Origin of the sequence: Mucilaginibacter galii (assembly GCF_014635825.1) — a bacterium.
Classification (GTDB): Bacteria; Bacteroidota; Bacteroidia; order Sphingobacteriales; family Sphingobacteriaceae; genus Mucilaginibacter; species Mucilaginibacter galii.
Genome location: NZ_BMDO01000007.1, coordinates 230,685 through 286,753, shown reverse-complemented (window position 1 = coordinate 286,753; position 56,069 = coordinate 230,685). Strand labels below are relative to the sequence as shown.

40 protein-coding genes (1 of these 40 only partly in view) are annotated in these 56,069 nt (G+C 43.2%); 14 read left to right on the top strand and 26 right to left on the bottom strand.

Annotated elements, in window-relative coordinates; genetic code table 11:
* Positions 1-145: 145 nt before the first annotated feature.
* Genes treY through glgX form a run of 3 tightly spaced genes read right to left on the bottom strand, consistent with a single transcriptional unit; the run spans position 146 to position 8,331 of the window.
* The gene (gene treY, locus IEV61_RS14160; RefSeq protein WP_188417676.1) at positions 146-4,381 is read right to left on the bottom strand and encodes a malto-oligosyltrehalose synthase; all 4,236 of its coding nucleotides are present in this window, start codon (positions 4,379-4,381) and stop codon (positions 146-148) included.
* Positions 4,374-6,203 (bottom strand): malto-oligosyltrehalose trehalohydrolase, encoded by a 1,830-nt coding sequence (gene treZ, locus IEV61_RS14155; protein WP_229747144.1) that lies wholly within the window; start codon positions 6,201-6,203, stop codon positions 4,374-4,376. Before treZ ends, treY begins: the two co-directional genes overlap by 8 nt.
* Complete coding sequence (glgX, locus tag IEV61_RS14150; protein ID WP_188417674.1) at positions 6,190-8,331, bottom strand: glycogen debranching protein GlgX; 2,142 nt, start codon at positions 8,329-8,331, stop codon at positions 6,190-6,192. Before glgX ends, treZ begins: the two co-directional genes overlap by 14 nt.
* Before the next feature lie 346 nt (positions 8,332-8,677).
* Between glgX and IEV61_RS14145 the strand changes: the two genes are divergently transcribed.
* From IEV61_RS14145 to IEV61_RS14135, 3 genes are all read left to right on the top strand, one after another.
* Positions 8,678-10,192 (top strand): xylulokinase, encoded by a 1,515-nt coding sequence (locus tag IEV61_RS14145; protein ID WP_188417673.1) that lies wholly within the window; start codon positions 8,678-8,680, stop codon positions 10,190-10,192.
* Between the two features lie 134 nt (positions 10,193-10,326).
* Positions 10,327-11,658: a xylose isomerase gene (gene xylA / locus IEV61_RS14140; protein ID WP_188417672.1), complete on the top strand. Its 1,332-nt coding sequence runs from the start codon at positions 10,327-10,329 to the stop codon at positions 11,656-11,658.
* 232 nt (positions 11,659-11,890) lie between these two features.
* A complete protein-coding gene (locus tag IEV61_RS14135; RefSeq protein ID WP_188417671.1) occupies positions 11,891-13,561 on the top strand; it encodes a sodium:solute symporter family transporter in 1,671 nt (556 codons plus the stop codon).
* A gap of 52 nt (positions 13,562-13,613) precedes the next feature.
* On the opposite strand, the gene IEV61_RS14130 is transcribed toward IEV61_RS14135, so the two are convergent.
* Positions 13,614-14,078, bottom strand: a complete 465-nt coding sequence (locus IEV61_RS14130) for a GNAT family N-acetyltransferase (protein ID WP_188417670.1) — start codon at positions 14,076-14,078, stop codon at positions 13,614-13,616.
* Between the two features lie 71 nt (positions 14,079-14,149).
* Between IEV61_RS14130 and IEV61_RS14125 the strand changes: the two genes are divergently transcribed.
* Positions 14,150-14,911 (top strand): C40 family peptidase, encoded by a 762-nt coding sequence (locus IEV61_RS14125; protein ID WP_188417669.1) that lies wholly within the window; start codon positions 14,150-14,152, stop codon positions 14,909-14,911.
* 83 nt (positions 14,912-14,994) lie between these two features.
* On the opposite strand, the gene IEV61_RS14120 is transcribed toward IEV61_RS14125, so the two are convergent.
* The 10 genes from IEV61_RS14120 to IEV61_RS14075 all read right to left on the bottom strand — a co-directional run bounded on the left by IEV61_RS14120 (position 14,995) and on the right by IEV61_RS14075 (position 24,479).
* Entirely contained in the window at positions 14,995-15,927 is a 933-nt protein-coding gene (locus tag IEV61_RS14120; RefSeq protein WP_188417668.1) for a WD40 repeat domain-containing protein, read from the bottom strand.
* Positions 15,928-15,985: 58 nt separating this feature from the next.
* Positions 15,986-16,618 (bottom strand): bifunctional phosphoribosyl-AMP cyclohydrolase/phosphoribosyl-ATP diphosphatase HisIE, encoded by a 633-nt coding sequence (gene hisIE / locus IEV61_RS14115; protein ID WP_188417667.1) that lies wholly within the window; start codon positions 16,616-16,618, stop codon positions 15,986-15,988.
* Between the two features lie 116 nt (positions 16,619-16,734).
* Positions 16,735-17,526: an imidazole glycerol phosphate synthase subunit HisF gene (gene hisF, locus IEV61_RS14110; RefSeq protein ID WP_229747143.1), complete on the bottom strand. Its 792-nt coding sequence runs from the start codon at positions 17,524-17,526 to the stop codon at positions 16,735-16,737.
* Between the two features lie 123 nt (positions 17,527-17,649).
* Complete coding sequence (locus IEV61_RS14105) at positions 17,650-18,399, bottom strand: 1-(5-phosphoribosyl)-5-[(5-phosphoribosylamino)methylideneamino]imidazole-4-carboxamide isomerase (protein WP_188417666.1); 750 nt, start codon at positions 18,397-18,399, stop codon at positions 17,650-17,652.
* A 3-nt stretch (positions 18,400-18,402) separates the two neighbouring features.
* Positions 18,403-18,993, bottom strand: a complete 591-nt coding sequence (gene hisH / locus IEV61_RS14100; protein ID WP_188417665.1) for an imidazole glycerol phosphate synthase subunit HisH — start codon at positions 18,991-18,993, stop codon at positions 18,403-18,405.
* Between the two features lie 86 nt (positions 18,994-19,079).
* The gene (gene hisB / locus IEV61_RS14095) at positions 19,080-20,228 is read right to left on the bottom strand and encodes a bifunctional histidinol-phosphatase/imidazoleglycerol-phosphate dehydratase HisB (RefSeq protein ID WP_188417664.1); all 1,149 of its coding nucleotides are present in this window, start codon (positions 20,226-20,228) and stop codon (positions 19,080-19,082) included.
* Positions 20,225-21,292 (bottom strand): histidinol-phosphate transaminase, encoded by a 1,068-nt coding sequence (gene hisC / locus IEV61_RS14090; protein ID WP_229747142.1) that lies wholly within the window; start codon positions 21,290-21,292, stop codon positions 20,225-20,227. Before hisC ends, hisB begins: the two co-directional genes overlap by 4 nt.
* A gap of 126 nt (positions 21,293-21,418) precedes the next feature.
* Complete coding sequence (gene hisD, locus IEV61_RS14085; protein WP_188417663.1) at positions 21,419-22,717, bottom strand: histidinol dehydrogenase; 1,299 nt, start codon at positions 22,715-22,717, stop codon at positions 21,419-21,421.
* Positions 22,718-22,841: 124 nt separating this feature from the next.
* Positions 22,842-23,693, bottom strand: coding sequence for an ATP phosphoribosyltransferase (hisG, locus tag IEV61_RS14080; protein WP_188417662.1), 852 nt, complete (start codon positions 23,691-23,693; stop codon positions 22,842-22,844).
* Between the two features lie 291 nt (positions 23,694-23,984).
* On the bottom strand, positions 23,985-24,479 hold the full coding sequence (locus IEV61_RS14075; protein ID WP_188417661.1) for a D-glycero-alpha-D-manno-heptose-1,7-bisphosphate 7-phosphatase: 495 nt from the start codon (positions 24,477-24,479) through the stop codon (positions 23,985-23,987).
* 239 nt (positions 24,480-24,718) lie between these two features.
* Between IEV61_RS14075 and gltB the strand changes: the two genes are divergently transcribed.
* The 3 genes from gltB to IEV61_RS14060 are packed head-to-tail and all read left to right on the top strand — an operon-like array spanning position 24,719 to position 31,336.
* Entirely contained in the window at positions 24,719-29,242 is a 4,524-nt protein-coding gene (gene gltB, locus IEV61_RS14070; protein ID WP_188417660.1) for a glutamate synthase large subunit, read from the top strand.
* Positions 29,243-29,248: 6 nt separating this feature from the next.
* Complete coding sequence (locus IEV61_RS14065) at positions 29,249-29,806, top strand: hypothetical protein (RefSeq protein ID WP_188417659.1); 558 nt, start codon at positions 29,249-29,251, stop codon at positions 29,804-29,806.
* Between the two features lie 57 nt (positions 29,807-29,863).
* Positions 29,864-31,336 carry a glutamate synthase subunit beta gene (locus tag IEV61_RS14060; protein WP_188417658.1) on the top strand — a complete coding sequence of 491 codons (1,473 nt, stop codon included), beginning with the start codon at positions 29,864-29,866 and terminating at the stop codon, positions 31,334-31,336.
* Between the two features lie 272 nt (positions 31,337-31,608).
* Here the strand turns inward: IEV61_RS14060 and IEV61_RS14055 are convergent, their stop codons facing one another.
* Positions 31,609-32,484, bottom strand: coding sequence for a right-handed parallel beta-helix repeat-containing protein (locus IEV61_RS14055; RefSeq protein WP_188417657.1), 876 nt, complete (start codon positions 32,482-32,484; stop codon positions 31,609-31,611).
* 343 nt (positions 32,485-32,827) lie between these two features.
* Here IEV61_RS14055 and IEV61_RS14050 point away from each other — a divergent pair, with 343 nt between their 5' ends.
* Positions 32,828-33,472 (top strand): flavin reductase family protein, encoded by a 645-nt coding sequence (locus tag IEV61_RS14050; RefSeq protein WP_188417656.1) that lies wholly within the window; start codon positions 32,828-32,830, stop codon positions 33,470-33,472.
* A gap of 44 nt (positions 33,473-33,516) precedes the next feature.
* Positions 33,517-34,791: a glycosyltransferase gene (locus IEV61_RS14045; protein ID WP_188417655.1), complete on the top strand. Its 1,275-nt coding sequence runs from the start codon at positions 33,517-33,519 to the stop codon at positions 34,789-34,791.
* 42 nt (positions 34,792-34,833) lie between these two features.
* Here the strand turns inward: IEV61_RS14045 and ctlX are convergent, their stop codons facing one another.
* Together ctlX and IEV61_RS14035 are read right to left on the bottom strand one after the other, a co-directional pair.
* Positions 34,834-35,760 carry a citrulline utilization hydrolase CtlX gene (ctlX, locus tag IEV61_RS14040; protein WP_188417654.1) on the bottom strand — a complete coding sequence of 309 codons (927 nt, stop codon included), beginning with the start codon at positions 35,758-35,760 and terminating at the stop codon, positions 34,834-34,836.
* Positions 35,761-35,915: 155 nt separating this feature from the next.
* Complete coding sequence (locus IEV61_RS14035) at positions 35,916-37,367, bottom strand: arginine deiminase family protein (protein WP_188417653.1); 1,452 nt, start codon at positions 37,365-37,367, stop codon at positions 35,916-35,918.
* Between the two features lie 79 nt (positions 37,368-37,446).
* Between IEV61_RS14035 and argS the strand changes: the two genes are divergently transcribed.
* The 3 genes from argS (at position 37,447) to IEV61_RS14020 (ending at position 43,993) form a co-directional block, all read left to right on the top strand.
* The gene (gene argS / locus IEV61_RS14030) at positions 37,447-39,210 is read left to right on the top strand and encodes an arginine--tRNA ligase (RefSeq protein ID WP_188417652.1); all 1,764 of its coding nucleotides are present in this window, start codon (positions 37,447-37,449) and stop codon (positions 39,208-39,210) included.
* A gap of 277 nt (positions 39,211-39,487) precedes the next feature.
* Complete coding sequence (locus IEV61_RS14025) at positions 39,488-42,520, top strand: SusC/RagA family TonB-linked outer membrane protein (RefSeq protein WP_188417651.1); 3,033 nt, start codon at positions 39,488-39,490, stop codon at positions 42,518-42,520.
* Between the two features lie 21 nt (positions 42,521-42,541).
* Complete coding sequence (locus IEV61_RS14020) at positions 42,542-43,993, top strand: RagB/SusD family nutrient uptake outer membrane protein (RefSeq protein WP_188417650.1); 1,452 nt, start codon at positions 42,542-42,544, stop codon at positions 43,991-43,993.
* Positions 43,994-44,047: 54 nt separating this feature from the next.
* Here IEV61_RS14020 and bioD read toward each other — a convergent pair whose 3' ends face one another.
* From bioD to IEV61_RS14000, 4 genes are all read right to left on the bottom strand, one after another.
* Positions 44,048-44,677 (bottom strand): dethiobiotin synthase, encoded by a 630-nt coding sequence (bioD, locus tag IEV61_RS14015; RefSeq protein ID WP_188417649.1) that lies wholly within the window; start codon positions 44,675-44,677, stop codon positions 44,048-44,050.
* On the bottom strand, positions 44,667-45,785 hold the full coding sequence (locus IEV61_RS14010; protein WP_188417648.1) for an aminotransferase class I/II-fold pyridoxal phosphate-dependent enzyme: 1,119 nt from the start codon (positions 45,783-45,785) through the stop codon (positions 44,667-44,669). The genes bioD and IEV61_RS14010 overlap by 11 nt, the downstream gene beginning before the upstream one ends.
* 56 nt (positions 45,786-45,841) lie before the next feature.
* Positions 45,842-46,228, bottom strand: a complete 387-nt coding sequence (locus IEV61_RS14005) for a DUF4890 domain-containing protein (RefSeq protein ID WP_188417647.1) — start codon at positions 46,226-46,228, stop codon at positions 45,842-45,844.
* Between the two features lie 64 nt (positions 46,229-46,292).
* The gene (locus tag IEV61_RS14000; protein ID WP_188417646.1) at positions 46,293-47,066 is read right to left on the bottom strand and encodes an XRE family transcriptional regulator; all 774 of its coding nucleotides are present in this window, start codon (positions 47,064-47,066) and stop codon (positions 46,293-46,295) included.
* Positions 47,067-47,150: 84 nt separating this feature from the next.
* Here IEV61_RS14000 and IEV61_RS13995 point away from each other — a divergent pair, with 84 nt between their 5' ends.
* Positions 47,151-47,507, top strand: a complete 357-nt coding sequence (locus IEV61_RS13995; protein WP_188417645.1) for a GIY-YIG nuclease family protein — start codon at positions 47,151-47,153, stop codon at positions 47,505-47,507.
* On the opposite strand, the gene msrB is transcribed toward IEV61_RS13995, so the two are convergent.
* From msrB to IEV61_RS13975, 4 genes are all read right to left on the bottom strand, one after another.
* A complete protein-coding gene (gene msrB / locus IEV61_RS13990) occupies positions 47,494-47,973 on the bottom strand; it encodes a peptide-methionine (R)-S-oxide reductase MsrB (protein ID WP_188417644.1) in 480 nt (159 codons plus the stop codon). The genes IEV61_RS13995 and msrB overlap by 14 nt on opposite strands.
* Before the next feature lie 50 nt (positions 47,974-48,023).
* Positions 48,024-48,647 carry a fasciclin domain-containing protein gene (locus IEV61_RS13985; protein ID WP_188417643.1) on the bottom strand — a complete coding sequence of 208 codons (624 nt, stop codon included), beginning with the start codon at positions 48,645-48,647 and terminating at the stop codon, positions 48,024-48,026.
* Positions 48,648-48,736: 89 nt separating this feature from the next.
* Positions 48,737-51,988, bottom strand: a complete 3,252-nt coding sequence (locus tag IEV61_RS13980) for a basic secretory protein-like protein (RefSeq protein ID WP_308472332.1) — start codon at positions 51,986-51,988, stop codon at positions 48,737-48,739.
* Between the two features lie 58 nt (positions 51,989-52,046).
* Positions 52,047-54,356 carry a penicillin-binding protein 1A gene (locus IEV61_RS13975; RefSeq protein ID WP_188417642.1) on the bottom strand — a complete coding sequence of 770 codons (2,310 nt, stop codon included), beginning with the start codon at positions 54,354-54,356 and terminating at the stop codon, positions 52,047-52,049.
* Between the two features lie 109 nt (positions 54,357-54,465).
* On the opposite strand from IEV61_RS13975, the gene IEV61_RS13970 reads away from it, so the two are divergent.
* Positions 54,466-55,344, top strand: coding sequence for a polyphosphate kinase 2 family protein (locus IEV61_RS13970; RefSeq protein WP_188417641.1), 879 nt, complete (start codon positions 54,466-54,468; stop codon positions 55,342-55,344).
* Positions 55,345-55,437: 93 nt separating this feature from the next.
* Here IEV61_RS13970 and IEV61_RS13965 read toward each other — a convergent pair whose 3' ends face one another.
* On the bottom strand, positions 55,438-56,069 hold the 3' end of the coding sequence (locus IEV61_RS13965) for a GH92 family glycosyl hydrolase (RefSeq protein ID WP_188417640.1). 2,416 nt of this gene lie beyond the right edge of the window; the window shows 632 of its 3,048 coding nt (coding positions 2,417-3,048); its start codon lies off the right edge, out of view — the gene reads right to left on this strand; it ends in the stop codon at positions 55,438-55,440.

Genomic DNA, 56,069 nt, shown 5'->3' with positions numbered 1-56,069 from the left:
GGCGGTAGGTCTGCAAATAGTTCCGCTTTAAGGTCAGATCACTCGTGTTAATGCGCATAACAAGTTAACTTAGTTATTTAAAGTTAAGCTTGTCCCCGAATTATCTGACCTTTACAGCAATGACATAGTTTAATTATTGTTAGGCCTATATTCGGTTATATAATCTCGTCCACTCCAGCAACTTTTCTTCTACATCCTGGGTAAGATACTGCGGTAGTAATCGCCAGGCCCAGTTGTTCTTGGCTGAGGCAGGGTTGTTCATCCTTGCGCTTTCATCTAAACCAATTACATCCTGAATGGGCAGCATCGCAATTTTAGCAGTAGAGGCATAAGCCACGCGGCTCAATACTTCATGAACGTTTTTGGCTTTAACGGTTTGACCGGTGTACTGCTCAATTTGGCGCCTAACAGTTTTGTTGGTGTCGGTATTGTACCAGCCCGCCGTGGTGTTGTTATCATGTGTACCGGTATAAACCAAGTAATTTTCCTGGTAGTTATGCGGAATGTATAAGGAGTCTGGTAGTTCATCGCCAAAGGCAAATTGCAGCACTTTCATGCCCGGGAAGTCAAATTCTTCACGCAGGGCAAATACCGGCGCGTCAATATCGCCCAAATCTTCGGCCACAAAGGGGAGCTCTCCTAAAGCACTTTGAACGGTTTGAAAGAAATCGCTGCCCGGTCCTGGTTTCCATTTTCCGTTCTTGGCTGTTTCCTCGCCTGCAGGCACATCCCAGTAAGCCGAAAATGCACGGAAGTGGTCTAAGCGCAACAGGTCGAACAATTGCATGTTCTTACGCAGGCGGCCAATCCACCAATCGTAGCCTTTGGCTTTCATTACGTCCCAGCGGTAAACGGGCATGCCCCAAAGCTGGCCATCGGCATTAAAGTAATCGGGTGGTACACCGGCTATGCCGGTCATCTTACCTTCGCTGTCCAGGCAAAAGCTGTCGGGGTTTGCCCATACATCAACCGAATCGTGGCTTACATAAAAAGGCAGATCGCCAAATAACTGGATGTTAAGCACATTGGCATAAGCCTTTAACGCGCTCCACTGTTCCTGGAATATGAATTGCAACCACTTTACTTGTTCTATTTCGGTATCAAACTGCACCGCAAAGCGCCTCAAAGCGGCAGTTTTTCGCTGACGAAAATCCATAGGCCATTCATACCAGGGCTGATTGTTGTGATGTTGTTTAAGCGCAATATAGAGGGCAAAATCGTTAAGCCAATAAGCTTCGGTGCTGCAAAACAGATCGAACTTGCGGTTTAAAGCACTAAAGCCGCCTTGCTTAAAATTATGGTAAGCAATGTTGAGCAACTGGTTCTTATTCTCCAGAGCGTCTTTATAAGCTACTTTTTCTTTCGAGGGTAAATACAAAGGCTTTAAGTTGTCGTTGGTCAATAAACCGGCCTCTACTAAAAGCTCCGGACTAATCAACAGCGTATTGCCTGCCATACTGCTTACCGAGCTGTATGGCGAATAATTTTGCTCAGGCCCGGTGGGGTTGAGGGGCAGTATTTGCCAATATTTTTGCCCCGACCGGCTTAAAAAATCGGCAAAGCTATAAGCTTCAGGACCCATATCGCCCACACCAAAAGGCGATGGAAGCGAGGTAATATGCATTAATATACCTGCGCCGCGGTTATTACCGGGCTGCTCAAGTTTGAGCAGGGCTAAAGGCAGTTGCTTAAACAACTCTTTTACCCTGATGCTGTTTTCTGTCAGCTTACCATCATCGCCCGAGAGTATATTTTGCCATGCCGCCGGTGCCTCCGTTGGCAGGATAACCCGTGTGTTTTTCCATTTTAAGTTAACAATACTTTTGCCTTGTTCCTGACAAAGTTCGGCTAAGCGGAGCGCAACCACGGTAATGTACCATTTGTTTTGATAGTGCCTTGCATAAGCCATCACATAATCCTGGTACGCACCCTTTACCTGCAATGGCAGGTATGCGCCCTTGGCAAAAAGTTCTGCTGCCTGTTTTCTTTCCTGGAAAAGTTTATAAGTAAGCCATTGCTTTATTTGCCCGTCGTAACGGTTTTGCCATAGCAGCTCGGTTAGTTCAGCCGGATGTTGAGTGCTGTTAACCACATCATCCAGTAACCGGTTGCGTAACTCATAGTCAACAGGGCGGCGATTGTCAGGATCAACCAAACTGAAGTCCCATAGTTCGCAACCCTGATACACATCGGGCACGCCGGGACTGGTAAATTTAAGCATTACCTGCGCCAGGGAATTTACAATGCCGAAATCGGCAATTTTTTGCTGAAACTCCTGGAACGACTTCCAAAACTCGCTGTCTGTATTTAATAACGCCTCGGCAAAGTTTAACGTGGCCTGCTCGTAGGCCTCGTTTGGCGCTGCCCAGTTAGAGTTAGTTTTGGCTTCGCGCAGGGCTTTTGTTAAATATTCTTGTAAGCGGTTAGCTATATCATCGTTGGGCTGGCCGGGCATGGGGTGTGCGCCAACCAGTGTTTGGTAAATAAAATACTCATCGTTAACGTCGGGCGCATTGTCTTGCTTTAAGCCGGCGTTAAGTTCGCGCCATTGTTTAACGGTCTTGATCCAGGTTTTAGAAAGGTCGGTTAAAACATTCAGCCTGGCGCGTACATCTTCACCACGTTTGGTGTCATGGGTAGATGTTCCGTTAAGTGCCAGCGGCCATTCTTTCTGGCGCCTCTTCATCAATTTGTGGTAGGCCTTGGTGCCGCTGCCAAAAGCATCAGGCGCATCGCCAACCTCGTTATGGCCAATAAAACGGTTGTAGGTATACATCAGCGTATCCTCCACACCTTTAGCCATTAGCGGGCCGCTAAACTGCATTAAACGCTGATAGAATTGTAAAGCGCGCTGGTTGTAATCGGCATTGCTGAGTTTTGGTTTTTCCAGCAATACGATCTCCAGCAGGTTCAATGCCGGTTTTAATTGGGGTTTAGCTTTCTTAACCAGTTTAAAGAGCTGCTTTACCGCCTCGTATTCTTGATTTTGAAGCGGAAATTGGTTGCCATAGTAACGGTAAACCGGACAGTGGATCAGGAGTTCGCCAATGGCAGCTTTGATCATTTCGGGATCGAGCCCTTCAAGTATCTTTTTGTCGGTTAATCGGAGCTTCTTAAATAAATGATATAAGTTGTCACGTTCGCCACCCATACTTTGCGAAAGTATATCTGCCTTCTTTTGCCAGATCTGTTCCTGTACAGGCTGATCGTCGTTCACCAGTTCCTGGTAAAACTTGGTCAATCGCTTTTCGGCTGCCTGGTTGGTAAAAAGGTTATTTACCTGTGCTAAATAATCATAACCCGAGGTGCCTTGCAGCGGCCATTGCAAAGGGAGGTCTTCGCCATGCTCTAATATTTTTTCGGCCACTATGTACGTGTCTTCTCCGGTCATTTGGCGAAGATTTTCCAGATATTTGGCCGGATCATACAAACCGTCGATATGGTCTATTCGCAAACCCTGGAACACGCCGTTTTCTACCAGCGTTTTAATCATCCGGTGGTAATGATCAAAAACCCTTTTATCCTGTATATTCAGGCAAATTAAACTGTTCACCGTAAAAAACCGGCGAAAGTTAATGGTATGATCGGTTTCTTCGTAATTGCAAAGGCGGTATGCCTGGTTGTTGGCTATTTGAGTAAGCTTTTCCTTATCGTTGTTCGTTGCTGATAAACAGGCATCAAAGTACTGCTTAACACTTTCGTCGGCTAAGGCTTTTACAAGTTTTTGCTTCCAGGCGGCCCATTTTAGGGCGCAACTGCTTGCCTCGGTAATTTGTTGTAACGAATTAACCTGTTTAACCAATTTCTGAACAGCCTCGGGCATTTCGGTACCTGCTGCTTCTAAAATACCGGCATACGACGCTGCACTTAATGGGTAGTAGCTATCAAAATACTGAAGCACCAGCCCCTGTTGCGGCTGGTAAGTTATGCTTAACTCGTTATTGCTGATGACTTCCTCAAGCGGGCTACCTAAAAAAGGTACCATAATTTGCTCGTCTTTAAAAAGCGGGCTTGTCCACACGGCATCAAAAAAGGTAGCGTATAAGGATAGCTTGCCTTTCTCCAACAAATCCATTAACCATGGATTATTTTGATGGAACCCCATATGATTGGGTACAATATCCTGCAGCCAGTTTATGCCCAAGCCTTTCAGCTTTGAGCTGAGCGCTTTTAACTGCTTTTCGGAGCCAATTTCGGGGCTGATGCGGTGTGGGTTAACACCATCGTACCCGTGTGTGCTGCCGGGTGTGGCTTCAAATACAGGTGAAGCATAAATTGTGCTTACGCCTAACTTTTGCAGGTAGGAGATAATGCGCTCAAAATCATCAAACGTAAAGGCCGAGTGAAACTGTAAACGGTAGGTAGCAACAGGATTATTCATTAATAAATATTAAAAAGGATTCGGGTTGTACTGGTACGGTTTGTCCACCTTCGGCAGCGTTTGCTGCTGCCCGCGGACCGTTCCATTGCACATCGGCCGAATCAAATTGTTTATGCCAGGTTTGTGCCGTATCGGGTAAAGATAGGTTTTGTATGTTAACAGAAAAATTCATCAATATTACCGCTTCTTGCACATGGTGCTTGCGTTGTAAGATCAATGTTCTTTGTTCTTCGTTGGCTGATGCTTTTACATGTTTACGGTCGAGATGGTGCAGGGCAGGAAGTTTTTTTCGCAGCGCAATTAATGCCTTATAAAAGTTAAGCATCACCAGGTGATCGCCTTGCTCAGGTAAATTCCATTGCAATTGCGAATTGATGAAAGTTTCTTCGGCCACCGGGTCGGGGGCTTCACCTTGTGCATGAAAAGCAGCAAATTCGGCTTTGCGGCCTTTGCGTACGGCTTCGGCCAGTTCTGGATCGGTATGGCTCACAAAATACATAAAGCGGTGCGGCTCGCTGTATTCTTCGCCCATAAAAAGCATAGGCAGGAAAGGGGCGGTTAACACAGCACCGGCCATCAGTTTCTGCATCTCAAAGCTGAACAGTTCGCTGCTGCGTTCGCCCAGCATGCGGTTGCCCACCTGATCGTGGTTTTGCGAAAATACGATGAACTGCTTACCCGGATTATCGGTGGCTTTTACACCAAACTTTCTATCACGGTGAGGAGAATATTGTCCATCGTATACATAAGCGTCGCTGTATGATTTAGCCAGATCGGCAATACCGTTAAAATCGCTGTAATAACCGGTTTGATCGCCACCTGCGGTTATGCGCAGGGCATGATGAAACTCGTCTATCCATTGGCTGTCCATCCCAAAGCCGGCCTTATCTTGCGGATTGATAAAGCGGGTATCGTTCAGGTCGCACTCTACAATAAGGTAATGCTGGCGGCCGGTTTTGGCAACCAGTTCGCTAACCCGGCTCTTAATTTCGCTTAATATATGTTCAGGGCCAAAATCCTTAACGGCATGTACGGCATCCATGCGCAGGGCATCCACATGAAAGTCGCGGAACCACATCAGCACGTTTTCAATAAAGTATTCGCGTACGGCATCGCAGCCGGCGTCATCAAAGTTTATGGCATTGCCCCAGGGGGTATTGTACTTTTCGGTGAAGTAATGCCCGTATTCGCCAAAATAATTGCCTTCGGGTCCTAAGTGGTTATACACTACATCGAGTACAACGGCGATACCTTTTTGATGACATGCATCTACCAATTGCTGTAAACCTTTAGGGCCACCATAAGTGTTTTGCACTGCGTACGGAAACACCCCATCATACCCCCAGTTGCGCCCGCCGGGAAATTGAGCTACCGGCATAATCTCAATAGCATTGATGCCTAAACTTACCAGGTAGTCGAGCTTACTTTCTATACCGGCAAAGTTGCTCTCGGGGGTGAAGGTACCGGTGTGAAGCTCGTAGATAATGTAATCTTCTAATGCTACGTTATTCCAGTCGGCATCGGTCCATTGATAAGTGTTAAGGTCTACCACCTCCGATGGTCCGTGCACACCTTGGGGCTGGCTCACCGAGGCAGGGTCGGGTAGTGGGTCTTTATCGTCCAAGATATATTGATATAAACTACCGTCTTTCAGCTGATCGGTATCTAACGTCCAGTATCCGTATTTTTCTGAAGTTAAAGCTAATTTTTCGCCACTTTCATGCAGTTTTATGAAAGCATTTTTAGCCTTAGGCGCCCATAATCTTATGGACGCCTTATTGCCATTTATACTAATACCGGAACGACCTTTATTTGTCTTCATTACTTTGTTCATAAATTACAGGATGGTGCAGCACAACTATAGAGCGGCCTGCAACAGGGATTACATCATGCGCATTGTATGTTTCGGTATCGGCTACTTCTTCTTCGGCAGTATCGATGATCTTGGTCCAGCTTTTTGCATATACGGCATCAGGTAATTTATAATCTACTGATTCCCAGTGTGCGTTGAAGATCACATAGAATCCATCATCAATAATAGCTTCGCCAACCTCGTTGCGGGTACGTAAAGCACGGCCGTTTAAAAATACAGCTAAAGATTTTGCAAAATCATGGTTCCAGTGTTCATCGCTTAATTGGTCGCCTTCGGGCAAGAACCAGGCAATATCTTCCACGCCTTTAATAGGCACTCCTCGAAACCATCGTTTACGGCTGAAAATACGGTGCTTACGGCGGAAGTGGATTAATTTACTGGTAAAGGCCAGCAGATCTTTATCGGCTGTTTCCCAGTTGGTCCATGAAATTTCGTTATCCTGGCAGTAAGGGTTGTTGTTACCACCTTGCGTACGGCTTATTTCGTCGCCAGAGAGTAACATAGGCACCCCCTGCGACAAGAACAGCGTGGTTAAAAAGTTGCGCTGCTGCTGCTTACGGATGCGGTTGATTTCAGCGTCATCGGTTGGGCCTTCAACACCGTAGTTGTTAGAACGATTGTGGCTTTCACCATCGTTATTGTTCTCGCCATTGGCGTCGTTGTGCTTTTCGTTGTAACTTACCAGGTCATTCAATACGAAACCATCGTGTGCGGTGATGAAATTGATGCTGGCTGTTGGGTTACGGGCCGAATCCTGGTAAAGATCGGCGCTGCCTGTAAAACGTTGCGCAAACTCGGCGAGCGTACTATCTTCACCGCGCCAGTAATCGCGCACGCAATCGCGGTACTTACCATTCCATTCGCCCCAGCCTTGCGGAAACTTACCTACCTGGTAACCACCTTCGCCAACATCCCATGGCTCGGCAATGAGTTTCACCTGAGAGATAATAGGATCCTGGTGAATGATATCAAAAAAGGCACTTAAACGGTTTACCTCATGCAACTCGCGCGCCAGGGTAGACGCTAAATCGAACCGGAAACCATCCACGTGCATTTCAGTGATCCAGTAACGCAGGCTATCCATAATTAAACGCAGCACATTGGGTAGGTTGGCGTTAAGGGTATTACCCGTGCCGGTATAATCCATGTAATGACGTCTGTCTTCGGTAAGGCGGTAGTAACCATCGTTATCAATACCTTTAAACGATAGGGTGGGGCCAAGCTGATTACCTTCGGCAGTATGGTTATATACCACGTCTAATATAATCTCAATACCTGCCTTATGCAGTTCTTTCACCATCTGCTTAAACTCATTCACCTGTTCGCCGCAGGTGCCGCTGCTTGAATAGCGTACGTCCGGAGCAAAAAAGCCTATGGTATTGTAACCCCAATAGTTGGTTAATCCTTGCTCTACCAAATGGCGGTCTGACACAAAGTGATGAACCGGCATCAGTTCAATAGCGGTAATACCTAAGTTTTTGAGATATTCGATAGTGACCGGGTGACCCAATGCCGCGTAAGTACCTCTGATTTCTTCCGGAATTTCGGGGTGAAGTTTGGTAAAGCCCTTAACATGCGTTTCATAAATTACAGTGCTATGATAAGGCGTTGCCGGAGGACAGTCTCCTTCCCAGTCGAACTTTTGGTTTACCACCACACTCTTAGGGATAAACGGGGCACTGTCAGTTTCGCTAAAGCTTAGGTCTTTATCCTCACTGTAAACATCATAACTAAACAGCGAATCGTGCCAGTTGATGGTACCCGAAATTGCTTTAGCATAGGGGTCAATCAATAATTTATTAGCGTTGAAGCGCAATCCGTTTTCGGGCTCATAAGGCCCGTGTACGCGGTAACCATACAACTGGCCCGGCTTTAAGTGCGGAATAAAGGCGTGCCATATAGAGTGCGAAAAATCGGTTATATTGATTTTAGTATATTCTATTTCATCCTCTGTTGTTTTAAACAGGCATAATTCAACTTTAGTAGCATTTGGGGCATAGAGTGCAAAGTTTACACCCTTGCTTGTACTGGTTGCGCCTAGGGGAAATGCTTTACCCGGGAAACTATCTATTTTCATATCCAAATGAATGTTTTGCACGCAAAAAAGTTTTGCACTATTTTCAAAAAGCTGATTTTGAACATTGGCAGGGGCTTTTTTATATCAACCTAAACTTTTCCGGCTAATTTTTAGGCGTATTGTTAACCACGTTTTTAGTGCTTTTCTCTGCTTATTTGGCAAAGGTTAATAAGTAATAATCAATTATTAACAATGTGTTTTTTTTACACTAACTATTGCTTGGTAACAAAATCAAACTATCTTTGACAATCGATTGCAAAAGCGCAAAAATAAAGTTTAACTTCGTTTTTGATTCTAACCAATTGGTACACTAACCACCAGTTTAAGATTAATTATAAGCATACGCATGTTATTATTAGGTATTGATATTGGCACATCCTCGGTAAAAGTATCGGTGGTTGATGCGGTGTCGCAAAAAACGCTGGCGTCGGCGCAGTTTCCTGATACCGAGTCGCCCATTATTTCGCTGCAATTAGGGTGGGCAGAGCAATCGCCCGATATGTGGTGGGAGCAAACGCAACAGGCCATCCAAATGTGCCATGCCAAGGGTACCTATAACCCTGATGATGTTGCGGCCATTGGCATTGCCTATCAGATGCATGGTTTGGTATTGGTTGATAAAGATCAGCAGGTGTTGCGTAACAGCATCATTTGGTGCGATAGCCGCGCGGTAGAATATGGTGATAAAGCTTTTGAAGCCATTGGTGAAGAAAAGAGCTTATCGCACCTGTTAAATTCTCCGGGCAACTTTACCGCCGCTAAACTGGCTTGGGTAAAGGCTAACGAACCTGAAATTTATGCACAGATTGACAAGATCATGCTTCCGGGCGATTTTATCGCCATGAAGCTAACAGGTAGTATCACTACTTCAAAATCGGCTTTATCTGAAGGTATTTTCTACGATTTCAAAGAGAACGGTTTATCAGAGGATGTGATGCGCTTTTTCGGCTTTGATGAAGCGCTTATTCCAACAGTGAACGAGTTATTCTCTCCTCACGGCACCATCACTCAAGAAATAGCAAGCAGCTTGCGGTTAAAAGCCGGCATACCTGTAGCATACAAAGCGGGCGATCAGCCAAATAATGCTTTATCGCTAAATGTACTTAACCCAGGCGAAGTAGCTGCAACGGCAGGTACATCGGGCGTAATTTATGGTGTGAGCGATAAGCTGGCATACGATCAGCAATCTCGTGTAAATACCTTTGCTCACGTTAACCATACCGATGCGCAAAAGCGTTTGGGTATACTTTTGTGCATTAACGGTACCGGCAGCCTCAACCGCTGGGCCAAAAACCTGTTCGGCGCCAACATTAGCTATCAGCAAATGAATGAGCTGGCCAAGCAGGTTCCTGAAGGTAGCAACGGACTGCGCATATTACCTTTTGGCAACGGCGCAGAGCGTATGTTGAACAACAAACTGGTAGGCGTACACTTTCACCATATAGATTTAAACCTTCATAACCAATCGCACATTTTCCGTGCGGTGCAAGAAGGTATAGCCTGTGCTTTCCGCTACGGTCTGGATATTATGCGCGAGAATGGCATGAAACCAACTGTTATTCGTGCAGGTAAGGCTAATTTATTCCTGAGCGACCTGTTTGCACAAACTTTTGTAAATGCCACAGGCGTGCCCGTAGAGCTTTACAACAACGATGGCAGCGTGGGCGCAGCCTTAGGCGCCGGTATAGGTGCCGGTATTTTTAACTCGCCCGAAGAAGCCTTTACCGGTATGGAAAAAATTCAGGTAATTGAACCTATACCCGGCAACAATTTTGAGCAAGTGTACCAGGAATGGAAGATATTACTTGAGAAGCAACTAATAGCTGAAGAGGCCATAGAAGAAGCAGCGAGAGAAAAGTAGTCAAGAGTACAGATTCAAGAGTACAGAGTCGGGAGTTAAGAATTGGAAGGTACGGGCATTCTGTTAATTCGCTAAATTCTTAAAATTCAGGTTCAAACAACAATTAAATAAACTAACAACTTAATAACAAAATAATGGCAAGTATTTTAACAGGAGACAGAGAGTATTTTAAAGGCATAGACCAAATTAAATATGAAGGTCCGGAGAGCGATAACCCATTAGCTTATCGCTGGTATGACGAAAACCTCGTTGTAGCGGGTAAAACATTAAAAGATCATTTCAAATTTGCCGTATCATACTGGCATTCATTTAACGGTAATGGTGCCGATCCTTTCGGTGGTGCTACCCATAATTTTGCCTGGGACGAAAAGGCCGATGCTGTTGAACGCGCCAAAGATAAAATGGATGCTGCGTTCGAGTTTTTTACCAAATTAGGTTTGCCTTACTACTGCTTTCATGATGTGGATGTGGTTGATTATGGTAACGACATTAACGAGAACGACCGCCGTTTACAAACTCTGGTTGATTACGCTAAAGAGAAACAAGCAGCCAGCGGTATAAAATTACTATGGGGTACTGCCAACCTGTTTTCGCACAAGCGTTACATGAACGGTGCGGCTACCAACCCCGATTTTCATGTGTTAACTCATGGTGCGGCACAAGTTAAAGCTGCTTTAGATGCAACTATTGCTTTAGGTGGCGAAAACTACGTTTTCTGGGGTGGTAGAGAGGGCTACATGAGCTTGCTTAATACCAACATGAAACGCGAGCAGGAGCACCTGGCCAAGTTTTTACATGCTTCAAAAGACTACGCCCGTAAAAACGGCTTTACTGGTAACTTCTTCTTAGAACCAAAACCATGCGAGCCTACCAAACATCAGTATGATTATGATGCGGCAACTTGTTTGGCTTTCTTGCAGAAATACGACCTGATGAACGATTTCAAATTAAACCTTGAAGTTAACCATGCTACTTTGGCCGGTCACACGTTCCAGCACGAAATGCAGGTAGCTGCCGATGCAGGTTTATTAGGTTCATTAGATGCTAACCGCGGCGATATCCAAAACGGATGGGATACCGACCAGTTCCCTAATGATATTACCGAGGTAACCGAGTACATGATGGTATTACTGCGTGCAGGTGGGCTGCAAGGCGGTGGTATTAACTTTGATGCTAAAATTCGTCGTAACTCAACCGATATGGCCGATCTGTTCTATGCTCACATTGGTGGTGCCGATGTTTTTGCCCGTTCGTTGATCATTGCCGATAAAATTCTGCAGAAATCAGATTATACCAAAATTGTTACCGACCGTTATTCATCGTTTGATGGCGGTAAAGGTAAGGAGTTTGAAGAAGGTAAGTTAACGCTTGAAGACCTGCGTGCATATGCTGTTGAAAATGGCGAGCCAGCAACCATCAGCGGTAAACAAGAATACCTTGAGAACTTAATTAACCGTTACATATAGTCTGCTTAAGCAAACCTGACGGTTTAAGGTTAGCCAATTTGTTTTTATAGCGTACAAGTCGTTCATAAAATGAATGTTGGCTAACCTTTTTTTGTTTCTGCTGTAAGGTTGAACATTAATAGTGTATAATGTACAAAAAGTACCCAAAAGTGGACACCCAAAAATTTGATAAACCGATATATTTCTATATAATTGTTGCCAGTTAAACCAATTAATCCAAGTTAAATAAAAGATGAAACAATTAACCACGGGAGATTATGCTGTTTTCATAATCTACTTCCTGATCGTGGCCATTTATGGCTTATGGGTATACCGCCGAAAGCGTAATGCCGATGCAACTTCAAAAGATTACTTCCTGGCCGAAGGTTCGTTAACCTGGTGGGCCATTGGTTCATCTTTGATAGCTTCGAACATATCTGCCGAGCAATTTGTTGCCATGAGCGGTAACGGTTTTACCATGGGTTTAGCGGTATCTGCTTACGAATGGATGGCGGCAATTACCCTGGTTATTGTAGCTGTATTCTTTATACCGGTATATCTGCGTAATAAGATATTTACCATGCCACAATTTTTGCACCAGCGCTACAATAGCACTGTGGCTATGATTATGGCAGTATTCTGGTTGTTGTTATACGTAATAGTAAACCTTACCTCCATCCTTTATTTAGGTGCCATTGCCGTAAACGGCATATCGGGTATCAACTTTACCGTTTGTTTAATTGCCCTGGCATTCTTTGCGGTAATTATCACTTTGGGTGGTATGAAGGTAATTGGTTTTACCGATGTTATCCAGGTGTTTTTCCTCATCTTAGGCGGACTTGTAACTACCTACATTGCCGTAAGCTTAGTTGCTGAACACAATGGTTCATCGGGCGTTATTGACGGTTTAAAGATCATGAGCGAGAAAGCTAACGATCACTTCCACATGATATTGAAAAAAGATAACCCAAGCTTTATTGATTTGCCTGGTTTAACCGTTCTTTTGGGTGGTATGTGGATTGTAAACCTTAACTATTGGGGTTGTAACCAGTACATCACACAACGTGCTTTGGGTGCTAACCTTAAAACAGCTCGTGCCGGTATCTTATTCGCAGCTTTCTTGAAGCTAATGATGCCTTTAATTGTGGTATTGCCGGGTATTGCCGCTTACGTGTTATACAAAGATCATGTGTTTGACAGCGGTGCTCAAAAAAGCCTTGCTGAAAATGCTGATAATGCTTATCCGATCTTGTTAAACCTGCTTCCTGCCGGCTTCAAAGGCTTATCATTCGCTGCGTTAACAGCAGCGGTTGTTGCATCGCTTGCAGGTAAGGCAAACAGTATTGCTACAATCTTTACCTTAGATATCTTCAAGAAATTAAGACCCGAAACTCCGGATTATAAGTTAGTTACTGTAGGTAAAATTACCGTAGTGGTAGCTATGATCCTGGGCGTTATCATATCGCCGTTTTTAGGTATCGATAAAAAAGGTGGTTTCACCTTTATCCAGGAGTACACAGGCTTTGTATCTCCGGGTATATTTGCCATGTTTATTTTAGGCTTCTTCTGGAAAAAAGCAACTTCAAACGCTGCATTATTCGCAACCATTGGTGGTTTTATATTTTCGGTTGTTTTCAAATTTCTTCCGAAGTACGCCGATCTTTCCTTCCTTTATCCTTATGGCTTTGCTGTAAAAAGTAAAGATAGCGGCTTGTTTGAAATTCCTTTCCTTGACCGTATGGGTTTTGTGTTCATTATCTGTATCGTTGGTATGTGGATCATCAGTACTATTGATGCAGCTAAGGGCAAGAAAACTAACGGACTTGATGTTGACGCAAGTATGTTTAAAACCAACAATGCATTTGCTATTGGTTCATTACTTATCTGCGGAATACTGATAGCTCTTTATACCTTGCTTTGGTAACCATCATATCATAAATAAGAAAGGGGATGCTGTACAGCATCCCCTTTCTTATTTAAACCAGGTTAAGTTCCATTCGTATATCTGCCCTGGCGTAAGGCGATGGTTGCAGAGGTACGTGCTGAAAGCCAAATTGCTCGTATAGCCGCAATGCTGGCTGTAGCTTAGTGCTCGATCCAAGCCATACTTTAGTTGCCCCTAATGCTCTGGCCTTTTTAATAGCGGCCACTAAAAGTGCCTTACCTACTTGCTTGCCTCTGTGCTTTTCATCTACACCCATTTTGGCCAGTTCATATTCATTTTCGCCGGTTTTAATTAAAGCGCAGGTACCTGCAATTTCATGATCATACTGTGCAAACAATATGGCTCCGCCCGGCTTCAATATGCTTTCTTCAGGCGTTTCCAATTGTTTAAGGTCATGCTCTTCCACAGCAAAATATTGTGCTATCCAGGCAATGTTAATTGATTTAAAATAGGGGGCCAAATGTGGTTGATATCCTAATATGGTAATGTGCTCCAAAATGATGCTATTTAATACGCCGGTAAAAATAAGGTTTTGTTAACAGCGACAAAAATGTTCTAACTTTGGGTATGCAATATGGTATAGCTACATTATCAATTATTCCGTTAAGGGCCGAGGCCAGCGAACGCAGCGAGCTGGTTTCGCAAATACTTTTTGGCGAAACATACCTCATTACCGAATGGCAGGAAAAGTGGGTAAAAGTGCTTACCACTTACGATGAATACGAAGGCTGGATTAGCCGGGTACAAGTGATACCGCTAAACAACGACGATTATCTTGAACTGCAATTGCACATAGCCGTTTTAACCACACAGCCGGTGACCATAGCTAATAGGCAAAGCGATAATAGTTTACTATACCTATCAGCTGGCAGTACATTGCCTTTTTACGAAAATGGCAGTAGCTGGATAGGCAATGAGGTGTTTGGTGTAAACGATGCTGGAGAGCCGAATGCAGATCTGTTAGTTACTGCAATGTCTTACCTGAACACACCTTACCTATGGGGAGGCCGCACACATTTTGGAATAGATTGTTCGGGCTTTGTGCAAACGGTTTTTAAACAGCATGGCCTACAACTCAAACGCGATGCTAGCCAGCAGGCTGGGCAGGGCACTGTGGTTGACTTTTTACCTGCCGCACAGGCAGGCGACCTTGCTTTTTTTGATAACAACGAAGGCCGCATTGTACATGTGGGCATTATGGTGAACCACGAGCAAATTATCCATGCCTCAGGCCGGGTAAAAATTGATCATATAGATGGGCAGGGCATTTACTCGGAGGAATTAAAGAAACATACTCATAAGCTGCGGATTATTAAGCGGTATATGTAAACCCCTCCCAACCCTCCCCGGGAGGGAGGCTTTAAATATGGCAAGTGTTTTTCTATCGACGGTCAAGATTAAGACGTAAATTTTCATGTAGCCCTCCCTCCCGGGGAGGGTTGGGAGGGGCTTACATCCCAGGCAATAATCCGCTTATCATCTCCGGTTGATAGTAGCTGATTACCATTCCAGGCAAGTTTATTTACAGATAGTTGATGACCGGCAAAGCCTTTTTCGCGGCTGATGATCTTATAGAGTTTAAAATCATCGGCACCCCAAATCTTTATGCTTTTATCCATACTGGCCGAGGCAAAGTAAGGTTCGGTAGGGTGGAAGAGGATATGGTTTACTGCAAATAAATGTGCGGCGATGCTTTGCTTTAAAGTAAATGTAGCGGTATCCCAAACCTTGATCTGTGCATCGCGGGCACCCGATAATAGGTGCTGTCCATCAGGTGAATACTGCACGGAGAACACGGCCATCGTATGGTCTTTCAAAGTGTTTGAATGACTGTAATCTGTAAGGTTGTAAATCTGCACCGCATTGTCACGGCAACCAAAAGCAACCTGTTCTTCGTTTGGCGATATACTGATGCTGCGAATGGTGTCGCCCGAAACTTTTATGGCATGGACTAATTGCAGCGTATTCAAATTCCAGATACTTACGGTGCCATCTTCAGACGCTACCAGCAATTCCTGCTTGTCAATTGCCGATTTAATATCAAAGATAGGTTTCGTATGCTGCTTTAAAGTGGCAATGATTTTCTGCTGAATGAAATCAAACACCAAGACATCACCATTACGCGTCCCGGCAAACATCAGCGGGTAACCTACGGGGCAATGTATGGCATATACTGATGCAGGCACCGGGAACATTACTTTAATAAAAGCTTTCTGCTCCAGGCTCCATTCTACCAAGCCCTTATCATTACCGGCACTAAACAGGATACCCGACTTTTGCGAAAGTTCGAGCGCAAAAATGGGGTTTTGATGCCCTGTAAGTTCGAAGGCTTTAGTTACTTGCATAAGGTTAAATCAAATTCCTTATTGGTGGGTAATCTGGTTAATAGCTAACTTCCTAAAATTAGCTGCCGTGTTTATGGGCAACTCCATCTTCGGGTTGTTGTGGCGTATGGCGTTGCTCTAAGTTTTTAGCAATGGTTTCTAAGGTTAATCCTTTTTCACGTAGCAAAACCAACAGGTGGAACACCAAGTCAGACGCTTCGTTAATTAGGTCAGTTTCCGTTTCGGCTAAAGCAGCAATTACCACTTCTACTCCTTCTTCGCCTACTTTTTGAGCAATTTTATTTAAGCCCTTTTTACGAAGCTTATTTACATAAGATGACTCTGCCGGGTTTTCATACCTATCCTGAATTATATTCTCCAACTCTAAAATAAAGTTCTGGTTGTAAGCAGTCTCGAAGCAACTGCGGGCACCGGTATGGCAAGTAGGGCCGTCAGCTTTGGCTTTGATCAGGATAGTATCATTATCGCAGTCTATATGAAGACTTTTTAAATGAAGGTAGTTGCTACTGGTTTCGCCCTTAGTCCACAAGCGGTTCTTGGAGCGGGAGTAAAAGGTAACTATTTTTTCGGCAACGGTTTTGTCGTAAGCTTCCTGGTTCATATAGCCCAGCATCAGCACTTCCAATGTTTGCTCGTCTTGTATAACCACCGGCACAAGTCCGTCTGGCGATTTGGTGAAATCTATTTGCATTTTATTAATTTATCAAAATGTCATTGCGAGCTTAGCGTGGCAATCGCACGTGTTTATACTAATCTGCGTGTGATTGCCACGTCGCTATCGCTCCTCGTAATGACATTGTTATTATTTTATCTTACTTCTATTTGATGTCCTCGTAGTACATCCTTTAAATCCGGTATCAAAATTTCTCCATAATGAAACACCGAAGCTGCCAGTGCTGCATCTACGTTTGTTTTCTCAAACACATCAACGAAGTGCTGCTTGTTACCCGCGCCACCCGAAGCTATGACCGGAATGCGCACCGCATCGTTCACCACCTTTAAGAACGAGTTATCAAAACCCGCCTTGGTTCCGTCATGATCCATAGAGGTAAGCAGTATTTCGCCTGCGCCACGGCTTTCCGCTTCCTTGATCCAGGTTAGGGTTTCTTTGTCGGTAGCTATGCGGCCGCCGTTTAAGTGGACGATGTTGGTGTTAGCTACGTGGCGTGTATCCACTGCCACAATCACAAACTGTACCCCAAATGCTTTAGCTAACTCATCAATCAAAGCCGGGTTACGCACCGCAGCCGAATTGATAGAGATCTTATCAGCACCTGCGTTCAGCAACGCATCGGCATCGGCAATTTCGTTAATACCACCGCCTATGGTGAAAGGGATATTAATTTGACGGGCTACAGATTTAACCAGTTCTACCAGCGTTTTACGTTTCTCGTGTGTGGCTGTTATATCCAGGAAAACCAACTCGTCGGCGCCCTGCTGTGAGTAGTTCCAGGCCAGTTCCACGGGGTCGCCTGCATCACGCAGGTCAACAAAGTTGACGCCTTTTACCGTACGGCCGTCTTTAACGTCGAGGCAGGGGATGATGCGCTTGGCTAACCCCCCGGTGATAGGAATATGAGTTTGCTGATTGTTTTCCAACGAAAATTAAATTTATAAACATCTGTCATCTCGAACGATAGTGAGAGATCCTGTTCGGGCGATAGGTTACTCGAACAAGATTTCTCGTTAGCACTCGAAATGACATAATTTTTGAGGCATTATTTATATGCTTATCAATGACTTCAAATTCCAGTTTTTTACATCCTCAATGGTAATGCGCTCTTCGTAAATGGCTTTACCTACCACACAACTTTCTACCTTAATCTGGTTAAGGTCTTCAATGTCTTTCATGGAGCTTACGCCGCCGGAGGCAATGAGTTTAATGAAAGGAGAGTGATCAAGCAGTTTTTCATAAAGTTCGATGCCTGCGCCGCCGAGTTTGCCGTCTTTATTAATGTCGGTACACAAGAAGCGATAAAAACCTAAATGCAGGCAGCGGTCTACGTAGTCAATTAATTTAATAGGTGAACTTTCCATCCAGCCCGAGTATTTGATCACCTCATCCAGCACGTCAATAGCCACCACAATTTTGTCGGCACATTTGCTGCTGCCACACATGGCTTTGCTTAGTTCGTCTAAAAAAGTAGGATTGCTGATGGCTTGTGTGCCTACAATAACGCGGGCAATGCCGGCATCGGTAAGCTCCTGTACCTTTTCGATACTGCGGATACCACCGCCGTATTGAATTTTCATATCGGTTTTTTTGATGACATCGAACAGGTATTGCTGATTGCTGAAATCGCCTTTGGCGCCGTTTAGGTCTATGATGTGAATAAGCTCGGTACCGATGGCTTGGTAGCGTTCGATCATTTCTTCCAGGCTCACCTCGTAACGGGTTACCTGCTCGTAATCACCTTCGCGAAGGCGAACCACTTTTTTATCTAAAATGTCGATAGCTGGAATAATATACATGCGTTATATTTTTGAAAAATTAGCTAAAAGTGTTTCGCCATACACACCCGATTTTTCGGGGTGGAACTGTACACCGTAAAAATTGTTGTGCCAAATTGATGCCGAATACGGTAAGGTATAATTGGTTGAGGCTAAAGTATATGCATCGCTATACTCAATGTAGTATGAATGTACGTAATAAAAGTGTGCATCGTTTGGAATGCCTGCAAATAAAGGATTTTCTTTTTCCTGATGTACACGGTTCCAGCCCGTATGCGGAACTTTAAAGTGCTCGCTGTCTTTAAATTTTAACGTTTTGTTCGGGAAAATGTGCAGCAAATTAGCATCACCTTCTTCAGAATAAGCGGTCATCAACTGCATACCTACACAAATACCCAAAGTAGGCTTCTGTAAAGCTTTGATGGCCGGTACCAAACCAGTTTGCTCCAGCTTTTTCATAGCAGCGCCGGCGTGGCCAACACCAGGAATAATATAACGGTCACACTGCTTTAGGTCGGCCTCGGTGTGTACCATACCATAGGCTATGCCCAGCCTGTCTAATGCCGAGGTAAGCGAGAATATATTGCCCGCACCGTAACGGATGATTCCTATCATAATTTGTATTAGAATCAAGAATACAGAGTCATGAACACAGACCTTTTTCTAATCTTGATTCTTGACTCTGTACTCTTGACTCTCTCCTAAAGTACTCCCTTCGTACTTGGTAAAACCATATTGTTTACATCGCGCCTTACGGCCATTTTAATGGCTTTGGCAAAAGCTTTAAAGATAGCTTCTATTTTGTGATGTTCGTTAGTTCCTTCGGCTTTTATATTGAGGTTACATTTGGCGGCATCAGTAAACGACTTAAAAAAGTGATAAAACATCTCGGTTGGCATGTCGCCCACTTTTTCGCGTTTAAAATCGGCTTCCCACATAAGCCAGTTACGGCCTCCAAAATCAATGGCAGCCTGGGCCAGGCAATCATCCATAGGCAGGCAAAAACCGTAGCGCTCAATGCCGCGTTTGTTGCCCAAGGCCGTGGCCATGGCTTCGCCCAGGGCAATGCCGGTATCTTCAATGGTATGATGCTCGTCTATGTGCAAATCGCCTTTGGCAGTAACTTCTAAATCGATACTTCCGTGACGTGCAATTTGATCAAGCATATGGTCGAAAAAGTGCAGTCCGGTGTTTACTTTGGCTTCGCCGGTACCATCCAGGTCTATTTTTATATAGATATCAGTTTCCTTAGTAGTACGTTGATGTTCTATAACCCGCTTGCCTACCTTCAAAAACTCATAGATCTTTTCCCACTCGGTAGTTTTGATGGCTATGGTGGCGTTAATGGCGCTTAACTCATCGGTGGTAAATTCTTTAGCGCCCATGCCTAAGCCATCGTTCAACCAAATAGCTTTAGCACCCAGGTTTTTTGCCAGCAATACATCGTTTAAACGGTCGCCTATAACAAATGAATTAGCCAGGTCGTATTTTTCTGCATCCAGGTAAGCGGTAAGCATACCGGTACCAGGCTTACGGGTAGGGGCATTATCGGCCGGGAAAGTGCGGTCTATAAAAGTAGCTTCAAAATGGGCTCCTTCATTTGCAAAAGTTTGCATAATGAGGTCATGTACCGGTAAAAAATTCTCGTCGGGATGGCTAATAGTGCCTAAGCCATCCTGGTTGGTGACCATTACCAATTCGTAATCCATTTCTTTGGCTATACGCGGTAGGTAGGTTAGGGCACCGGGATAAAATCTGAGTTTATAGAACGAATCTATCTGCTCATCGGCACACTCGCTAATCATGGTGCCGTCGCGGTCTACAAACAATACTTTTTTCAGATTGCTCATTTAAAATTCTTTAGCGTATTAATGAGGATGGTGTTTTCTTGCGGTGTACCCACGGTAATGCGGAGCGATCCTTCGCAAAGTTCTACTTTAGAACGGTCGCGCACGATGATTCCATTGTTTACCAGAAAGGTGTATATGCCTTTGGCGTCGGTAGTTTTCACTAATATAAAGTTAGCATCCGACGGATAAATATCAACCACAAAATCAAACTCTTTGAGTTGCAGTACCAGTTTATCGCGCTCGGCCAAAGTTTCTTTAATCCAGTTGTTTACCTGTTCCGTATTTTGCAGTGCCTCTAAAGCCAACTGCTGCGATGCCTCGTTAATGTTATAAGGAGGTTTTACGCGGTTCATCACCTCAATGATCTCTTCACTGGCAAAAGCCATACCCACCCGTAGCCCGGCCAGTCCCCAAGCTTTAGACAAAGTTTGCAACACCACTAAATTGGCGTACTCGGTAAGTTCTTGGATGAAAGTTTTTTGACGACTGAAGTTAATATAAGCTTCATCAACCACCACTAAGCCCTGAAAGTTAGCTAACAAAGTTTCAATATCATCGCGGTTGATAGAATTACCGGTAGGGTTATTGGGCGAACATACGAAGATGATCTTAGTGTTTTTATCGATGGCTTCGGCTATGCCTTCGAGGTTCAGCTGGTAATCATCGGTCAAATTCACTTTGCGGGTTTCCACATCATTAATATTGGCCGATACCTCGTACATACCATAAGTAGGCGGGACTAATATTACATTATCAACCCCCGGGTTGCAAAAGCTGCGGAATAGGATATCGATAGCCTCGTCGCTGCCGTTACCCAAGAAGATGTTGCGTGGCGGAACGCCCTTAATTTCGGCCAGGCGCATTTTAACCTGGTATTGCATCGGGTCGGGGTAGCGGTTGTAGCTGGTGTGCAGCGGAGAGCCAAAGGCATTCTCGTTAGCATCCAGGTACACGCTGGCCTCACCCTGAAACTCATCGCGTGCGGAGGAGTAGGGCTTGAGGTTTTTTATATTTGATCGAAGTATATTATTGATGTCGAACATGATCGTTTTTTTATTCGTCATTGCTTTGTGCCTCGCAATGACGTTTTGTTACTGATTGTCAGTCTGAGCTTGTCGAAGACCTGTAAGCTTTGCTAAGTCTTCGACAAGCTCAGACTGACATACTATTCAGAAAACATCCTATCCCAGTTAAGAGGTTAGGGGACTCATTCTTACACTCACCGCATTTCTATGCGCATGCAAGCCCTCTAAATCGGCCAGTATTTCTACATGCGGGCCAATATTTTGCAACCCTTCGGGCGTTAAATGCTGAAACGTGATCTTTTTCACAAATGAATCTACAGAAACGCCCGAGTAAGCTTTAGCATAAGAACTGGTTGGCAGGGTATGGTTAGTGCCCGAGGCATAATCGCCCACACTTTCGGGCGTTTGGTTACCTAAGAATACCGAACCGGCATTGATAATGCTGTCGGTTATCTGTTGCCAGTTGTCTGTTGCCAGTATCAAATGTTCAGGGGCATAAATGTTACTAAAATCCATCGCATCATTCAAGTCGTTTACGATAACTGCGTAGGAGTTAGCGATGGCTTGTTTGGCAATTTCGGCACGGGGTAAAATGGCTAATTGCCTTTCTAATTCTGAAATGGCTTTATCAACTATCTCGGCTGAGGTAGCTACTAAGATGCTCTGACTGTCAATACCATGCTCGGCTTGTGCCAGCAGGTCGGCAGCAATGTAAGCAGGGTTAGCCGTTCCATCGGCAATCACTAATACTTCCGACGGACCGGCAGGCATATCAATAGCCGTAACCGTGGTGGATTGAATGATGGTTTTGGCCTTAGTAACAAACTGGTTGCCTGGGCCAAATATCTTATCTACCTTGGTAATGCTTTCGGTGCCGTAAGCCATAGCGGCAATGGCTTGTGCTCCGCCTGCCAGGTAAATACGGTCTATATTAAGCAACTGTGCTACGTAGGCTATAAAGGCATTCACCTTACCATTTTTACCCGGAGGCGAACAAACTACTAACTCGTGGCAGCCGGCAATGCGTGCAGGAATACCTAACATTAAAAAAGTGCTTGGCAACACTGCCGTACCACCCGGAATGTACAAGCCTACCTTTTCAATAGGTCGTAATTCGCGCCAGCAGGTAACGCCCGGCATGGTTTCTACCTTGTCTTCGGCTTTTAACTGCGTTTGGTGAAATTTATAGATGTTTTGGTAAGCTACTTCTAATGCTGCTTTTTGTTCGGGCAGCAGGGCAGTGGCTATTTCGGCCAGTTCGGCTTTGTCGAGGTATAGTTTATCTAAAACTACCTTGTCAAACTGGTGAGCATATTCCAGCAAGGCACGGTCGCCGTGTTGCTGTACGTTGCCTATAATGGTTTCCACTACGGTGCGGATCTCGTTGGCCGGGTCAACATTGCGTTGCACCAAGGATTTAATTTCCTCGGCGCTTAAATCGGCATAATTATAAACCTTTACCATATTTAATATTATCCGTTGTGTCATGCTGAGCTTGTCGAAGCATTATGCGCTCGGCTAAGTCTTCGACAAGCTCAGACTGACAATGTCTATAAAACTTCTGCTCCCCTCTGGGGGGCTTGGGGTTCTACAATATGATCTTTTCAATAGGCATTACTACAATGCCTTGGGCACCAGCTTGTTTCAGTTGACTGATACGGTCCCAAAAGTCGCGCTCGGGGATTACGGTATGTACCGCCACCCAGTCGGCTTCGGCCAAAGGCACTACCGATGGACTTTTAACGCCCGGTAATAATGCAATTACAGCTTCTAAATTATCTTTTAACACATTTAGTACTACATACTTTGTTTCCTTGGCCCGTAATACCGATTGTATACGCTGAATAAGTTCCTGAATCAGATCTTCGTTTTCAGAACCTTTACGGCCAATTAGTACTGCCTCGCTGCTCATTACATCCGAGAAGGCTTTTAAACCATTGCTTTTTAGCGTACCGCCGGTAGATACCAAATCGCATATAGCATCGGCTAAACCTAAGCCCGGAGATATTTCTACTGAACCCGAAATGGTACGGATATCGGCATCAATATTCAGTTCTTGAAGGTGTTTCTTTAAGATAACTGGATAGGTGGTGGCGATGGAGCGACCGTTTAAATCGGCCACGGTTTCGATGTTTGTATTATTAGGTACCGCAATTTTAAGCGAACATTTGCCAAAGCCTAATTTTTGCAGGTAGCTAACTTCTACTTCTGTTTCCTGTATCACGTTTTCGCCCACAATGCCCAGGTCGGCAATGCCATCCTGTACATATTCAGGGATATCATCATCGCGCAGAAACAGAATTTCTAACGGGAAATTGGATACGGGAGATATTAAAGAGCTTTTGTAATTTTCGAAATTGAGGCCGCAATTCTTAAGCAGCTCTACAGATTTTTCATTGAGCCGTCCAGACTTTTGGATAGCAATTTTAAGTGTTTTCACAAGTTGGGGGGTATTAAACTATAAATAAACGGAGGTTTTGTTATTTCACGTAGAAACATACATCATTATTATCGCCACAGGGGGCGATGGTGCATATGCAAATGATGTAAAACTAAACCGTTCATTTTATAGCTAATTTGTTGATGAGCTGCGGCAAATATATAAATTTAGAATCAAGAGTCAAGAGTACAGATTCAAGATTTGAGTAACATCCTTGATGTGGCAAAGGTTTTACTGTAGATGTTTTTTATCTGTATTCATGATTCTGTACTCTTGACTCTATTGCAACTACTATTTTATCAAGTGCAGCACTTCGCCAATCGGCTGGTCGCTGTTAATTAAGATACCGGTTACGCCTGCTTTTTGGCCGGCCTCAACGTCGCGGTCACGGTCGCCAATAAAATAGGATTGTGCGGGGTCTATATTATGTTCCTCAATACCGCGCAGCAGCAGGCCGGGTTTGGGTTTGCGGCAATCGCATTCGCCGGTAAACAGCGGATGGTGCGGGCAGTAATATATATCGGTAAAGGTAACGCCATGCTCGGCGTAGGTATCTTTTAGGTGCTGGTGCATTTCGGCCAGTTGTGCTTCGGTGTACCATCCCTTGTCGAGCCCGCCCTGGTTGGTGGCTACAATAAGCAGGTACCCACGGTCTTGCAATTTTTTAAGCGGGGCAAAGTTGTGCTCCAATACTTTAAAATCTTCCAGCCGGCACACGTAATCGCCCAGTTCTTTATTTAATACACCGTCGCGGTCTAAAAAAACAGCTTTATTTTTCTCTTGCATTGCTTATTAAGGTGAACGCCAAAGATAACCTATTCGTTCAAAACGCGAGGTATGTTCTTGTTTAGAATGGTTCAAAATAGATGAGGTTAAATTTGTTTTCGATTTATAAATAATGAAATTTCAATTGTCTTGCTGCTATTATATTTGGAAAAATGATAAAAAAGCAATTTTTATTTTGTCTAAAATCTAAAAACAGTATATTCGTACAAATAGCCCAAAATATAATATCTAATTTAAACATGGATCAAACAGAAAGTGAACAGCAAGGCTTATACAGGCCCGAATTTGAGCACGACTCCTGCGGAACCGGATTTATAGCCAATATTAACGGCAGTAAATCCAATCAAACTATTCATGATGCGCTTACCATGCTCGAAAACATGGAGCACAGGGGTGCCTGTGGCTGCGATCCGGATTCTGGCGATGGTGCCGGTATCTTAATTCAGCTGCCGCATGAGTTTTTGATGGAGGAGTGTTCGGATATTGAGGTGAGTTTGCCGCAGTTAGGTGAATACGGTGTGGGGATGATCTTTTTTCCTAAGGATTCTACGCTTAAAAAAGCTTGTCGTACTATAATTCAAAATGCCACCGAAAAGTTAGGCATCAACTTATTAGGTTTCCGTAAGGTGCCTATCAATTCTTCGGTAATTGGCGAAACTGCCCGCAGTGCCGAGCCCGATGTGGAGCAGGTATTTGTGGCCCGTCCATCGCACATTCACAATACCGAAGATTTTGAGCGTAAACTTTTCGTGTTACGCCGTTACATTAATAAAACGGTAAACGAAACGTTCCCTGCCGCTACAGAACATTTTTATTTTCCGTCGTTCTCGTGCCAAACCATTATTTATAAGGGTCAGGTTACTACTTTTCAATTACGCCAGTATTACACTGATTTGGCCGATCCACGCATTGTGTCGGGCTTCGCGGTAATACACTCTCGTTTTTCTACCAATACATTTCCTTCGTGGAAACTGGCACAGCCTTTCCGCTTAATTGCGCATAATGGCGAGATCAATACTTTAACCAGTAACTTAAACTGGTTTTTCTCCAGCGTAAAATCATTAGCCTCGGCTTATTTCAGTCGTGAGGAAATGGATATGATATTGCCGGTGATAGACAATAACCAGTCGGATTCGGCTTGTTTGGATAACATCATTGAGGTATTGCAACATTCCGGCCGTTCATTACCGCATGTAATGATGATGCTGATCCCCGAAGCATGGGATGGCAACGAGCAGATGGACCCGCTGAAAAAGGCATTCTACGAGTACCATGCCACTATTATGCAGCCATGGGATGGCCCGGCAGCTATTAGCTTCACCGACGGTAAACTGGTAGGTGCACTGTTAGACCGTAATGGCCTGCGCCCGCTGCGTTACACTGTAACTACTGATGGTCGCGTTATCGCCGCTTCAGAAACAGGTGTACTGGCTATCGACGAAGCAACCGTGTTATATAAAGGTCGCTTGCAACCCGGCAAAATGCTGCTGATCGATACCGTTCAGCATAAGATCATCACCGACGAAGAGATTAAACAAGAAATGTCTTCGCGCCAGCCTTATGGCCGCTGGTTAGAAAATTATAAAATCCGTTTAGAAGACCTGCCTGCGCCGCGTGTTGCTTTCACCAGCCTGTCGCCCGAGTCGGTTTTCCGTTACCAGCAGGTTTTTGGTTACACCCGCGAGGATATAGACGGCATCATCAAGCCTATGGCTATCGACGCCAAAGAGCCTATCGGTTCTATGGGTACCGATGTGCCGTTAGCCGTGTTGAGCGATAAGCCTCAGCACCTGTCAAGCTATTTTAAGCAGTTTTTTGCACAGGTAACCAACCCGCCGATAGATCCTATCCGCGAGCGTTTGGTTATGAGTTTGGCTACCTTCATCGGTAACAATGGTAACCTGTTGGATGAAGATAAGATGCACTGCCATTGTGTAGCGCTTAAACATCCTATCCTGCGTAACCACCAGTTGGAAAAGCTGCGTAGTATTGATACCGGCTTGTTTCATGCTAAAACGCTGCAAACTTATTTTAAGGCGGATGGTCAGCCGGGTAGCCTACAAAAGGGTATTGAACGCCTGTGCCGTTATGCCGAAGATGCGGTAGATGATGGTTTTGAAGTATTGATCCTGAGCGATCGTGCGCTGGATTCGGAACACGCCGCTATTCCTTCGTTGTTAGCGGTTTCTGCCGTACACCATCACCTGGTTAAAATTGGCCGCCGTGGTGCGGTAGGTTTGGTAGTAGAAGCCGGTGACGTTTGGGAAGTACATCATTTTGCCTGCTTACTGGCTTTTGGTGCTACGGCCATCAATCCTTACCTGGCGTTATCCACCATTGAAACGTTGAAGAATAACGGTAGCTTGGAAAGCAACCTGGATATTAAATACCTGCATAAAAATTACGTAAAATCGGTTAATGAAGGCTTGTTGAAGATCTTTTCTAAAATGGGAATTTCTACCCTGCAATCTTACCATGGTTCACAGCAGTTTGAAATATTGGGCTTGAACAAAGCTGTGGTAGACCGCTATTTTTGTGGCGCGGTTACCCGCATTGGTGGTTTAGGCTTAGACGAAATTGCCCGCGAAGCTTTAACCAAACACAAATTTGGTTTCACTACCTCTAAAGGCGAAGTGAAATTATTGCCTGAAGGTGGTATTTACCAATGGAAACGCCGCGGCGAAGCTCACTTGTTTAACCCGCAAACAGTGCATTTGCTGCAACATGCTACCAGCACCAATAACTTTGAGGTTTATAAGAACTATGCCCGTTTAGTGAACGAGCAAACCGAAAAGCATTACACCATTCGCGGCTTGCTGGACTTTACGCATCACCGTGAGGCTATAGATATTAACGAGGTAGAACCTATCGAAAGCATTATGAAGCGTTTTGCTACAGGTGCTATGTCGTTCGGGTCTATTTCTCACGAGGCGCACAGCACGCTGGCCATTGCCATGAACCGCATTGGCGGCAAAAGCAATACCGGCGAGGGTGGCGAAGATGAAATGCGCTACGAAACCTTGCCAAACGGCGATTCAATGCGTTCGGCTATAAAGCAAATTGCATCGGCGCGTTTTGGGGTAACATCCAACTATTTGACTAATGCCGATGAGCTGCAAATTAAAATGGCGCAGGGTGCTAAACCTGGCGAGGGCGGACAGCTGCCCGGCCACAAGGTAGATGCCTGGATTGCCAAAACCCGTCACTCTACACCGGGTGTGGGTTTAATATCGCCGCCGCCTCACCATGATATCTATTCTATTGAGGATCTGGCGCAACTGATTTTCGATTTAAAAAATGCTAACCGTGCTGCCCGTATCAACGTTAAACTGGTATCAAAAGCCGGTGTAGGCACTATTGCCGCAGGTGTGGCCAAGGCCCATGCCGATGTGGTTTTAATTGCCGGATACGATGGTGGTACAGGGGCATCGCCAATAAGTTCTATTAAACATGCGGGCTTACCGTGGGAGTTAGGTTTGGCCGAAGCTCATCAAACCTTAGTACGCAGCAAACTACGCAGCCGCGTGGTTGTGCAGGCCGACGGACAGATGAAAACTGGCCGCGATTTAGTAATTGCTGCTCTACTGGGTGCAGAAGAATGGGGGGTAGCCACTGCAGCGTTAGTTGCCAGCGGCTGTATCATGATGCGCAAGTGCCACTTAAACACCTGCCCGGTGGGTGTGGCCACGCAAGACCCCGACCTGCGCAAGCTCTTTAGCGGTAAGCCCGAACATGTGGTAAATCTATTCCGCTTTTTGGCAGAGGATATGCGCGAAATTATGGCCGAGTTAGGCTTCCGTACTATTCAGGAAATGGTGGGCCGCGTACAGTTCTTACGCGTAAAAGATAACCTGGAAAGCTGGAAAGCTAAAAAGGTAGATCTTTCGGGCATCTTACATCCGGTTACCAATGCCAAAGGCAATACCTTGTATAATAGCGAAAAGCAGGATCATGGTATGGATAATATCATCGATTGGAAACTGCTTGAAACTGCACAGCCTGCCTTGGCCGACAGAACCCCGGTTTTTGCCTCGTTCGAGTTAAAGAATACCGACCGTACGGTTGGCACCTTATTGTCTAATGAGATTTCGAAGAAATATGGCTCTGCCGGATTGCCAGAGAACACGATCAACTTTAAATTTAAAGGTTCGGCCGGACAAAGCTTTGGGGCCTTTGCAGCCAAAGGTATAGCATTCGAACTGGAGGGTGAGGCTAACGATTACGTGGGTAAAGGCTTATCTGGAGCACAACTGGCTATCTATCCAAAAGCAGAAGCCACTTTTACCTCAGAAAACAACATTATCATTGGTAACGTGGCCGTTTACGGTGCTACCTCGGGTGAGTTATTTGTGCGCGGTATGGCCGGCGAACGCTTTGCCGTACGTAACTCGGGTGCCACGGTAGTAGTTGAGGGTATTGGCGACCATGGTTGCGAATACATGACCGGTGGCCGTGCGTTGATCTTAGGTAAAACAGGCCGCAACTTTGCCGCTGGTATGAGTGGTGGTATTGCCTGGATCTACAACCCTGATAATGATTTTGCAAGCAACTGCAATACCGAAATGGTAGACCTCGATCCGCTAACTGCACAAGACGAGGAGCAAATTATTAACCTGCTTAAAAAGCACATTAATTTAACTAACAGTAAGCTGGCACAGCAAATACTTAACAACTGGGCTTCGGCATCGCTGAGCTTTGTTAAGGTATTCCCTAAAGAATACAAGAGAGTGTTGCTGCAACAAGAAGTTCAAACCATCAGCTAAGTTGTTGTGATTTTAAAAAAGGTAAAAGGTTACAAGTTAGGTCTGTTGGATACAGGATGGTTTGTTATTTTGTTCATGATATTTCCATTTATGGCGCAAGGGCAACAACATAAAAATAAGGCTGTGAAAACTGTAGTGATATATGGGCAGGATACGGTTACCGAAGATGATATAGGACCGCCACCACTTAATTTAACGTCTCAATTTAAAACGTTACATGATTGGCTGGTAAATATCTGTAACAGTAATAAACCTAAAAAGGCGATTACTAAGTATAACGTTGACTTATTTGAATCTACAAATGATTATACGCTTTGTTTAACTGGGGTGAATACTTATGTTAAAGGCGATGATTCTTTCGTAAAGATTGAATACACCCCCCAAAACCTATACTATAGATTGCCAGTAAGTTTTCATAAAGGAATAAACCGACAACAAGTGTTAATGAAATTGATGCTTGAATTAGAGGATTTTACAACCACTATAGAATTTAAAAATTCATTTTTTACCCGGTCAAATGCCATTGTTTTTCTACCTAATGGCAAGAAGATTTGGCCTAAGTAATCTCAGGTGAATAAACTATTGAAACGAAGTTTTAATAACTAACGGATAATAACAGAAATGGGAAAACCTACCGGATTTCAGGAATATAACAGAGAGCTCCCCGCAAAAAAAGCGCCTGAGGAGCGTGTGAAGAACTATAACGAGTTTGTTGGTTTATATAACGAAGAAAAACTTAACGAACAATCGGCCCGCTGCATGAACTGTGGTATTCCGTTTTGCCACTCGGGTTGCCCGCTGGGCAACGTAATACCCGAGTTTAACGATGCAGTGTATCGCCATAGCTGGGAAGAAGCGTACGATATTTTATCAACTACGAATAACTTCCCTGAGTTTACCGGCCGTATTTGTCCTGCACCTTGCGAATCGGCCTGTGTGCTGGGTATTAACAAACCGCCCGTAGCTATTGAGGAAATTGAAAAGCATATCATTGAGATTGCTTATGCCAAAAACCTGGTTAAGCCAAGTGCGCCGTTCATCAAAACCGGTAAAAAAGTAGCGGTGATAGGTTCGGGCCCAGCAGGTATGGCAGCCGCGGCACAGCTAAGTAAGGCTGGCCACGCCGTAACCGTTTACGAGCGCGACGACCGCCCGGGAGGACTGTTACGCTACGGCATCCCCGATTTTAAATTGGAAAAATGGGTGATAGACCGCCGCGTAAAGGTAATGGAAGAAGATGGTATTGTATTTAAATGCAACACCGAAATTGGTAAAGACATTACCCTGGAAGAACTGCAGCGCAACAACGATGCAGTGGTATTAGCCGGTGGCTCAACCATACCACGTAATCTGCCCATACCGGGCCGCGAATTTAAAGGGGTTCATTTTGCCATGGACTTTTTAAAACAGCAAAACAAACGGGTTGGCAACAGCGCTTTCGATACCGAGGATATTTTAGCTACCGGTAAGGACGTTGTAGTGATAGGAGGGGGCGATACCGGTTCTGACTGTGTAGGTACATCCAACCGTCATGGTGCTAACTCGGTGCGTCAGTTTGAGGTAATGGTGCAGCCGCCGCAACAGCGTACACCACATATGCCATGGCCAAACTACCCCATGCTGTTAAAAACAACCAGTTCGCACGAAGAAGGTTGTGAACGCCACTGGGGCGTAAACACCAAAGAGTTTTTAGGTGATGAGAACGGCAACCTACGCGCGCTTAAAGTGACCGATGTAAGCTGGGAACTGGATGTGATGAACCGTCCCATCAAGTTTGCGGAAGTGCCCGGTTCGGAGCGCGAACTGCCTTGTCAGCTGGTGTTTTTAGCTATGGGCTTTGTGCACCCGCAACATACAGGTATGATTGAACAAGGCGGACTGGAGCTTGACGAACGCAAGAACGTTAAAGCTAAAGAAGGTGTTTACCGTACCAATGTAAGCAAGGTATTTGCTTGCGGCGATATGCGCAGAGGCCAATCACTGGTGGTTTGGGCCATTAGTGAAGGCCGCGAAGCCGCCCGCAAGGTAGATGAGTTTTTAATGGGCCACTCCATGCTCGAGAGCAAGGACGCCGTGAGCGCATTTGAGTATTAAAAGATAGTTTTAGTTTAGTTAAGATAGTTGCACAGGTTCAAAGGCTGAAAGCAGGGGAAGAGAAAGGTAGTTTTGCGGTTGAGAATAGTTTTCTGAAAAATTCAAAAAAGCTTTCAAACCTTTGGCCTGTCAACTTACTTTAAAACAAGGAAGCATCATCCATTCAGGGTGGTGTTTTTTTATTTCCATGCTTTTTTAAATTTTTTCAAGTAAAAAAAGCAGCCATGAGCGTTAACTCATGGCTGCTACAGATAACCAACCTAATTAGTTAATTAATAAATACGTGAAAATAATGCTTTGGTATTACCAGTACCGGTGCTGCCGGTAATGGTAATGTGGCCGGTATTACCATTGCCATCATAGCCCGAACCCTTGTTGTAATTGGCAACACAATTGGTAACGGTATGAGGTATAGTTTGGCCGGCACTTCCTAATTTAAAGCCATTGCCATCGCCGCTGGCGCCATAACCGTTATTGGTTGCTGTGCAGTTGGTAATGGTTACGGTGTAAGGTTGTCCGTATAAATCCCATCCATCATCAGAGTTGTGGTTGGCCGTGCAATGATCAAACTTGTTATTTTTTCCGGCCGATAGTTTACAGGCAAATCCGTCGGCATTTTCGCCACCATTGGCGGTATCATAGTTCTCGGCCGACTGGCAATAGCTGATATTATTATCGTGTGCACCGTTATAAACCTGCAAGCCCGAATCGCCGTTGCTATTGGTTATTAACTTGTATGCATAATTAAAGCCACCTTGCTGAAATACAATGCCGCAATCTGGAGCGTTTTTAATGGTCATATTGGTAATGTTCCAGTAACTGCCGTTCACTTTTACGCCCCAGCCCGATGATATGCCCGAGCAATCGAGCGTGCCACCTGTAAAGTTGATCTTTGAACTTGAGGTGCCGCTTTTTAAGCATTGAAGCGTGCTGGTGAGTTTAATAGTGCCGCTTACCGTAATTACATCGCCTCCCTTGGCATTGGCAATGGCGGTTTTCAGGGCACTTTCTGTAGTAACTGTTGTGCTGGCCAGGGTTTGTTTGGTGGCAACATCTTGTTCTAAAGGATTGGTGTTGGCGGCTTCTTCATTTTTTTTGCAACTAAGCAAAGCTCCGCCTATTACTAAAATTAGTATCAGCTTTTTCATAATAATTGGTTTTAGAAAATTGGTTGAATTGGTTATCTATTAAGCAAGTTAAATTTAACTATCGAATAAATCAGTTGTAAATCCATAATTATTTGGGCAAACGTTACCGGGAACGATTGACCTGTATTATGTTTAAAATTTTGGTCTGCAATAAGTTAGATGTTTGTTAAACAGGCGAGCATTTAAAGGAGTTCGATTTGGTGATTAGGCCTTCAATTTGAACTTATCGCGCCGATTTATTAAGATCAAAGTTTTTAATGCGAAGTATCCCGTCTTTGCATTACATTGGTAGCATAACAAGACTTGGGTTTAGTGTTGTACTTTATAAGTTAAACTGCCACAGATGAAAGAATTTACCAGCAAAGCTATACAGGATATGGAAAAGCGTTTCCGTACCACATTGATCAATAATATACCCGGTTATAAACCCCTGCAGCTGCTGGGCACGGTAAGCGAAGCCGGCGTTACCAATTTATGCCTTGTCAATTCGGTATTTCATTTAGGAGCTAATCCTCCGCTTTTAGGATTAGTATTAAGGCCGCAGCGTGAGGAGAATAATACCTTGGTTAACATTAAACAAATGGGAGTATATACACTGAACAATGTGGTGACCGACTATTATAAACAGGCTCACCAGGCAAGCGCCACTTACCCTTCAGGTGTGTCGGAGTTTGAAGCGTGTGGGTTTGAAGCCGATTACATAGACGGCTTTAAGGCGCCGTTCGTAAAGCAATCGACCATTAAAATAGGCTTAAAGCTGCGCGAAATAATAGATATGGCTACCAACGGAACAACCATCGTTGTGGGTGAGATCGTCCATATTTTAGCAGATGAACAGTTGATAGGTAGCGACGGCTTTGTAGATCATACACAAGCAGACACGGTTACTGTAGTTGGTTTAGACAGTTATTATACCACACAACCGCTCGAACGCCTTGCCTATGCCAAGCCGGGTAAAAATGTTCAGATAATACCAACTCAACTATAGTCAAGGTGATATATAACTTTCAACCGAATTAATATCTATTATCTATGCACATCGGCTTGTTTACTTATGGCTCAAGAGGAGACGTGCAACCTTACATTGCATTGGCATTAAGGCTTACAGACGAAGGTTATAATGTAACCTTGGCAGCCCCTGAAAATTTTAAAGATTTTGTAGAAAGTTTTAAAATTTCTTTTTACCCGGTAGCTGGCAATGCCGAGGAGATTGTGCATTCGCCCGAATGCGAAAAGATAATTAAGTCGGGTAACAATTTGGCATTCATTAAGTTTCTCTTCAACTCCCTATCAAATAGGCGCTCGGAGTTATTTGATAGTATTATAGGTTTCTGCAGCTTGGTTGATGCCATTGTGGCGAACAATGTAGGCGCTACCACGGTTAGTGTTGCAGCTGAGAGGCTAAACCTAAAAATGATTATTTTACAGTTGAACCCACCCGTGATTGAAACCAATGCTTTTCCTGTACCGGGTATGCCTTTCCCTAATTTAGCTTGGCTTAATAAGCTTTCCTACAAGCTTTTCTATCGAATAATGTGGCACTTTGCTAAAAGCGATATCAATGAATTTAGGCGTAGAATAGGCTTGCCATTGAGCAAGCATTCGGTTTTTAAAAGGATAGCGGATGCCAGGGTCCCGGTTTTACATGCCTTTAGTGAAGAATTAATTAAACGACCTTTAGATTGGGAAGAACACCACCTTGTAACCGGCTTTTTAATGTTGGATAGCCTCAAGCGATCAGAAAATACTTTTGATAATGCATCAGATCAATTAAATAAGTGGTTAGCACAAGGAGCTAAACCAGTATATATAGGTTTTGGAAGTATTCCGGTGCCAGACCCTTTGAAATTAATGCAGGCTATCACTTATCTGCTAAATTCAACCCAGGAACGGGTTTTACTATGTACCGGTTGGTCAAAAATACCCGACCTTCCAAAACACCCTAATTTATTCATAGTATCGGGGGTTAACCATCAATGGTTATTTCCAAAGTGTAAAATAGTGGTTATACATGGCGGTATAGGTACGTTAACGGCTGCACTTACGGCCGGTGTGCCGTCAATAGTAGTTTCCTTATTTGTAGATCAACCCATATGGGGAAAATTGATTTCTAAAAAAGGTATTGGTTTGCATTTACCATGGCGTAAAATGACCCCGAAGAGTTTATCTAAGGCTGTTAAATACTTAAATAATGATGCAGAAATAGCTAATAATGCAGTTTTGGTAAGCAAAAAATTAGCTGCCGAAGATGGAGTAGGTGCAACAGTACGCTACATCCGGCAATATTTTGAAACTGTTGTTAATTAGCTGAAATAATCTATTGAGTTAACACCAGTAATTTTTTTACCACTATTCTTGCACTTGCCGCGGTAAGTGCACCTCGGCCAGCATACAACGTGCGCTTCCGCCTCCGATGGTTTCTATCGTGGTCAAGTCGGCCGAAACGATTTCGGTATACTTCTCCAGGACAGCCACTTGTTCGGCTGTTAATGATTGATGCGCGCTTTTAGACATGACTAATAGGCTTTCCCCCCCGGTGTTTTGCACTTCAAGCATATTTCCGGCAAAGTGGTTCATTTGCTCAAGAGTAATACCTACGATCTCCTTGCCGGTCATATTCAGCGAAGCAATCACGGTTTCTTTTTCAGTTTCGTCTTGGATGCTATCCAAACAAATAACCGCAAATTTGCTTCCTACGCACATCATCACGTTGGTATGGTAAATGGCTTGCCGGGCCGCATCGGTAGCTGTAAAGGTAACCGGGGTATAGTGCAGGTAGTCGCAAAATGAGTTTAATACTTCCTCGTTGGTACGGGGCGACAGGCAGGCGTAGGCTATCTTATTTTCCCGGTCAAGCACCATGCTGCCTGTTCCTTCCAAAAATTTGTTTTCGAGTTCAAAGCGGCTCAGGTCAATCATGTGGTTCACTTTGAAACGGTGCTCCAGTTTGCGCACTACATCTTCGCGGCGTTCCCAACGGCGGTTTTCTGCCTGCATAGGGTAGAGGATCACATCACCATTATCATGAAACGAGACCCAGTTGTTGGGGAAAATGGCATCAGGTTTTTGCGGATCGGCTGTGTCATCAATTACGGTGACATCCAAACTCTTGCTTTTCAACAGATCGGCAAAGGAATTAAATTCCTGAGTAACTTTTTCCTGTACCAACTTTAGGTTGGAGTTGTTTTTCTGGAAGGCATTACTTTCTGCCGTTTGCTCATTAAAGCCAAAACTGGCCGGGCGGATCATTAATATGTTGGATGTGGTTTGGCTCATCACTTGGTCTTTTAGTTCTTCATCAAACTTTAAATAGTTGTATTTTAAAAAAGGTTTGCTCTTTTTTAACGGCTTAATTTTGCAATCTACTTTTTTGAGGTTTTATGAAGTTTTTTGGAAATATTCTGAAGTACAGCGTACTTTTTTGAATTGAATTACACAATTTCGTCTCTCAACAGCGGCAAACTCATACAATGAAAGCCGCCCCTGGCCCGCGATAATTCTGAAGATGGCATTAATATCAAAGTGTCTTGCAGGGCTTCCGGTGTAGTTTGTCCGTCTTCAAACTGCTGCAGTAATTCGGCCACTTTAACTACGTTGAAACCGCTTTGCTTAAAGGCCTCAACGGTTTTGTCATTACGGTCATATCCTAAAACTACGCCTTCTTTAAGTGCTAACAGGTTGCACGAATCGGTCCATTGTTCGCGTGCATCAAACGGGAAAGTATTATTGCCAGAATAGATGAATTTGGTTTCGTCGGTACTATGTAAGTCATTGATACTTATGTTACTAAGTAAATCTTCAATGCAATCAAAAATACGAGGTTGATCTTGCCCGGCAATAAATTGAACGATTTCTGTACGATCTTTTGACTTTTTATCGGTGAACCAACTCACCGGGTTTGCCTCCGATTTGGTCGAAGTATCGGCCTTGGCCAATGACCCTAAAACAACCCATACATTACGCTTTACCTGGGTAAAAACGGTGTCTATGTGCATATAATCCCGTTTATGCGGAATTTTAAGTACGGTTACTTTCTCAACAACCTTGTTCTCAAACAGTAATTTGATAGCCTCGTGGGCTCCGCTTAAAGACGTACGCTCGCTGCAGCCAATAATGACATGATTACTGCTAACTACCATTACGTCACCACCTTCCAAAGTAGTTTTATCGTCCTGGTCTTTGCCCGGGCGTAAAAAATGCTGTATGCTTTCTGTAATTTCCAGGATATTATCACGATAGTTGGCAAACGCAGGATGATTGAACAGTATGTACCTAGCCAGCAATGTTTCGCGTGACCGGGCTTTTTTTGCCGGCTTGTTTATGAGGATATGGTTATTAATCGTAATACCAATATCGCGCGAAAAAATGAGGTTGGGAATAGGGGCAAAGATCATCTGATCCTTTCCTAAAGAGCCCGATATAAATATTTTAGCTAACTCAACAGGGTGTGTATTGTTCAATTGTTGTTGTAAACGGTAATTGCAACTCTCTATGGCACAAACAGATGCGGTTAATTTCTCACGAATACCCTGGTCTTCCAATATTTGCGCAAGTAGGGTTTGTATCTCTATAACCTTGTCAGATGCATAAAAATCAGCATGGTCTGGCTTATAGAAGTTGCGTTCGGCTTCGGGAGCGTCTATCTCGTGTAATCTGCCTTTAATTTTATCAGCATCTAAAAAATAGAGGAGTAACTTTACATAGTAATCATACTCATTTTTGCGCATGGTATCTAAATGCACAATGTCTTCAAAAAGCCAATCCTGCGCTTTGGAGGGCACTACTTTGCCGAGGCCGCTATCAGGACTATGGATCAGTAAGGCACGAAGGGTGCCAATTTCAGAGGATACATTGAGTTTTAACTGGTCAGAATTTAGAGTCATATATAATAGGATGCTTTCAAAGTTATTAAACCATTCAATTAATGACAGCAGGTTAAGGCATTTTATTTAATTTTGTAAGATGGACTTTATTACTACTGCTACTATACAAGCTGTTAAACAATTATATAACACAACAATTACCCCTCAGGATGTTAACCTGCAGCAAACCCGCAAGGAGTTTGAAGGACAGGTAACTATAGTGACTTTTCCTTACACCAAGTTTTCCCGTAAATCGCCCGAGCAAACCGGCCAGGAAATTGGTACTTACCTGCAAGAAAATGTTGCAGAAGTTTCGGGTTTCAACATTATCAAGGGGTTTCTCAATGTATCTATTGCTGATAGCTATTGGTTAGCTGTTTATAATGAGACTGTAGTTAAAGAGGATTTTGGTATAGCTGCGCCTAACGGCAAAAAGGTTATGGTAGAGTATTCATCGCCTAATACTAATAAGCCATTGCATTTGGGCCATGTGCGTAACAACCTGTTAGGCTACTCGGTTGCTGCGATCTTAAAGGCGGCAGGTTATGAAGTAATTAAGGCTAATTTGGTTAATGACCGTGGCATACACATCTGTAAATCGATGCTGGCCTGGCAACTGTTTGGCAATGGCGAAACTCCACAATCTTCGGGCATGAAAGGCGATCACTTGGTGGGTAAATATTACGTGTTGTTTGATAAGGCTTATAAAGTTCAGATTGAAGAATTAAAGGCGGCGGGTAAAACGGAAGAAGAAGCCAAAAAATCGGCACCACTAATATTGCAGGCCCAGCAAATGCTGCAAAAGTGGGAAGCTGGCAATGAGGAAGTAATTGATCTTTGGAAGACCATGAACACCTGGGTTTACGATGGCTTTGCAAAAACATACAAAAAACTGGGTGTCGACTTTGATCAGTACTACTACGAATCGAATACCTACTTATTAGGTAAAGATATTATTGAAGAAGGACTGGCTAAAGGTGTATTCTTTAAAAAGGAAGATGGTTCTGTTTGGATAGACCTCACCGACGAAGGACTTGACCAGAAGCTTGTGTTACGTGCCGATGGTACCTCCGTGTACATCACTCAAGATCTAGGTACTGCGCAATTGAAGTATGACAACTTTGGCATGGACGAGTCCATCTACGTAGTAGGTAACGAGCAGGATTACCATTTTAAAGTGTTGTTTCTGATTTTACAAAAATTGGGTAAGACTTGGGCTAAGGGATTGTACCATTTGTCTTACGGTATGGTTGATCTTCCCTCCGGAAAAATGAAATCGCGTGAAGGAACCGTTGTTGATGCCGATGACCTCATCAGCGAAATGGAAGCCACTGCCAAAGAACAAACAGAAGCGCTCGGCAAAACTGCCGATTTTGCTGAAGAAGACAAACAACACCTGTATTATATAATAGGTATGGGCGCACTCAAATACTTCTTATTAAAGGTAGATCCTAAAAAACGCCTGTTATTCGATCCTAACGAGTCGGTAGATTTTCAAGGTCATACCGGTCCGTTTATACAATATACCCATGCCCGGATCAAATCTGTAATGAGCAGGGGAGGAGAGGTCACTGTAGTTTCAACAATTACCGAACCCGACTCCGTAGAACGCGACCTCATCATTGCCATGAGTCAATATCCCGAAACAGTTAATCAGGCAGCTAAAGATTTCAATCCCGCCGCTATTGCCAACTACGTTTACGAACTGGCCAAGGTTTACAATAAATTTTACCACGAAAAATCAATTTTACAAGCCGAAAATGAAGAATTGAAGGCTTTTAGGTTGAATTTGTCTGCCTCTACGGCAAAAATTATTGCTAAAGCTATGCTTTTATTAGGTATTGAAGTTCCAGAACGTATGTAAATACAAACGCTTGAATAATGTAGGTCATTAGTTGGTGAATTACAACCTTGAAGTGTTATAGTGATAGGAAATTTAGTTTCTATACTTATCATTTGCCAGTAATGTCAAATTTAACTCTTACGAGATTAAGGTTGTGTTCATTAATTAGTATATTTAACTTAATTGTTAACATATATTTATCATTAACAACATTTTTTTTCAAATACCTAGGATAATAGATTTATAATTTATAATTTTCGCTCCAGAAAACTATTTTATTAACTCAAACAATTTACAAATGAAGAAAATTCTACTTATTCTTCTGGCTTTGAGTATATGTGTTGTATCAAACACATTTGCGCAAGGCAGAAAGATTACGGGTAAAGTGACTGGCGCCGATGACGGGCAGCCTTTACCTGGTGTTAGTGTGGTCGTTAAAGGATCTACCAGCGGAACGCAAACCGATCCAAACGGGAATTTTACACTGAATGTTCCTACAGGTGCAACTACATTAGTTATTAATTATGTAGGTTTTGTCACTCAAGAAGTATCTATTTCGGGAACTGATAATGTGACAGTGTCATTAAGGTCTGATGTAAGATCACTAAATGAAGTTGTAGTATCAGCTGGTTATCAATCACTGCAAAGAAAAGATTTGCCAGGTGCTGTATCAATAGTTGGAAGTAAGGAAGTCGAGCAAAAACCAATTGCTTCATTTACTCAACTTTTACAAGGTACTGCTCCAGGATTGCAGGTTACAGGGTCAAGCGGTAGACCAGGTGCTAACGCTTACATTAGAATTCGCGGTACTGGATCGATCACAGCGTCATCAGAACCATTAATAATTGTTGACGGTGTTCAAGTTTCCACCACTGCTTATAATGGATTAAATCCTAATGATATTGAAAACGTTGTTGTATTAAAAGACGCTGATGCCACTGCTATCTACGGTTCTCGTGCTGGTAACGGTGTATTAGTTGTAAATACAAAGCAAGGTCGTCCTGGGGCTCCAACAGTAAGGTATTCATTTCAGTATGGTAAAACTCAAGCACAGAAGCTCAAAAATGTTAGCTTGATGAATGCCCAAGAGAAATTGCAATACGAGTATGAATTGGGCTTTACTAATGGTACGATAGATACTATGATTACAAATAGGGGATATCCAGCTGGTACTGATATTACAACTTTGACACCTACTCAACGTACTGACTTATGGAATTTAGCTATAAGCAGAGGTGCCGGCGATTGGAGAGATTATTTATTGCAAAATGCGACTACAAAAACTCATGAGTTAGCATTATCTGGTGGTGCAGATAAGATTAAATATTATTTATCAGGTAACATCAGTGACTATCCAGGTGTTGAAAGATTTTCAACATTTAAAAGAAAAGGTGGTAGGTTAAATGTCGAATATCAAATAAAAGACTGGTTTAAATTAGGTACAAACATTGGTGTTACCCAGACCCATGATAATCGAGTGCGTGAGGCATATAATTCACAAAATTCGTATGGTGCATTGTTTTTCTTTAACCCTTACGAGCAGGTTTACAATGCAGATGGTAGTTACAATACCACATTGTCTAACGGCTTTTCACCTTTAGAAGGAGCCGTTAACAACCCTGTTTCTTACGACAGATTAAATCAATTCGGAACTTTCTTTGGAGAAGCTCGTTTTTTCAAACACTTATTATTGAGAAGTCAGTATGGTATTAACTATAACACATTGAAATATCAATCTTATTTACAACCTGGTTCAAACTTAGCTAGCATATTGGGCTATAACCAAAAGCAAGACCAGATTCAACAAGATTTTTTCTATACATTTACGAACACAGCTAATTGGTTACAAACTATAGCTGATAAACATAATATTAACATATTAGCTGGAACGGAATATAATAAAAGCAACCTTTATTCCCTCAGCGCAACCGGAAGAGGTTTTCCATCTAAAGACTATACTACTTTAGAAAACGCTGCAACTCCTACAGCTGCAACTACGTCTATAAATGAGTTTGCTTTGATATCTTACTTCGGACGAGTACAGTATGATTTCGACAAAAGGTATTCAATTAATTTAAGTGGACGTCGTGATGGTTCATCACGTTTTGGTGCCAATGTTAGATTTGCGAACTTTTATGCCGTTGGTGCGGGTTGGGACCTAAGACAAGAGAAGTTTTTTACTTTGCCTGAATGGGTGACTGACTTGAAGTTACGAGGTTCATACGGAACTTCCGGTAACAACAACATAGGCAATTATGAAGCTTTGGGTACTTATTCATTAACTGGAAGATACAATGATCAAACCGCTGCTGTACCGGCAAGGTTGGCAAATCCAAACCTTACTTGGGAGACAACCTATGCTAAAGACATTGGCCTAACTTACGGTTTTCTTGACGGTCGCATAACTGGTGAGATAGATTATTACTCGCGTAACAATAAGAACTTGTTATATCAGGTTCAGGTTTCACAAACAACTGGTTTTTCTTCATACACAGGTAACATAGGCGCAGTTAGAAATTACGGTGTAGAATTTGCAGTTACAGGTAACGTAATTCGCAAGAAAGATTTTAGATGGGATGTAACGTTGAATTATACACACAATGACAATGAAATTTCTGAACTTTATGTAGATAATGCAAGTTTAGCTTCATCCGCTGGTTTTGGTCAACTTGTTGTAGGACAGCCTATAGGAACGTTTTATTTAACACGCTATAAAGGAGTGAATCCTGCTAATGGTAAAGCTGTTTATTATAACCGTGATGGTAGCGAAACCGAAACTTACCCAAGTGGTCAAGAGGTGTTATTAAATGGTAAATCGCCAAATGTAAAATACTATGGAACGGTTGGAACTAATTTATTTTACAAAGGAATAGATTTCTCTGCTAGACTGTACTATTCCGGTGGTAATTACATTTACAACCAAATCTTGCAAGACGCTACTTCTAACGGAAGTTCAATCCAATCTAATCAGTTTACTGAGGCTTCTAATTATTGGAAAAAACCCGGTGACGTAGTTCTTTATCCTAATCCATTAGACCCTACTCAAGCTACAGTACATGATTCCGATCAGTATCTTGAGAAAGGAGATTATGTAACTTTAAGAGATGTTACCTTAGGTTATACATTAAATAACAAACTTACCAATCGTTTAAAAGTTAAGAGTATTAGAGTATTTGCTCAAGGTACTAACTTGGCAGTATGGACGAAATTTAAAGGTTTACCAGAGGTTGGTGATTCTAATAACGAACGTACAGACTATCCTGGAACCTTTAACCTGTACGGTTACCCGCCAATTAAAGGTTACACTTTTGGTATTGATGTTAGATTTTAATATTGAAAAAAGTAAATTTTTATGAACAAAAGAATATATACAGCTGCGCTAAGTGCTATACTAATAGCCGGTTGCAGTAAGGAAAAATTAAATTTATATCCTTATAATCAAGTTGCTACTGAGCAAGCATTTAGGAGCGAAACTGACGTTACATTTGATATAAATGGCATGTATAATGGTTTGCGCACTTCGACTTCCTATTTTGTTAACGGGATTTGGAATATTTTAGGTGACGTTTTGTCTGACAATCTTGTACTTAACACTCTAGGCAGACAAAGTTTAAAAAATCCCTATTATGAGTATCGTTACTCAGCCACAAACACTTATGGATTATTTGGTAGCGGATATAGCATTATAAGGCGTGCGAATGCTATATTAGAGAATATAGAGAAATTTCCCAATGGAACTTTCAAAAATAACGCAAAAGGTGAGGCTCTTGCTGTAAGGGCATTGGTATACTTTGATATGAGCAGGGTATACAGTAAAACTTATCTAAACGCAAGTGATGCTGATTTTACTGTTCCCTACGTAACTACAACTGATGCAACCATTACACCAGCTAATGAACCAGTAAAAGGTTTTTATGACAAAGTTATTGCTGACCTTACGCAAGCAGAAACTTTAATAAATGCTAATAATTCTATCTCTGCAAGCAACACTGTTAGTCGCTTGAATAAAGCTGCAGTTGCCGGCTTATTATCTAGGGTTTACTTGTATAAAGGTGATTATTCAAATTGTATTGCAGCTGCTAATCGTGCATTAGGTACAACACCTAACGTAGGCTCGCTTACAACGTTTGGTAGCATTTGGACTGATGCAACAGATGCAGGTGTATTATTTAAAGTAAAAAATACAAACTTGGACAACTTAAATGCTCAAGGTGTAAATTATTATCAAACAGTTAGTCAGGGAATTAAATCTGAATATAATGTAGATTATAACTTTTACCAGTTGTTTGCTAACAATGATATCAGAAAGACTATCTATATTCAGACGAGTCCATACTCTGCAGTTAATTATAACCATGTTATAAAATATGCTGGTAGACCAGGAACACCTGTTGGGGTAGTTGATGCGAAAGTTTTGAGAACTGCTGAAGTTCTTTTGAGTAGAGCAGAAGCTTATTATAGAAGCAACAACGTTGCAGGGGCTGTTGCCGATTTAGTTTTGCTAAAATCCAACCGCTACACGGGATACGTGGCTGCGACGGATAATGCTTTATCTGGAACTGCACTTTTAAATGAAATTTTACTGCAAAGGAGGTTGGAGTTAGCGTTTGAAGGTGATCGGTTCTGGGATTTAAAACGGTTGAATTTACCAGTTCAACGTGCTAATAAAGGTGATAAAGCCGATGGAACCGGAACTGCACCGCTATTTACTACTTTAGCCGCTGGGGATTTTAAATTTAATCTTCCTTACGAGCAGACTGAGCTCAATTTTAATAAAAACTTAAAGCAGAATCCAGGTTATTAATCATCATTTTGCTAACAAAACACCCGACGTCAGTAATGATATCGGGTGTTTTATTTATATCCTAAAGGTATTATTGTTTAAATTCTCATTTAATATAAAGGCTTTATCAACCTCCTTCAAAGACCGTTTAATACGACATGTGCTTATTTCAGAAGAGTGTGATATTATTGCACTTTCCGCATATTCATCACTATCCCCATTAAAGATCAAAGCTCTCACTTTGATCTTTTTTTGTTTCAAAAGTTCGAGTGATAGGAGGGTGTGGTTTATGCTGCCTAAATAGTGTTTAACAACCAGTACAACTTCGGCATCAAATTTTTGAATGAGGTCAATAATAAAATGCTGGTTATTTAGGGGTACCATGAGTCCGCCTGCGCCTTCTATAATAAGTTGGTTATCTGTCTGAGGTAGCATTATTTGATTCAGATCAATGGCGATGCCGTCCAGGTCTGCCGACTTATGTGGTGAAAAGGGCTGTGTTAACCGATAGGCTTCGGGTTGGAACTTAGAGATTGGATTGGAGATGAGGGCTTGCACCTTCATGGTATCAGTGTTATCTAAATCGCCCGATTGAATGGGCTTCCAATAGTCGGCTTTGAGCTTTTCAACTAATATGGCCGACACTACGGTTTTACCCACATCGGTGCCTATACCGGTTACAAACAAAGGTGGTTTATTTGCCATTGATAGAATTTTTTATGTGGCCGGCAAGTCCGGCAATTTCTTCTGTTGTATTATACGCATGCAAACAAATTCTTAACCTTTCTGTGCCGGTGGGTACAGTAGGGCTTAAGATGGGGCGTACATCATATCCATGATTCTTTAAATGCACTGCTATTGCTTTTGTTGCCTCGTTGCCGCCAATCGTCAAGGTTTGAATGGCCCCGGTGTTCAATAGTGCCTCAGCATCGCCCATTAAATTATTGTAGAGCTCAATATTAAACTTGAGTGTGTTGACTACAGGTGACGATTTTTCTAATAACTGATAAGCCATTTTAACAGCCGCTAAGTTGTGGAAGGGAGCAGCCGTAGTGTAAATGAACGAGCGGGCAAAGTTAATGAGATATTGGCGGAGCTCATCGCTGCCCAACACAATGGCACCATGGCAACCTAAGGCTTTCCCAAAGGTTATCACCCTTGCAAATACTTTGTCTTCTAAATTAAGATGATTGATTAATCCTTTACCAAATACGCCAAATGCGTGCGCTTCGTCTACAATTAAGGCGGCGTTGTAGCTGTTTACCAGGTTAACAATAGATATCAGTGGGGCAAGGTCGCCATCCATGGAATAAACACTTTCTATAACCACATAACATAAACCTTGCGCATTCTTCAATTTCTGCTCCAGGTCATCTAAATTGTTATGCTTAAAACTGTAGCGTTTGGCGTGGCTTAGTCTAATACCATCAATGATGGACGCATGAGCCAGTTCATCGTGTATAACGGTATCGCCACGCTGTGGTACAGATGATAGTAAGCCCAGGTTAGCATCGTATCCAGAATTAAAGAGTAAACCCGCTTGCGCATGATGGTAAGTGGCTATGTTATGTTCCAGTTCTTCTGCGTAACGGGTGTTACCGGCTAAGAGCCTGGAACCTGTTGAACCATTTAGAGCTGAGGGGTGATTGCTTATCTCTTCGCTGATAAGCGCTTTTAGTAGCGGTGATCTTGAAAAGCCGAGATAATCATTAGAACAAAAGTCAACCAGTCCATTTTCGGGCTGTAATTGCCGATAGGCATTTAATTGTTGCCTTGATTGTAGCTTTTGTTGTAAATATTCTTGCGCGGTCAACTTTAAAAATTTGTGCTAAAATAAAAAAAGCGGCTCATCGCCGCTTCTTTTATAAATTATTTTTGTGATGGTGGAGGGTTACCGCCGCCGCCACCCTGGCGCATTCTGTTCATTCTTTCAGCTTGCATTTTGTCAAAAGCTTCTTTTTGCTCAGCTGTAAGCAAGGCTTTAACTTTAGCGTTATTAGCTTCCATAATTGGGCGATAAGCGCTCATCATAGCTTGTCTGTCGCCGTTGCTGGCAGTTCTTAGGCTGTCCATTGATTTGGCTTGCGTTTGATAAATAGCAGTAATTTTTGATGTTTGATCATCCGTAAGTTTCAACTGTGTTTGAAGGCCCTTAGCTTGTTCTTCAGGAGTCATTCTTTGTCTGCCGCCACCTTGGGCAAAGCTAACTGCGCTGATTCCTAAAACGAAACAGCATAACATTAAGATCTTTTTCATACTTCTAAGTTTGTTTAGTTTTTGATAAAGATATTTGGTAATGGTTTAATAACCAACATGTAACTTAATTGTTGCTTTGCAACTTGGAGATCGATTTCTGCATCTCGGACATCATGCTGGTCAGGTTCTCGATACTTGGTTCAGGCATTGGTGTTGGCAACTGGGTAGATAAATATGCCTTGGCTTTCCAGATCTCCAAAATATCTTCGCCGCTCACTTCGTACGGTTCGTAAGCTGTATTATCAGAAAGCAATTTCAATTTCTTATTGTCGCGATATTTGTTACCTACACGCTTGTACACTACACCCTCTGTTTTCGATAATATTACATAAGTATCGCCTGCTTTAACATCGGCCCAATTCTCCACATACTCACCTATAATAACAGTACCCGATTGTAGGGGCAGCATGGAGTCGCCTTTAATTTCGAAGGCCCGGAAAGTACCCTGCTTAAACATGGGCAGGTAGAATTTAGGTAGTTGTGCTACGTATTCAGGGTCGGCATATCCGTTCAAATAGCCGGCACTGGCCTTTACCGGCACCATTTCAATATTTTCGTTGTCTTCTTTATCAACAGTGATACTCAGCACCCGTAAGTTGGCCGGATTTCCCTTAGGTTTAGGTGCCCATTTTTCGTTGATGGTTTCATTAATAAAATCATCAACGCTGATTTCAAAATACAATGCTATCTTTTTTAGCAGATCGTATTTTGGATCGGCACGGTCTTCTTCATAAGCACCCACTAAAGAGCGTTTAATGCCTATTTCATCAGCAAACTGCTGTTGTGTAAGACCTTTCTTCTTTCTAAGGAATTTAATATTTGTTGAAATAATTGACATAAAATTTGGAATTACTAAATTTGTTAGTAAATTTATGCTCATAAAGTTAGTAACATAATTTCATTTAGCAAAATTTATTATCAAATGAAACACTATATCTATATCATAACCGACAGAAACCGTACAAATCTGCACGTTGGTCTTTGTACTGATATGATAAAAACGCTTCAGTTTTATTGCGATATGCCTACGTTGTTTTTTGACAAAGCGCAGCAATTAAACCGACTGGTGTATTTTGAGGAGATGAATACCGAAGAGCAGGCCATGGAGCGCTTCAAAACGATGAGCACATTCACCAGGGCCCAAAAAGAAAAAATGATCAGATCTGTTAATCCGGACTGGATAGATCTGACCATTGGTTTAAAAGCGGAAAACAATATGCGTGTTAGGCCATATCTGCGTCCGTCTTTAGGAACGGCTAAGCGTTCTATTGTTTTTTAACAAACTTCAGGGCGCCTGAGTTCATGCAAAATCTTTTACCGCCGCGGTCTTCGGGTCCGTCGTCAAAAACATGGCCCAGGTGCAAACCTGTGCTTTTTTCAACAACTTCCATACGCTCACCATCGGCATCTTTGATAACGGTAACTTTACTGTTGCTAACCGGTTTGGTAAAACTTGGCCAGCCGGTGCCACTTTCAAATTTATCGTCGGAAGTAAATAAGACCTCGCCGGTGGCAGCGCTCACATATACTCCTTTTTCATGATTGTTATAATACGCGTTATGGAAGGGAGGTTCAGTGCCTTTTTCCACCATAATGTGGTATTGATTGGCGGTCAATGTTTTTTTCCATTCGGCTGCGGGCTTGCTTAACGTGCTTTTGGCTTGTTTATTTTGTCCGTTACTATTTTCGCAGCTTAGCATGCAGCTCAACAATGCTGCACACATAATAATCATCAGGTTTTTCATACCTTAATGAACGAAAAATAAACTGTTATAGTTTTTGGCAGGCCAAAGACTTACAATGCCCTGTCTTTTGGAATAAGAACCTGTGTAGTATAATGCATAGTTCCGTTGCTTTGCTTAATATCAAACTGGCTTACAACGCTTTTTCCCCCGTTTTCGTCGTATAAAACGATGTTGCGGTTTTCGTCAATGCGGGCTATGAGTTTACTGCCCGATAGCGTGAGCAATGCGGCTTCTCCTTTGCCGTCTTTGATAAGCTTGTTCAACTCTTTTGCGGTATAGTTTCCGGGTACGGCGTGATAGCTTAACAAGTTGATGAGCTCGTACTTATGGGCTGGCTTAGTCAGGGTATCAAGTTTTTTGCCGAGCTTTTGGGTAAACGCCGTATCTGATGGTACGAATACGGTCAGAGGGCCACGGCTTTTAAATGTGCCCACTAAACTTGCCGCCCGTAATGAAGCCAGGAAAATAGTATGCGTTTTAGATGAAGTTAAATTTTCGATAAAGTCTTTAGCCGTGTTCATGGCTTCGCCATTCACCAAAATCACCTTGCCGCCGTCAGAGTTTTCTGACCGCACAGAATCCTGAAATGACGAACCCCGAGGAGGAGTTACGTTTTGTGCTTTTGCTACAGTGAAACAGGCTAACACGAGGAAAATGGAAAATATGTTTTTCATAGCTAATTACTATAACCTTTAATATATAAAGGTGTTTGCAATCCATAAAAAAAGCGGCTTATGCCGCTTTTTTTATGGGGGTAGTTCATTTACCAACCCGGTGTAAAGTTTAAGCCAAATACCGGTTTTTTAACATCGGTGCGGTTAAATGGAAAAGCATAATAAGGCTCCAAAATAAGAGCACCAAATAAATTTACCCTAACTGATACCCCTACGCTTAGTGCAGGGACACGCTGATTGTTGTTATAAACTGCATCAAGAACAGGCTTACCATCGGGGTCGAGCACGGGCTTATTGGTATTAGGGTTTATCAGTGGGGTATAACCCACAAGATCGGGTGCCCGCTGAAATTTGATCTGGCTGCCTTTGTTCCAGGCTAAACCGGCATCGAAAAAGAAGTTGAGCTCGGTAAACAAAAACTTTGATGGAATGGCCGATAATTTTTCGGGACCTGTAAACGGTATGCGCACCTCAAAATTAGCCACAGCAACCCGTGACCCTGAAAGCTGATCTATCGTAAATCCATTACCTGCCGCTGTACTGGTATTATTATAAAAGCTCTGACTTTCATAACCGCGGATGAGGAATGGATAACCAATAAAATAGGGATAAAGTGCATTGTTATCTACGTTTTTACCAAAACGGCCAAACATATTAAACCTACCAGCCAGGGTAACCGGCTTTAAACGTACATACTTTCTCAGGTCTACGGTAGGGGAGAAAAATGTGTAAGAGCCAAAATCATATTCGGCCTGTAACCTGTACCTGAAGCCACTCAGCGGAGAGGCAATACCGAAGTAAGAATTGTCGCCCACTAAAGCCGCGCTCACTTGAAGTAGGGTAAAGGGCTGCAGGTTGGCTATACGGTTGGGGTCTTTATTGTAATCGCTGTTTGAGATACGGTTACGTTCAACGTTACTTCGTTGAAGCCCCAAGGTGTCATAATAAGTACTGTAACGTGTTACGAGGTACGAACTATGCGATATACCACCACCAAGTTCGGCACGGGTGGTACGCGAAAATGGATAAGAAGTAAAGGCAGTCGCCTGATCCTGAAACACACGGATAATATCGTAGCGCTCTTCTAAACCGGTTACAGTTTTGGTGGTTTGCTGTTTGGTGGTGGGGTTGGTTACCGTAACATCATAGTTATTAGGTACTACGTTATAATTTGCAAATTGATAAGGAATATGAGATAAGCCTGCACCAAAGTTCCAGCGGCCATCTTGCTTAATATAAAAAGCCTGTGCTCCAAAATCGTATATCTCGCCGTTTAACGATGCACCGGCGTAAATTTGATTGCGGCCTAAAATATCGCTAAATACGCCCTGCACACCGCTTGATATACCTGCACCATAACTTCCTGCACCAATACCTACACCCAATCCAACGCCGCTGCTAGCCAGGTAATCGAGCTTGAACTGCGGACGGTACGGAATGCCGCGGATAGAATCGGTGGCTATACGCTGGTAAGATAAAAAGTTGTTTAGGTTAGAGTTGATGAGATCTACCCCAACTGCACGGGGTGGTGGCAGCATAGCCGCATCAAAGTTAGTTTCGGTACTGCTTACGGTTTTTGGTTTAAACTCCGATGCCTTAGCGTTGTACAGCGCATACTTTTGAGAGCGATAGTAGGAGTAAACAATATCGTCATTAGCCGATACGCTCAGGGCAGGAGAGAACTCCGTAATGCCCGATATACCGGTAAACAGTTCCGTCATTTGTTCAACAGTGCCGTTAGCTTTATTATACCGGTACATATTGCGGAAACCATCTTTGTTAGACAGGAAATAAATTTGCTTATTATCTGCCGAATATTGCGGGTTCATGTTGTTAGCCCCGTCAAATACTTTAATATCGGTTACCTTGCCTGTGGCCAAGTCATACTCGGCCAAGTTAAAGGTAATGGTTTGCGAGGTTGAGGCATCGTATGTGGTGCGGTCGCTGGTAAAAACAATGGTCTTACCATCGCGGGAGAAGCTTGGCTGGTAATCTGAATACTTATCGTTGGTTAACTGCTTTACTTCTTTGGTGGCAAAGTTATATAAGTACAGGTCGCTGTTACCGTTGTTAAGGGCCTGGAAAGCTACCATATTGCCATCGGGCGACCACGTTAAATTACCAAATTGCTCGGCCTTGCCCATAGCAATATTATTCAGCACCCTGCCACTTGGCACCGATACCACCAGCATACGGTTACGCCCACCGCTAAAAATACTAAAGGCGAACTTCTTCCCATCTGGCGACCATGCGCCGGCCGATTCTATAAAGTTAAATTCATCAATGTGCGTATTGGAGGTCTTGCTCGTGAGCCGCCTTATAATTCGCCCCGTTTGGGCATCGGCTAAAAACAGGTCAATGGAAAAAAGGTCTTTTTCAGACAGGAAGGCGAGGTACTTACCATCGGGACTAATGGCCGGGGCCACGTTCATTTCGCCGGAGTTCTTATTATCAATTACGCGTTTACCAACGGGAATCTGAGCTGTGTCTTGTAAGTACGGCTTGTAGGTATTTACAATAGAATTCTTCCATAGGTTGGATAATGTTTTATCGTCATAACCAAAGGTGCGCCTTATACCATACTCCAACCCAAAACGAGCCGTATTTTTGAAGAAGGGAACAATAATGGTATCACCATAGGTAGACCCTAAGTATGACCAAAAAGCCTCACCATAACGGTAGGGGAAGTATTTGCTGCTTTCGGTTAGGTCGCGTATGCTGGGGATGTCTTTATTCAAATAGGCATCCCGCATCCACATGGCCGTGTAGGCGTCTTTCTTACCCAGAGAAAGATACTCGGCCATCCCTTCAATCATCCACAGTGGTAAATTATTGAGGTTGCCCAGGCTGGTTGTATCGCTTTCCAGCAAGGTATGGTATTGAAAAGCATGCACCAACTCATGCCCCAAAACATGTCGGGTGGTTTGGTTGGTTTCCATAATGGGCATTACCACACGGTTTTTCAAACCTTCGGTAACACCACCGGTACCTACACTAATTTCGCCGTCAATGGCGGTAGTTTGTTGAAAATCGGGGTGATCGGCATATAAAATGATAGGGTTGGGGCGCTTAAAAGTATCCCTGAAAACTTGTTGGTGCAACGTATACCACAACTCACTCTCCTGTGCAAAACGCTTGAGGAGGCTATCGTTCTTCATGTAGTAGTAGATCTCAAAGTGCGGGGTTTTGTAAACCTTAAACTTCAAGTTTTTATAACGCACCTTGTTTTGCCCGAAATACTGTGCCTTAGCCGATTGTGAAAATAAGCACGCGCTCATCACAATAGCCAGCAACACCAAAAGCTTTTGGACTTTACTTAGCGTGAAGTAAAATTTACTCATATTAATTAGAAAACGTTGAGGTTAAATTTATTAAATAAAGCTTTACAAAGCCTATACTTTACTGATTATTATTGGTGCTGGTATCTGGTGGGGCCACAATGCCGCTATCTGCCGGTGCCGATAAGCTATCGGTTGCCGAAGAAGTGTCTCTCGATATTCGTGGCGACTCGCACATGTAAGGTTTGGTAATTTTACTCCATGGCTTAGGGAACGGGCCATACGTGTAACCCGATTTTGGATCAGAATATACTTTCTCCATAAAAGACCCGAATATTGGCAACGCCGTATGCGAGCCTTCGCCGCTTTCTGATGAATTGAAGTGCACGCTGCGGTCATCGGCGCCTACCCAAATTCCTGTAATTAAGTCTTTGGTAATTCCCATGTACCAGCCATCTACATAATCTGATGATGTACCGGTTTTACCACCAATTTGGTTGCTGTTCTTTTTCCAGAGAATAGGGTACTCCCAAAGTGCTTGTGAGGTGCCTCCCGGTTCTTCCATACCACCACGGAACATGTAGAGCATTAACCAGGCAGTTTCCTCGCTTATAACCCGGGTCGATTTAAGTTTGAATTCGGTAATAAGGTTATTGTTATGATCGGTTACACGGGTTACCAACAGCGGGTCAATTTTTTCACCTTTGTTAAGGAAGGTACTGTAAGCACGCACCATTTCGTAAACCGAAACATCGTTTGAACCCAAAGACACCGATGGAACTGCTTTCAATGGACTTTCTATACCGCATTTATGCGCATATTCCACCACTTTATCCCAACCCACCTCCTGGGTAATTTGTGCGGTAATGGAGTTTACCGATTTACCCATAGCCCAACGTAATGACATTTCCCGGTAAGAGAAATTGAAATCGGCGTTCTTAGGTTCCCAAACTTCCTGCTTTCCATCCTCGGTGTAAGGAATAGACACCGGTTTGTCGGTAAATTTATCGCAGGGGGAGTGGCCTTGGTCAATAGCCGTTAGATATGCAAACGGCTTAAAGGTAGAGCCTGCCTGACGCTTGGCCTGGTTTACGTGATCGTATTTAAAGTACTTATTGTCGATGCCGCCTACCCAAACTTTGATGTAACCGGTTGAGGGTTCAATGGTCATCATACCGGTGTTTAATAATTTGGTGTAGTATTTAATGGAGTCCACGCTGGAGAATGTCGTATCCTGTTCGCCATTCCAGGTAAATACCTTCATGCGCTTAGGGGCTTCAAAGTATTTATTGATCTGCGTGGTATCACCATTATACTTTTTCACCAGCAATTTATAAATAGGCAGACGCTGCTCGGCTTTCAGCAGGAAATCTACGATTTCGTTCCCTTTAGAATCGCGCCATGGGTTTTTACCTCGCCATATATTGTTGAAGCGCTTTTGCAGCATCTTCATTTTTTCGGCTACGGCTTCTTCTGCATATTGCTGAAGTTTAGAGTCAATGGTAGTATAAATTTTCAGGCCATCTTCATACAGGTCGTAGTCGTTAGCTTTTAACCATTTGTCCAGCCACTTCTCTACAGCGGCACGCAGGTACGAATCGCCCTGACCTTCTTCTTCCACATGGCTTAAGTTTAAGCCAATAGGTTTGGTAACGCTGGTATCGTAAACCGGCTTCTTAATATAGCCATACTTTTCCATTTGGCTCAACACCGTATTACGACGTTCTATAGATTTAGCCGGATTACGAATGGGGTTATACGTAGAGGTAGCCTTAAGCATACCTATTAAGGTAGCCGCCTCGGCTGGGGTAACGTTATCGGGTGTTTTATTAAAATATTTTAGGGTAGCTGTTTTTATACCGAAAGAATTATTGCCGAAAGGCACGGTATTAAAATACAGCGTTAAAATTTGTTGTTTGCTATATACATGTTCAATTTTAAAGGCAGTAAGCCACTCTTTAAATTTGTAAACAATGGTACGTATAACCGGTATATGCCTGATGAAGCCTTGCGATTTTCTCTTACGGGTATTGAATAAATTTTTGGCTAACTGCTGCGTAATCGTACTCGCGCCGCGCCTGTCACCCTTGGCGGTAGAAATTAAACCGCTTAAAAAGCCATAGTAATCTACACCGTTATGCTTATAAAAGCGCACATCTTCGGTAGCAATTAGTGCATTAATGAGGTAAGGCGATAAATTTTTATACTCAATTGGAGAACGGTTTTCTTTGTAAAACTTGGCCAATAATTTACCATCGGCGGTATAAACTTCGGAGGAGACCGACATGGTTGGATTTTTTATATCCTTATAATCAGGCGAGTAGCCAAAAACCCCCATGAAATTAAGTTCTATAGAACACAGGAAAATGATAACAAAGTATATAAAGATAAGCAGGTAGCGTAGAAATCTTATGCGGACACTTTTAAACATTGGATGTAGTTGTAAGTTATACAGTTAACGCTTAGCTGGCAAACAAATACCAATAACGGAATTTTTGCAGCTAAATTTTAAGTTAACATCGTACAAATCTATTTTATCTATGCAAAATATAACTAACAATTTTAAAATTACTGGTGACAAGAAAATTTCCCTTAAAGACTTTGATACTTCTTTTTCTTCAGGATACAAAAAAGATGATGCTGAAACCATTTTAGCCGACCTGGTTTTGCAGACTGCCGAGCTGCAAAACCGTCTGTATGCCGCTAATAAATACAGCCTGTTAATTATATTTCAAGCCATGGATGCAGCTGGTAAGGATAGCGCTATTAAGCACACTTTATCGGGCGTTAACCCACAGGGATGCCAGGTTTACAGCTTTAAACAGCCCAGCGCCGAAGAGTATGATCACGATTTTTTATGGCGGCATTACAAGGCCTTGCCCGAACGCGGCCGCATAGGGGTACATAACCGCTCGCATTACGAAAACGTATTGGTGACCAAAGTGCATCCCAGCTATGTGATGAACGAAAATATACCGGGTATTAAAAGTGAAAAAGATCTGGATAAAGGCTTTTGGAAAAAACGCTACGACAGCATTCGCTCGTTTGAGGAGCACATTACCCGGAGCGGTACGGTGGTTATTAAGTTTTTCCTGAACGTATCTAAAGACGAGCAGAAAGAGCGTTTTCTGAAGCGTATTGATGATACCTCTAAAAACTGGAAGTTTTCTGCTGCCGACATTGAGGAACGCAAACGTTGGAAAGATTATATGGAAGCTTACGAAGATGCCATTAATGCCACAGCCACTGAAGATGCACCCTGGTACATTATCCCTGCCGATAAAAAGTGGTTTACCCGAATTGCCATCTCTACCATTATTGTAGATACGCTCAAAAAGCTCGATCTCAAATACCCTAAGTTGCCCGAAGATGAAGCCGGAAAGTTAGGCGAAATTAAAAGCATGCTGGAGGAGGAGTAAGCCCGTCAACCCCTCCCCAGCCCTCCCCGGGAGGGAGGGAGTTGTATGGTCTTTCTTTAAAGTCCTCCCTCCCGGGGAGGATTTAGGAGGGGCTTACTGTATGCTTATCTCATCGGCAAAGATGTACGATGGGCTGCCTTTGCTCTCGTGCCATTGAGGAAGCGGACCGTACTGTTTGGCAATTACTTTAATGTAGCGCGCTTTAGTATTTAAAGTTGCGGTGAAGGCCTTTGTTTGCGGCGACATACTGTCTACGCCTACTTTGGTTTTCACCGTAACTAGTTGGCGGTATGTTCTGCCATCGTCAGAAACCGAATATTGAACCTCTTTTGGAAATACAATCCAGGCGCGGGTATCTTGCAGGGTGGTTAGCGAAACCTGTTTTACCGTTTTCACCTGACCCATATCAACAATAGCTTCCAGATCGTTATTCTGGTAGCCTTGCCAGTTATTACCCATGCGCCAGTTGCTGGTGCCGTAAAGACCATCAATCAGCGCTTCATCGCCTGCGGCTGCATAGTTGCGAAGGTATTTGTTAGTGAGCGATATCTTGTTGTTACCCTTTAGCAGTGTAAATGTTCCGGTGTTTACAAAGCTGCTTACGCCATTTTTAATAGCAATGGCCCTGAGTGTTGTGGTGCCATAAAGCGCGATGGGATTGGTATAGCTGTTTGATCTGTTGGTTGGTAAGCTGCCATCCATAGTGTAATAGATCTTAGCAGCCG

Bases quoted from the DNA above. Each gene is read 5' to 3' on its own strand.
- treY (WP_188417676.1), bottom strand. From the start codon at position 4,381: ATGAATAATCCTGTTGCTACCTACCGTTTACAGTTTCACTCGGCCTTT.
- treZ (WP_229747144.1), bottom strand. From the start codon at position 6,203: ATGAAGACAAATAAAGGTCGTTCCGGTATTAGTATAAATGGCAATAAG.
- glgX (WP_188417674.1), bottom strand. From the start codon at position 8,331: ATGAAAATAGATAGTTTCCCGGGTAAAGCATTTCCCCTAGGCGCAACC.
- IEV61_RS14145 (WP_188417673.1), top strand. From the start codon at position 8,678: ATGTTATTATTAGGTATTGATATTGGCACATCCTCGGTAAAAGTATCG.
- xylA (WP_188417672.1), top strand. From the start codon at position 10,327: ATGGCAAGTATTTTAACAGGAGACAGAGAGTATTTTAAAGGCATAGAC.
- IEV61_RS14135 (WP_188417671.1), top strand. From the start codon at position 11,891: ATGAAACAATTAACCACGGGAGATTATGCTGTTTTCATAATCTACTTC.
- IEV61_RS14125 (WP_188417669.1), top strand. From the start codon at position 14,150: ATGCAATATGGTATAGCTACATTATCAATTATTCCGTTAAGGGCCGAG.
- IEV61_RS14120 (WP_188417668.1), bottom strand. From the start codon at position 15,927: ATGCAAGTAACTAAAGCCTTCGAACTTACAGGGCATCAAAACCCCATT.
- hisIE (WP_188417667.1), bottom strand. From the start codon at position 16,618: ATGCAAATAGATTTCACCAAATCGCCAGACGGACTTGTGCCGGTGGTT.
- IEV61_RS14105 (WP_188417666.1), bottom strand. From the start codon at position 18,399: ATGTATATTATTCCAGCTATCGACATTTTAGATAAAAAAGTGGTTCGC.
- hisH (WP_188417665.1), bottom strand. From the start codon at position 18,993: ATGATAGGAATCATCCGTTACGGTGCGGGCAATATATTCTCGCTTACC.
- hisB (WP_188417664.1), bottom strand. From the start codon at position 20,228: ATGAGCAATCTGAAAAAAGTATTGTTTGTAGACCGCGACGGCACCATG.
- hisC (WP_229747142.1), bottom strand. From the start codon at position 21,292: ATGACGAATAAAAAAACGATCATGTTCGACATCAATAATATACTTCGA.
- hisD (WP_188417663.1), bottom strand. From the start codon at position 22,717: ATGGTAAAGGTTTATAATTATGCCGATTTAAGCGCCGAGGAAATTAAA.
- IEV61_RS14075 (WP_188417661.1), bottom strand. From the start codon at position 24,479: ATGCAAGAGAAAAATAAAGCTGTTTTTTTAGACCGCGACGGTGTATTA.
- gltB (WP_188417660.1), top strand. From the start codon at position 24,719: ATGGATCAAACAGAAAGTGAACAGCAAGGCTTATACAGGCCCGAATTT.
- IEV61_RS14060 (WP_188417658.1), top strand. From the start codon at position 29,864: ATGGGAAAACCTACCGGATTTCAGGAATATAACAGAGAGCTCCCCGCA.
- IEV61_RS14055 (WP_188417657.1), bottom strand. From the start codon at position 32,484: ATGAAAAAGCTGATACTAATTTTAGTAATAGGCGGAGCTTTGCTTAGT.
- IEV61_RS14050 (WP_188417656.1), top strand. From the start codon at position 32,828: ATGAAAGAATTTACCAGCAAAGCTATACAGGATATGGAAAAGCGTTTC.
- IEV61_RS14045 (WP_188417655.1), top strand. From the start codon at position 33,517: ATGCACATCGGCTTGTTTACTTATGGCTCAAGAGGAGACGTGCAACCT.
- ctlX (WP_188417654.1), bottom strand. From the start codon at position 35,760: ATGAGCCAAACCACATCCAACATATTAATGATCCGCCCGGCCAGTTTT.
- IEV61_RS14035 (WP_188417653.1), bottom strand. From the start codon at position 37,367: ATGACTCTAAATTCTGACCAGTTAAAACTCAATGTATCCTCTGAAATT.
- argS (WP_188417652.1), top strand. From the start codon at position 37,447: ATGGACTTTATTACTACTGCTACTATACAAGCTGTTAAACAATTATAT.
- IEV61_RS14025 (WP_188417651.1), top strand. From the start codon at position 39,488: ATGAAGAAAATTCTACTTATTCTTCTGGCTTTGAGTATATGTGTTGTA.
- IEV61_RS14020 (WP_188417650.1), top strand. From the start codon at position 42,542: ATGAACAAAAGAATATATACAGCTGCGCTAAGTGCTATACTAATAGCC.
- bioD (WP_188417649.1), bottom strand. From the start codon at position 44,677: ATGGCAAATAAACCACCTTTGTTTGTAACCGGTATAGGCACCGATGTG.
- IEV61_RS14005 (WP_188417647.1), bottom strand. From the start codon at position 46,228: ATGAAAAAGATCTTAATGTTATGCTGTTTCGTTTTAGGAATCAGCGCA.
- IEV61_RS14000 (WP_188417646.1), bottom strand. From the start codon at position 47,066: ATGTCAATTATTTCAACAAATATTAAATTCCTTAGAAAGAAGAAAGGT.
- IEV61_RS13995 (WP_188417645.1), top strand. From the start codon at position 47,151: ATGAAACACTATATCTATATCATAACCGACAGAAACCGTACAAATCTG.
- msrB (WP_188417644.1), bottom strand. From the start codon at position 47,973: ATGAAAAACCTGATGATTATTATGTGTGCAGCATTGTTGAGCTGCATG.
- IEV61_RS13985 (WP_188417643.1), bottom strand. From the start codon at position 48,647: ATGAAAAACATATTTTCCATTTTCCTCGTGTTAGCCTGTTTCACTGTA.
- IEV61_RS13980 (WP_308472332.1), bottom strand. From the start codon at position 51,988: ATGAGTAAATTTTACTTCACGCTAAGTAAAGTCCAAAAGCTTTTGGTG.
- IEV61_RS13975 (WP_188417642.1), bottom strand. From the start codon at position 54,356: ATGTTTAAAAGTGTCCGCATAAGATTTCTACGCTACCTGCTTATCTTT.
- IEV61_RS13970 (WP_188417641.1), top strand. From the start codon at position 54,466: ATGCAAAATATAACTAACAATTTTAAAATTACTGGTGACAAGAAAATT.